The sequence below is a fragment of the Hyphomicrobium album genome (genome assembly GCF_009708035.1).
GTDB classification, from domain to species: Bacteria; Pseudomonadota; Alphaproteobacteria; order Rhizobiales; family Hyphomicrobiaceae; genus Hyphomicrobium_A; species Hyphomicrobium_A album.
Genome location: NZ_WMBQ01000001.1, coordinates 446519 through 500640, shown reverse-complemented (window position 1 = coordinate 500640; position 54122 = coordinate 446519). Strand labels below are relative to the sequence as shown.

Sequence of the window (54122 nt, the reverse complement as noted above, 5' to 3'; positions counted from 1 at the left end):
GACTATGCAGGGGGGGGGCTTAACGAACGGCTAATTGCCGCGTCATTTCTGTATCGATCGGCATGCGTGCCGATGATCCGCTTCAAAAATTCGGTAGTTGGAGATGCAGCTTGGAACGGGCGGTCAGGACTTCTCGAGGTCGCTTCTGCCGAGGCCACCCTCGAACACGCGGAACTGGCGGCGTTCGGAGCGAACCACGCGGGCGTGGCCGGAGGCGAGAAGCACCGGGATGTCACCGCGCACTCGGTCGCCGGACGCGAAGCTCGGAGCGCCGGCGGGCCAAACCAGCTCGTGTGCAATGATGCGCTTGGTGGCGAGCGGCAGCTCGCCGAGCCAGTGGGGTGGATCGAGGGGCACGAGCGCACCCAGCACGCGGTCGATGTCGTCGGCTGTATGCTTCAGAGGGAGCAACAGCACCTCGAAGGGTGTCGAGGGGCGTGCCGTGGCCGCCGCTTCCATGTGAATGGTTTCGATGGCGCCCTGCTTGGAGAGGGCCGCCATGTGGCGAACGAGGGCCAGGCGGTCGGATGCCGACCAACCGTCAAGGAAGTTCGTGCCCCGGAGTTCGCTACCGTAGATGTCGCATACGCTCGTGCCGGCGAGGCGGTAGCGATAGGTATCGGTATCGATGCGCTCGAGGATGAAAGTCGACGGCAAGATCGAGGAGATCCTCGCCGGCTCGATCTCGAACCGGCGCGGCGTCGCTCGGTCGCCACGGACCTTGTTCCAATAGGCCAGGAGCACCTGACAGGTCTTGTGTTTCAGATCCATGTGCCAGCCAGTTAGAGCCACGCCCCGTCGGGGCCCTTTAAATGGTCGTCCCGGATCGGGACAAAATCGGTCCGTTGATCCGGCTGTGGCTCTTCAGGAGCAGCATCCGTGCCAGCATTGACGGATCGTGACGGAGGCGGGACTTGCTGGGGCGGACAGCTCCCGTTAACTCTGCCCGCCTTGCGTGCGAGGCAGTGACGAGGTCCCAGTGAGCCGACATGAGCCAATGTTCAACGTGCCGGGCAGCGTGCTCGCGGTGCTCGGCGCGATGGTGGCCGTTCACCTCGTGCGGATGGGGCTGTCGCAGGATTGGGACATCTGGCTGACGTTGGCCCTGGCGTTCATCCCGACGCGCTACTCCGGGTTCGCCGCGGAGCTCCCGGGAGGAGACGTCGCTACGGTGACGTCATTTCTCACGCACACGCTTGTGCACGGGGATTGGCTGCATCTGGGTCTCAACGGCGCTTGGCTCCTCGCCTTCGGCGGAGCGGTCGCCAATCGCGTCGGAACGGTGCGCTTCCTCGCGCTGTTTGCGCTTTGCGCGGTCGTCGGCGCCGCGACGTTCCTGCTTTTCAATCAGGGTCAGATGGTGCCGATGGTCGGCGCATCGGGTGCGATCTCCGGCCTAATGGGCGCGACGATGCGATTCCTATTCACTGCAGTGGACGGGCGCGGTCTTGCCGCACTGCGGGAAGATCCGCGCTCGGCGCCGCTGATGCCACTCACCACGGCGCTCACCGATCAGCGGGTCGTGCTCGTCACGATCGTGTTTCTCTTCGCCAATATCTTAGCGGTTTTCGGCCTGGGAAGCGTGGGAACGAGTGGCATTGCCTGGGAGGCGCACATCGGTGGCTATTTCGCCGGTCTTTTGACGTTCGGATTTTTTGATGCACCGCAAACAGACAATCCATCCGGAACTGCCCGATTGCATTGAGCGTCTTGCGTCAACGGCGTGATTGCAGCACGATGACTCTCGCCGCCTCACCGCGGCCAAAGGCAGATGACTTTGCGTCGACTGCCGGGACGGCAACCTCGGGATCTGTACGCAGGGGTTTGACGTTTCCGGACTTCGGCTGTCAGAGCGCAGTGGGAGGAGATGCAAAATGAATATTGGGCAGATCTTGAAGGCGAAGGGGCGGGCGGTAGCGACGGCGCGCCCGGACGTGACGCTCCTGGAGATCGCCAGCAAGCTCGCGCAGAAAAAGATCGGCGCCATCGTCATTGTCGGCGACAACGGCGAGGTGGTGGGTATCGTCTCGGAGCGCGACGTGATCCGCAAGCTCGGCGAGCGTGGCCCCGCGGTGCTGTCCGAGCCCGTTTCCCAGAGCATGACCGCCAACGTCATCTCCTGCCAGGAGACCTCGACGCTGGACGAGCTCATGGAAGTGATGACCCAGGGCCGCTTCCGTCACGTTCCGGTCATCGAGGATGGAGCGCTGGTCGGGATCATCTCCATCGGCGACGTCGTGAAGAACCACATCGCCGAAGTGGAGATGGAAGTGACCGCCATGCGCGGCTACTTCGTCACTGGCTGACAGCCCCTAGTCACTAAGTCTCGTTAGACCTCAGGCCAGCGTCGGCACACCCGTATGCGCGCCCGGTGCAATCCGGCGCGCATCGATCTCGCGCTGCATTTCCGCGAGGTGCCGCTTGGTCGCCTCCTCGCCACGACGGATCAGCTCGTCGGCGCGGTGGAAGTCGAACAGCCCTATATCCGACAGACGCAGATTGATCATCGCATCGGGCGGGTCGCCGGCGAGGCGCGAGCGCGCGATGCGATCCTGCACGATGTTGAAGGCCTCCACCATCACGGTGGATATGCCGGGTGTCGCTTCGCTCTTGCCCAGGAGCTGTCGCTTCAGAAGACTGCGCATGCCGCTGCCGTTCTTGCCGGCGGGCTCCGGCTGCTCCTCGGCCTCCATATCGGGCTCGAGATGCGGGACAATCGTGCCGCGACCGCAGATGTCGAAGTTCAAGTTGACGGCGATCACGTAGCGCGCGCCGTGCGCACGGCAGACGGATACCGGGATGGGATTGACGAGCGCGCCGTCGAACAGCCAGCGGCCGTTGATCTTGACGGGGCGGAAAATGCCGGGAAGCGCGTAGGAGGCCCGCACGGCATCGGCGAGACGCCCGCGTGACAACCAGATCTCGTGCCCTGAGCCGAGCTCGGTGGCGACGGCGGTGAAGTGGCGATCGAGTTCCTCGATGTGCAACTCGCCCAGTTGACGCTCGAGGCGTTCGCACAGGCGCTGGCCGTTGATAAGGGCCGTGCCGGCGAAATTGAAATCGAGATAGCCGAAGATGCGGCGGCGCGTCAGCTCACGGGCGAATTCTTCCAGAGCATCGAGGTGACCGGCTGCGTGGCAGGCGCCGACGACAGCACCGATCGACGTTCCGGCGATGATGTCCGGCTTGATACCCGCCTCGTCGAGCGCCTTCAGGACACCGATATGGGCCCAGCCGCGCGCCGCGCCGCCACCCAACGCCAAACCGATCTTCGCCTTGGCCATGTCCTCACCTGTGCTGGTGTTCCGTCCGACCCCGTTTGCTTGCTTAACGCCTGGATGTGCATTTGGTGCCATGCGCGGCGACTCAGCACACCACCGCAAGTCGAAGCATACGCTACCAATATAGGTGGCCAAGATTAACCTTGCGCTATGACGCAACTGGTCTCGCACTGCGGCATGCACAAACGCACTGCAGCGACGAAACGTTCGCAATGCGATTAGGACTCGTTTCAGGCGTCGTCAGTATCGGGCGCGAGCGTCAATTGTGACGTCTCGCCAGCCGCGCCCTGGACGGGAACGAGCCGGTAAAAGCAACTGCGCCGCCCCGTGTGACACGCATGCCCGTCGCCCTCGACTGTGACACGCAACCAGATGACGTCCTGGTCGCAGTCGGTGCGCATTTCGACAATCTTAAATACGTTGCCGCTTTCGCCGCCCTTCTTCCAGAGCGCGGCGCGGGAGCGGCTCCAGAAATGGACGATGCCGGTCTCCATGCTGAGGCCCAGCGCCTCGGCGTTCATGAAAGCAAACATCAACACTTCGCCCGAGCGCGCGTCGGTGACGATCGCCGGGATGAGTCCGTCGGCGTCGAATTTGGGTCGGAAGTCGAGACCGCTCTCGACCTCGGCCTTGGAGCCGGGCGAGCGAAAGGCGTAGGTCTTCGTCGGAGCCATACAGAACCTGCTGAGTGAAGCGCGCTAGGCGCCGGGGCGCTCGCGTACGGCGTCGAGGAAGCGTCGGCGCCAGCTCTCGTCGTCGGCGAACACGCCGGTGAAGTGGGTCGTCTCCATGATCGCGCCGGGCTGATTGACGGCCCGCAGGGTCATGCACTGGTGGACGGCGCGGATCATCACCGCGACGCCCAACGGCGCCAGGCTCTGCTGGATGGTCTCGCCGATCTGAGCCGTGAGCGATTCCTGCACCTGCAACCGGCGGGCAAAAATGTCGACCACGCGGGCGAGCTTCGACAACCCGACCACCCGCTTGTTGGGCAGATAGGCGACGTGGGCGAGCCCGGTGAAGGGCGCGATGTGGTGCTCGCAGTGGCTCTCGAGCCGCACGTCGCGTAGGAGGATCATGTCGGAATAGCCCGAGACATCCTCGAAGGTGCGGGCGAGCTCGGACGCCGCGTCCTCCCGGTAGCCGCCGAACCGTTCCTCGAACGCCTCGACCACCCGCTTGGGCGTATTGGCGAGCCCGGAGCGTTCCGGGTCGTCGCCGGCCCAGGCGAGCAGGGTGCGCACGGCGTCCTCGGCCTCTTCGCGCGTCGGCGCGAGGCGTGGTGCCTTTTTGAGTTTGAGGCCCGGAATGTCGGTCACGAGGGCTCTCCTGCTTACGATTGTCGCCGGTTGCGGCTGTGCGGCAGACCGGGCGGGATGTGCGAGGCGCCCGGGTCGCCTATATTATCGGCACCCGCGCCTTGCTTGGGAAGGCCGAGGGCGTCAACCCAGCCACCGCACACAGGCGACAAATGGCCGATCTCAACGAGATCTACAACTCGAAGCTCCTGGAGCTGGCGGCACATATTCCGCATTCCGAGCGGCTGCCGGCCCCAGACGCGACCATTACCGCCCATTCGAAGCTGTGCGGGTCGACGGTGACCATCGACGTGTGCATGCGCGACGGCCGGGTGAGCGACTACGGGCAGACGGTGAAGGCGTGCCTGCTGGGCCAGGCGGCATGCGCGATCGTCGGGGCCAACATAGTGGGTGCAACCGTGGCCGAGCTGCGGGACGCCGCAGTCGCCATGCGCCGCATGCTGAAGGAGAACGGGGCGCCCCCGCAAGGCCGCTTTGCTGAGCTTGAGATCCTCGAGCCGGTGCGCCACTACAAGGCGCGGCATGGATCGGTGATGCTGGTGTTCGACGCGCTGGAGCGCGCTGTCGACGAGATCGAGGCGAAACGGGCCGGGGCGCGCGCCGACGCTGCCAGCGCCTGAGACTGTGGGGCAGTCATGGCGATTATCCGCGATCCCTTGAACCTCCCGGGGCGGCGCAAGACCATCTATCCGGCTGAGTTCGCGGCAGGCTTCGACAAGCGCATCAAACGCGCCTTGGGGGATGCCGGCGGCCTCACCCAATTCGGTGTGAACCTCACGACGCTGGAGCCGGGGGCCATGTCGGCGCTGCGCCACTGGCACAGGTACGAGGACGAGTGCGTCTTCGTGCTTGACGGCGAGGTCACGTTGATCACCGATGCCGGCGAGGACGTGCTGGGGCGGGGGATGGCGGCGACGTTCCCGGCCGGCGAGCCCAACGCACACCATCTCGTCAACCGCTCGAGCGAGCCGGCGACCTATCTCGAGATCGGAACGCGCTCGCCGGTGGAGGACGTCGTCTACCCCGACGTCGACCTGCGCTTTCAAAGGCGCGATGGCCGGGCTGGCTTCGTGCGCACGTCGGGCGAGCCTTACGAATGAGCGTTGCGGGCAGGCTGCTGAAGGCACCAATCCACCTCTACCGCTGGACGCTCAAACCCTACGTCGGCTGGAATTGCCGGCACCTGCCGACCTGCTCGGAGTACGCGCTGGCGGCGATCGACCAGAACGGTGCCTGGCGCGGGCTGTGGCTCACCATCTCCCGCTTGTCGCGCTGCCACCCGTACGGTACGCGGGGGCATGACCCCGTGCCCGATATCCGGGGCGAGCGGCATCCTCTGGCGCCCTGGCGGTATGGCCGCTGGCGCTGGGACGCGCCGCGAGCCGGCGAGGGGCGATAGCGAGACGCGATGCAGTGGTCCGATGAGGGCATCATCCTATCGGTGAAGGCCTACGGCGAGACCGCCGCGGTCGCGGAAATATTCACGCGCGCCCACGGACGCCACCTGGGCCTCGTGCACGGTGGCCGCTCGCGCCGCATGCGCCCGGTCCTGCAGACGGGCAACCATGTCGACGCGACCTGGAAGGCGCGGCTCGCCGAGCAGCTGGGGCATGTGACGGTCGAGCTGCGCAAGGGTTATGCGGCGCAGGCGATGGAGGACCCGCTCGCGCTCGCCGGACTGTCGTCGCTGTGCGCGCTGTCGCGGCTGCTGCCGGAGCGCGACCCGCACGCGGCGCTGTTCGAGGTGGCGCTGTTCGTGCTCGGCTATCTCGACGAGCCCGAGGTGTGGCCGGCACTGATGGTCCGCTGGGAGCTTGCCCTGCTCGAAGAGCTGGGCTTCGGGCTCGATCTCGTGGCGTGTGCGGCGACCGGGGCCAACGACAATCTGATCTACGTATCGCCGAAGTCGGGGCGGGCCGTGTCGGCCTCGGCGGGCGACGAGTACAAGGACCGGCTGCTGCGCCTGCCGGGCTTCCTGTTGAAAGGTCGACAAGGAGCGGCGACCAGCGCCGACGTCATCGACGGACTGGCGCTCACCGGCCATTTCCTCGAGACGCGGGTGCTGATCCCGCGCGGCGACGCCATGCCCGCGGCGCGCGTGCGGATGAAGGATCTGATCGTGCGGCGCGCGGCTGCAGCTGCCTAGTCGGCAGGCGCCGCCTCGGCGCGGCGTGGGTCGGGCGCCACCTCCACGGTCACGCCATCGGGTCCCGCCTTGACGGAATAGACCTGCCCGTCGCGTGCCTCGTAGCGTCCGGCGGCTTTGCCTTTGCCGCCGCCGACGATGTCGATCGTGCCCGGCATGCACGGCGTGTGGGTCATGTACTGTTCGCGCGCCAGGTCGTAGCGCTTGCCGGCGAATTCGTAGGCGACCGACTTGCTGCCGACGTTCTCCACCTTGAAGGCGTAGCGCTGCGTGCGCGGGCGCCCGAACAGCTGCACGGCGATGTAGCGCTGATCGTCGGGCGAGGCGCGCACCACGGCGACGCCGATGTCGGCCAGGTGCGGCAGCATCAGGTTGCGCAAGTGGCCGGGCGATCCCTCCCATCCTTGCATCGTGCGCCGGGCGAAATCCTGCGAGGAAAACCCGCCGCGGTAGTCGGCCATCGCCAGGTTCTCGGCGATCTGGCAGTAGGCGTAGCCCGACCTCTGCGCCCGCGTGGCCGGCGTCGTCTCGCCCAACGTGTGCGACAGCTCCCGCCCTTCGGCGAGAGTTTCGGCATAGGCGCGCGCCGCCTCGGCGAGCTTCGGGTTGGGACGCACCGTCGCTAAGTTATGCTTCTTGCGGAAGGCATTCGTCATTTCGACGATGGCCACTTCGGCGGCGGGGATGTCGGCGGTGATCGGCATGCGTGCGCCACCAGAGGCACAGGGAGCAACGCCGTCAGTCTCCCCGGAAACAGAGAGCGGCGCCAGGGCAAGCCGAGTGCGCGGTGAATAATCCGTGCTCCGCCGGGGCTTGCCGAGTAGCTTTCAGCGCTTGCCGCCGACCTCGACGGCAATGCCGGAGGCGGAGGATTTGAGGGTATAGAGCTGTCCGTCGGCCGCCTCATAGCGGGCGGCGACCGCCGGCTTCGCCCCGGTCGCGAACGCTATCGTTCCCGGCAGACACGCCGTGTGGGTGATGATCTCGCGCGGGGCGATGGCGTTGTCCTTGCCGCTGAAGGTGTAGGAGACCGCGCGCTCCGCCCGGTTCATGATCTTGAACGAGTACTTCGTCGCCTCGGGACGGGCGAACAGCTGCACGGCGATGTACTGCGGCTCTGTGGGCGAGCTGCGCACCACACCGACGCCCGTCTCGGTGACGAACGGCAGCAGCATGTTCTTGCGGTGGCCGGGCGAGTCCTCCCACCCTTGCACCGCGCGCTTGGCGTACTCGCCGGCGGTGAAGCCGCGCGTGTCGAGGATCGTCGCGAGGTTCTCGCCCACCTGGCAGTAGCGATAGCCGGCGGACGCGACGCGATCGGACGGCGTGGTCCCATCGGCAGTGTGCGACAGCGCCCGATAGCCGGTGAGCGTCGTGGCGTAGGCGCGCGCCGCGGCGGTGAGCTGCGGGTTCTGCCGCACCGGCGCGAGCTTGTTCTGCGCCCGGAAGGCGTTGGTCATTTCGATGATGGCGGCTTCCGCCGCCGGCAGATCGGGGAGCGCGGGCATCAGTGCCCCAATTCCGAAGTTCGCCGGAGTTTGCTGCCGGGACCTGGAGCGAACTTCGGAATTAGGAGGGGCACTGAGATCATCGATTGGCTAGTGTGATTCAGATCGAGAAATTCGCTCGGCCCTTCGCGACGCATGATGGCGAATTTCCCGATCATCACACTAGTCGTCGCCGTCGCGCGCTTCGACGTGAAACTTGTGCAGCACGCGATGGAAAATCGGCGCCAGCACGAAGCCGGTGGCGATGACGATGATGAGCCCGGAGAAGATCGCGTAGCAGCCGGCGAACACCTTGCCGGCTTCCGTCTTCAGCTCGGCCGCCGGTCCCATGCCGGACAGGATCATCGAGGCGTTGAGGAAGGCATCGGTGAGGTTCATGCCCTCGAAGTGGGCGTAGCCGGCGATGCCGATGGCCAAGCCGAACGCGGTCAGCGCCAGCCACAGGCCGATGGCCCGGGCCAGCCGCTCGGCGAACACCAGGCGCGGCGCCACCTTGTGATGGCGCTTTTCGAAACTGGTCAGGCTGGCGATAATGGTGGGTCTCTGCTGCACCGGGCGAATGTAAGCGCGCCGCGGCGGTTCAACAATGCGCGTCGCGCCTATACCGGGCGCCTGTCCGCAACCCTATATTGAGGAGTGCGGCGGCATATCTGCCGCTGATCTCACCCAAAAGGTCCGCCCATGAGCCGCGCCTTCGTGAAGGAGCAGGAGAGTGTCGAGGAGCTGCCGGAGCGCCTGATCTCCGAGCACGCAAACCTCGTGACGCCCGCTGGCCTCAAGCACATCGAGGCCGAGGTGGCGCGCTATGACGCGGCACATGCGGCAGCGCAGGCCGAGGGCGATCGCGAGGCGATGGCGGCGACGGCGCGCGAGCTGCGCTACTGGAGCACGCGGCTCGGCACGGCGGAGTTGGTGCGCGTGCCGGCGGACGGCGACCACGTGCACTTCGGCTCCACGGTGACCATCGAGCGCGAGGACGGCCGGCGGCAGACGTATCGCATCGTCGGCGAGGACGAGGCCGACCCGGCGAAGGGCTCGGTCTCCTTCGTATCGCCCCTGGCCCGGTCGCTCGTCGGCAAGGCGGTGGGCGACACTGTCAAGGTCGCCGGCACCGACGCCGAGATCACGGAGATAGAGTAATCCGCCTCCAGTACAATTCCGGGCATGTAGATGCACCACAAATCGAGTGCTTGACGTGTGTTATGCCGTTGTTTACACCGAGCCACATGGCAAGTGGGCAAAACAAGCTTCAGGCGCTCGATGAATCCCAAGCATTCTCGGATGGGAAGACCTCTGCAGTACGTTGCGAAAGCGCCGAAGAACTCTCTACTCTTTCGTCGTTGATCGAGGCGACATCGCCGAGCTACCTCACCTCGCTGGAAGCGCTGACGTCGTTGAACTCGATCACGGCGCTGGGAGGGCTGACGTCGCGCAGCGTGCTCACCTCGCTTGAAGCGCTGACGTCGTCGGGCTTGCTCTCCACGCCGGAAGTGCCGACGACCCCCAGCTACCTCACCTCGCTGGAAGCGCTGACGTCGTTGGACTCGATCACGGCGCTGGGAGGGCTGACGTCGCGCAGCGTGCTCGCCTCGCTGGAAGCGCTGACGTCGTCGAGCTCGCTTACCTCATGCGCGCGCTCGGAGCTGACCGAATTTGCCGCGTCGTTGTTCCAAGACTGCGATACTTCGCTGGTCTGTGATGACAGGGGTGGCCCCAACTGCGAAAGTGACAGGCCACCGACAGAAGGCGACTACGTATACGCGTGGCGAGCCGATGGCCGCCAAGTTGTTCCAGAATTTGCAAGCCAACTAGTCGCCGTTCAGCTCGAAAAGTACGTCAAAGCCAAGAGGCTGGACTCCCAGCGCCATTTTTGGCGCTTCCTCGAGTGCGTCGATGCTCGATGGGAGGTTCTAGAATCTGACGTTTGGCAAGGCATCCGAGCGGCGAACGCCATTTCCTGGGATGATGACGCGGTTTACGACGTCTCTCAACGTGCCCTCCGACGCATTTGGCAGAGGACGATCGAAGAGTTCTCCAGCGTTGGGTCGGTCTTATCCGCCTCAAAGTTCTGCGGTTTGCTTCGCGATAAATTGCGCGAAGGGGTCCTTGGGTTATCCACCGTATCGCTGCGCCCCCGACGAGCTAAGGGGCATACCTGCGCGCCTTCGACGAGCGTCCAAATTCGGACATTCGCCATCCTGAGCGGAACGCCACCTCCGTCTGAACCTGCATGCAGTTTGCAGCGCAGATTTGGACCTACAATTGGAGATGGCAATGGCTCAGTTTCTCGATTTACGGACAGAACAGGTTTACCTCACGCGCTTCCATCAAAAGCTGACCGGCAAGGTGTGCGTGGCGGCTCACGAGGTCATGCATTTGCTAATTGCGGCGCGCAGCCTGCAAGACGTGGGTGTTATCGGGCGGATTCACCGGCTGAAGGTTGCACGTTTTGGACTGCACGCCGAGGGGCGCTGGTTCGTGACGTTCGTCTGGGACGACCTCTCAGGAGCGCATTCACTGCTACTGGAGCGTTTGAAAATCGGGAGCTAAGGCATGTCAAATCGCGGCAGGCTAGCGCCGCCAATTTCACCTGGACACGTGTTGCGCACGAGAATTCTTCGCGACACCAACATTACGCAGGAGGAGTTGGCTGAAGCGATTGGCGTCTCGCGATTTTCCATCAACCAAGTCATGAACGGGCGAAGGGCGGTGACGGCAGAAATGGCCCTACGCTTGGCACACGCTACAAGCACGACGCCGGAGTTCTGGCTAAATCTACAGCGTGACGTCGACCTCTATAACGCTCACTTGAAGATCGGCGCGGAGCTAAAGAAGCTCACGGTCGTCCGGAAACCGAAGTCTGAGGATGAGCTATTCGCGAAATAGGGAGCGATTCAGAGGCTAGCTGCCTTGGCCGATGGGGAAGGTGCGCTGCCAGGCGCCGCCGCCGGAATCGCGCGCGCTGATCGACAGCGTCTCCGCGCCGTTGGTGCGGTAGTCGAAGTCGATCACCGGGTCCTGCGCCATGGTCATCGAGCCCTGCATGGCGAACACGCGCTCCTCGCCCTGGCGTACCTCCAGGTCGGTGATGATGCGCAGCGGCACGTAGAGCAGCGTCAGCTGGTCGAGCACCATGCCGGTGTGGTTGGGGTGCATGACCTTGAGGCGGGCGCGCGGCTCGATTTGCGTCGCCTCCGCCTGCTTCGACAGCGGCTCGAGGCTCATCTTGCCCATGCTGGCGGCGATCTGCTCCGGGCTGCCCGAGGGCGGTGCCGAGCAGGCCGCCTGGCCGCCGGCGAAGCGCACGAAGCGCTCGGCCATGTAGAGCTTGCCGTCGGACGCCTCGACGATGGCGCGCACGTCCGTTCCGGCGTTGAGGCGCAGCTTGGTGGCCAGGTGGAAGTGCTCGCGCGTGCCGCCGATGTCGAAGCGCGCGGCGACGGGCGAGGGGTTCTCGTCGACGATCAGGGTGACGGCGCGGACGCTGCGGCCGTCGGCGAACTTGGCCTCGACCTCGATGGGCACGGCGCGCTGGTCGAGCGGGCGGAAGGGAGCGGTGAGGACGACCGCGTCACCGGCGGGCTCGATGGTGCGACCGGCGAATACTCCGGCGCGGATCTCGTCCCACGCCTTGCCGGCTTTGGCCTGCGGCGCAGCCGCGAGGCTGGATAGGCTCACGGCGACGGCAACGGCGAGCATCGGGACGGCGCGGCGCATGAGGCGATTCCTCGTTCTTCTATGCGCGGGGAGTATGCCTTCCCGCGGGAATTGCCACAATGGCCCGAACACGGAGGATGGGATTGGCGGTGCGCTTTCGCAGCGGGCGGTGCGGTCGATGCAACGCGTGACCGAAAACGAACGTCGGGCCAAGACGTTACGGCCCCGCCGGCGCGTTGCCTGGGGTTGAAGAGAGCAAAGCTGACCCAGCTACGGGCATTGAGGCCCGGGGAGCGCGCTGGCCACGAGCACGCTCAGCACGCGCGTCACCAGCAGCTGGGGATCGGCCGGCTTGGACACGATCTCCCATTTGTTGCACTCGCCCTCGACGTTGGTATAGCCACTGTAAATGACGAACGGAATTTTCCGCGCCGTCAATTGGTGACACAAGTCATCGGCCGTCCCGCCCTGCAGCCGGTAATCGAGGATCGAAGCAGTGATCGGCTCCGCGGCCAGCAGAGCCAGCGCCTCCTGGACCGACCGCGCCGCCAGCACACGCGCGCCTACTTCCTCAAGTATCCGCTGGATTTCGAGCAGAATGAAAGGTTCGTCCTCGACGACGAGGATCGTCTGCGCGTCTAAGCGGTCGGTTGACATTGGATTAGGCCTCCACGCGTCGGGAGCCACCGGCTTTCACCCCAACGGCTTCCCCAAAGTCGACGATGATGGTCGTGAGCCCAGATAGACAGGGCATTGTGGGTACCTTCGGGTGCGCGACGCGGTCGCGCTACCGCAGGAGCGGGTCATTTGGACCCCGCAGTTCCAAGCGACAGTACCACAAGCGCTGCAACGACTGACCCAAATGCGGGCCCGCTTGAGCATATGTGGTGGGTGGGTACGTCAGCGTGGACTGAGGCCGTTTGCTCGGACTGTAGCAACTTCGCGTTCCGCGATGAGCTTCAAGAGCTCATTGATGCGTTGGGTGCGCGCATCGAGGGCCGCAATATTGGCGCGAAGCCTCATCTCGGCCCCGATATCCGTAATCCATTTTGAAAGCTCAGTTGGCATCGGAGGGGGCGCCTTTCGTTAGGCCTAAGCCCCACCTGGGCAATAGGTTCCGCTGAAAGTCCGAAAACGCACATTCGCTCAAATTAGGTAATTCCCAAGTAGGGCGGCCCTGCACTAGGCGGCGCTGACGCTGCCGGGCGCGATGTCGGTCAGGCATTGACGACGCGTGGCGCTTCCAGCGGGTCCGCATCGGCATCCGGCGATTGCGCAGGAGTGGCGCGCTCGACCGGCCGCTTGATCAGCGCGACGAGGGTGTAGCTGATGATCAGCAGCAGGAACCAAGAGCCGAACTTGCCGGCGCTCACCAGCGACCAGACACTTCGCTGGTTCGGATAGAGCCACGTCCGCGTGAACGTCCCGACGTTCTCGGCGATCCAGATGAATGCCGTCACGAGCAACAGTCCCAGCAACAGCGGCATCCACCGGTAGGTTTGCCAGTTGACGAAGTAGACGCGCGTGCGCGCGAACAGGACGCCAGCCGCAATGAATAGGACCGAGCGCGCATCGGGCAGGTAGTGGTGCGCAAAGAAATTGGCGTAGATCGCGACGCTCAGGGCGGCGAGCCAGGCGATCGGCGGATGCGCCCTGAACTCGAAGTGGAAGAGGGTCCACGCGCGGCACAGATAGCTGCCGATACACGAGTACATGAAGCCGGAGAACAGCGGCACGCCGGCAATGCGGAAGAAGCTCTCCTCCGGATAGATCCAGGAGCCGGCCGAGGTCTTGAAGATCTCCATCACCGTTCCGACGACGTGGTAGGCGGCGATGACCTTGGCCTCCTCGATCGTCTCCAGCCCGAAGCCGAGCAGCGACACCTGCAGGAAGAGCGCCGCGAGGAAGAGAAAGTCGTAGCGCGCCAATGCCGCGTCGTGCGGATAGAAGAAATACGTCCCAAGCAACAGCGACAGCATCAGCGCGCCGAACAGGCACGCCCATGCCTGCTTCATGCCGAAGCGGAGAAATTCGTAGATTGCCGCCGTCGCGGGGCGGCGGCTCATGTGCGCGGCGACGTGCGACTCCGCCGCCACGAACTGGCGCAGCACGGGCCATGCGGATGCGCCGCTTCGCTCTATCGTGGTGTCTGGCAAAGGATGCTCTGGCAGGAGGCCGTTGGTTCGGCCGAGACTGCGGATCGAGTGTGCCGAAAGTTCGGCCGTGCCTCCGCGGCGGCAGGATCGGGGCTATCCGACAGCAAAGGGCGGGCACCAAGGCCCGCCGCCGGCTAAGTGTCGTCGATCTCGATTAGGCGCAGCTTTCCATCGGTTCCGAGTTCGAGGTCGGCGGAGACGGAACCTGCATCGTCGTCGTCGATGGTGATTTCCACGATTCCGTCGGGCCGAAATGTTGCGCTGGCCAGCCGCGGGGCGTCGGCCTTGCCGAAGTCCGGATTGGCCTCCTGGACGAGGTGTGCGCCCGATGCAACCTGTGCCGCGAGCCCGGGGATTACCTCGCGTGCGCGCGCGAGCGCCGGCGCGAAGTTCCCTGACGGATCGGCAAAGAGGGAACAGCTCGGTCCATACTCGCTGGTTTCGTTGTAGTGCGCTGGCCGCTCCGGTCTGAACGTGAACGTTCCGAGCACTCGATCATCGAGGATGAGCGGCAGCGCGCTCCCCAGGATCGCGCCGGGCTCTGCCGGCCCCACAACGTCCAGCGGGGCACGACCGACGAGCTTGTCTAACCCCCGCGCGATTTCGGCTTTCGAAAATCCCGGCGGTCCGAACGCGCCATCGGCGATGACTCGAAAAAGCTCATCGCCGGTTGTCGTGACGTCGACGCCGCCCGCGCGAATGATAAAGGTGCTTCCCTTTGCGGAGATGGCATCGATCCACGTCCCCTCAGGTAGGGTGAATTCGTGCCACGACAGCGTGCCGCTCGGGTCGCGCCGAAGGAGCACAAGGGCTGTCCGCGCCGATGTGCCGGGCCAGGGGTTGCGATCGGGTTGCGCCGAGTAGGCGTACCAGCGCCCTTCGCGCTCGGCGCCGAACTGGTTACGAGCCACCAGCACATATTGGCGATCTGCCGTCGCCGCGCGCGCCGGATCGGCGGCGAGGTAGGCGTCGAGCGGCGCGGTCTCGCCAGCCTCGGCCTTCGCCAGGAGTTGAAAGAGCGCGGTCCCGTAATCTGGATTGTCCGTCATTTGCAAACCCGAGTGGGGGGACATTTGTTGGCAAGAGATAGCGGCTTAGGAAGTCTGCACAACCCAAAAGCGGACCACGCGCGGCGGGCTTGCAAACTTCTGCGCTGCACTATCAGTCGGAATCTTAATGGGGTTGGATGACATTCGGGGATCGCTTGACCGTGGCTTAGCGCAAGGGAAGACGATGCCCAGCGACATACATCCGGTAGCCGAGCCAGTCGCCGGCCCCTACCTGTACCGCCGCCGGAGCGGTCGGCGGGTGCGATCATGCCCGGTCGAGGATCATCCCTTGCAGGAAAGGTCGCGATCGTCACCGGCGCCGCGCGTGGAATCGGCCGCGCTATCGCCGTCGAGTTTGCGGCAAACGGCGCCGACGTCGTTGCGCTCGACATCGCCGGGCCGGTGAGCCCGACCGCTGATGCGATCCCCGCGACGGAAGCGGAGCTCGCCGAAACCGTTGCCGGCATCCAGCACTACGGCCGCCGCGCCATGGCGATCAAAGCCGATATTCGCGACATCGCCGCGCTTCGCCGGATCGCCGATCAGGTCGAGGCCGCCTATGGCAAGATCGACATCGTCGTAGCCAACGCTGCCATACAGGGCTGGAAGCCGCTGATGGAAATGGAGGACAACGATTGGCACGACCAGATCGAGAATAATCTCAACGGTACCGCCAACACCGTTCGCGCCTTCGGTCCGAAGATGGCCGCGCGCAAGAAGGGCCGGTTGATCTTGCTTGCGTCCATGCAGGGACGCATGGGTACGAAGGACGGTGCCGCCTACTCGGCGTCGAAGTGGGGCATCCTCGGCCTGATGAAGTCCGCGGCGTTGGAGCTCGGTGCCTACAATATTACCGTCAACGCCATCCTGCCCGGTCTGGTCGGTACCGCGCTCACTCACAACGAGCAGCGCTACCGCGCGGCGATCGCGCAATCGAACCGACCATCACCCGCATATCCAACGGCGCAGGAGGCCTGGGACGCGCGAGCCCCGACCGTCCCGCTGCAAGTTGGCTGGCTGCAGCCGGAAGACATCTCCCCTGTCGCTGTCTTCCTTGCCTCAGACGCGGCGGCACTTGTGACGGGAGCAGAGTTCGCCGCGACGGGAGGCGACGCGGCCAAGGTCAGCTGACCTGAGTTCGTGCGGCCGGGCGTGATCCCGAGACAGCCGCCGAAAGGCGCTGAGGTCGGAGGGCATACGGTCGAGGTGCCGCGCACGGATGACGAGCTCGCCGCCCGTCTCCAGGATGGGGACGGCGGTTATCAGGTTCTCGGTAATCCTAAGATCTTTGTTGCCGAGGCGCGCAACGGCCAGCCAACAGTCGGACGGCGAGTGCGACCGATGGTATAGTTCCGGCTTGAGTGCGCATCACGATTCAAATTGGCAGATTTCCTGCGTTCCGTTCCTGTTGATTTAATGGGGATATTGCAATGAGCCTTACGGAAACCGAGGTGAAGACCCTCGCGGTTGGCAAAGAAGCTGGATCAATCGAAGGCGTCTGGGGGCCAAACACCCTGTCCGGGGACGCGATTTGGGAGGTCTGGGTTCTCGATGAGGGCGAATTCAAGACGAGATTTGTTCTTGAGCAAGTCGGAGGACCTCCGCTCTATTTTTCGGGCTTTGAGCAGCTTTGCATGCACCTGCATCAGCGTCTGGAGTCTAGCCGCAAGGAACGGCTGGACACCTACGTCAAGTTGGCAACGCTAGGGGTCGCCGCGTTCGTGTTCATCGCCACGGTGTCTACTCTCTTGTATCTCGTGGTGCGATCGGCGGATGTGCCCTCATTGCTGTTGACGGCTATCTTGGGTGTGGTCGCAAGTGGCTCGGCGTTATTCTTCGGCCAGTGGATTGGGTGGGGCCCTTCCGGCTCGACGTCTGGGCAACGCTGACCCGCGTCTAGTGATCGGGCATCCGCGCTATCGCGAGACACCGGCGAAAGTCGATGAGGTCAGACAGCATACGGTCGAGCTGATACCTCCTGCGTGACGCCCCACGACGTTGCGAGACCGGCTGCATCAGCCGCCCGTCAGAACAGCGCGGCAGTGGCGCGCCCGACGTCGGCGATCGCTGCGTTCCGCACATCAATCGGCGCTTCCGTGTCCGCCAGATAGACGGCGATGACGATGGGCGGATGATCCGGTGGCCAGACGATGGCGACGTCGTTCGTCGCGCCGCGGGCGCCCGTGCCCGTCTTGTCGCCGACGCGCCAGTCCGCGGGCAGCCCGGCTCTCAGGCGCGCACCACCGGTCGTGTTGGCCGTGAGCCAGCCGATGAGCAGCTTCTCTGAGCTTTTCGACAGGACGTTGCCAAGCAAGATGCGCTGCAGCGTGTAAGCCATCGCGCGTGGCGTGGTCCCATCGCGCGGGTCGCCGGGTGGCACCTCGTTGAGCGCCGGCTCGGTGCGGTCGAGGCGTGTCGCTGCGTCGCCGAGCGTACGCAGCCATTGGGTGAGCGCCTCCGGGCCGCCGAAGCTCGCCAGCATCAGATTGCCAGCCGTGTTGTCGCTCTGGGTGATGGCGGCGGTGCAGAGCTCCGCCATGGTCATGCCCTCAGCACCGGCGCGATCTTTCGTAACGGGCGAATATTCAACGACGTCGTTCGCGCTGAAGACGACGCGCCGGTCGAGTTTCTCCTCGCCGCTGTCGACCCGCTGCAGCACCAGCGCTGCGGCCAGCACCTTGAACGTGCTGCACAGGGGAAAGCGTTCGAATTCGCGCCGGCCAAAAAGCTCTCCCGTCTTCGTATCGAGAATGGCAACCCCGAGACGGCCCTGCGCGGCAGCTTCGATCTCGGCGAGCCGGGCATTGAGGTCGATCGGTGAAGGCTCTGCCCCGGCCTCCGTGACGTGCAAGACAGCGATGGCTAGAGCACTCGATAGAACCGAGCGCCGCGAGATCAGTGCAGACATTTCTTCTCCTCAGAACGACAACGGCCGGGAGCATAGCCACCGGCGATCGGGCTGAAGTGGCAAATGCGACGTGAACTCCGCGGCGGCGCGGTCGCAGTCGTGCACTGAGGTGCTGGGGGTTGGTTTAGGCCAGGAATTGTCCGCTCTAGACCAGGACCGGATTTCGTTACGATTCCGCTCGGCCTTCGGGACCCAAATCATGACCAGTGGACGTTTCCGGGAAGATGCCTCGCATCGTGCGAGTGCGCGAGGTGCAATGCTCGTTCGTGAGCAAGCTCAAAGTCGCGCGCCAGCACAGTTGCCGGTATGCGGTCGCGGAAGAAGTTCGCCCATGCGAACTCGCTGAAGGGGATGGACGTCTTCTTGAATCCGCCGGCCTCCCTCACCGACCAAGCTAGATCGCGATAGCGATCGCATTGGAGTTGATCGAGCGTCGCGGGTAGGCGCGTCGGGCAGATCTTCCGGCCCTGGGCATCATAAGCATGAAGCCAACCGAGTGCTGCCATCGCATGAAGGAAGGCGCGCTTCGGCATGTCGGACAGATCGCCAACGACGCGCACGAATACCTCATCGACCTCGCTCTGCCAAAGAGCCAGGCTCAGATGATGGTGGTCGATGATGTAATAGTCTTCCCCCGGTCCGAGCACAGCGGGGACGGGCCGCCTCTCAAGGAATCGGCGCAGCTTCCGCGAACTCTCGGCGTGGCGCTCGATCTTGCGGCGCTTCACTTCGACGGATCGCATGCCAACGGCCATCTGCGTCGGGCGGACCTCGGCAAGCGGTACGGGCTCTCGCCAATCAGGTTCCTCATTCCCAGTGAGGAAGAGGCAGGCGCTTCGCCTGACATTCCAGGCAAGTGAAAGTGGAGTACCGTTCCGTCTACGCATTTTCGACAGCATTAGTCCCCGAGGTGCGGCGGCTCCAAGGGTTCATCATTTTGTCATGGTGGTTAAATTTGCGTTACCTGCTGGCGCGGGTTTGACCCCTGCACGCGGCCGCGGCTACGCGCGGCTGCATGCGTGTGCTCTGTCGCCGGAAAACGAGTGGAGTTTGCGCGACCGCGGGTGCCCCGGCTCGGCGCTTGCGCGCCGCCCCGGGGCTAACGGCCTAGTTGTCCAGGAACGAGCGGAGCTTGCGCGAGCGGCTCGGGTGCTTCAGCTTGCGCAGCGCCTTCGCCTCGATCTGGCGGATGCGCTCGCGCGTCACCGAGAACTGCTGGCCGACTTCCTCCAGCGTGTGGTCGGTATTCATGCCGATGCCGAAGCGCATGCGCAGCACCCGCTCCTCGCGCGGGGTGAGCGAGGCCAAGACGCGCGTCGTCGTCTCGCGCAGGTTCGACTGGATCGCCGCATCGATGGGCAGCACCGCGTTGCGGTCCTCGATGAAGTCGCCGAGGTGCGAATCCTCCTCGTCGCCGATCGGGGTCTCGAGCGAGATCGGCTCCTTGGCGATCTTCAGGACCTTGCGCACCTTCTCCAGCGGCATCGCCAGCTTCTCAGCCAGCTCCTCCGGCGTCGGCTCGCGGCCGATCTCGTGCAGCATCTGGCGGCTCGTGCGCACAATCTTGTTGATCGTCTCGATCATGTGCACGGGAATGCGGATGGTGCGTGCCTGATCGGCGATCGAGCGGGTGATGGCCTGGCGGATCCACCACGTGGCGTAGGTCGAGAACTTGTAGCCGCGGCGGTATTCGAATTTGTCGACCGCCTTCATCAGGCCGATGTTGCCTTCCTGGATGAGGTCGAGGAACTGCAGGCCGCGGTTCGTGTACTTCTTGGCGATGGAGATGACGAGGCGCAGGTTCGCCTCCACCATTTCCTTCTTCGCCTGCCGGGCCTCGCGCTCGCCCTTCTGCACCGCCTTGACGATGCGGCGGAACTCGGGGATCTCAAGGCCGGTCTCGGAAGCCAGCGTGTGGATATCGCCGCGCAGCTTCTCGATGCGCATCTTCTCGTTCTTGACGAACGTGCCCCACTTGCGCCCCAGGCCGCCGACGCGGTCGAGCCAGGTCTGGTCGAGCTCGTTGCCGAAGTACTCGTCGATGAACGCCTGGCGCGGCACGCCGCAGCTTTCCGCCAGCCGCATCAGCTGGCCTTCCTGGCCAACGAGCTTCTTGTTGATGCCGTAGAGCTGCTCGACGAGGCTTTCGATACGGTTGTTGTTGAGCGACAGGCTCTTCACGTCGACGATGATCTCGTCGCGATGCTTGTCGTAGGCCTTCTGCTCCTTCTTGGAGCCCTGCTCGCCGGCGACCTGCTGCTCGAGCTTCTTGTCCTGCTGCTTTCTGAGCTTCTTGTAGGTGGACGCGATGCGGTCGAAGGTCTCCAGGACCTTCGGCTTCAGCTCGGCCTCCATGGCCGCGAGCGAGAGCGCGTTCTCGTAGTCGTCCTCATCGTCCATCTCGCCTTCGGGACGGTTCTCGCCACCCTCTTCGGCCTGGACTTCTTCTGGCTCCCCGCCACCGATGGCCGGCGGCGGTTGCTTGGCCTCGGGACCTTCGTAGGTGGCTTCGAGATCGATGATGTCGCGGAGCAGAATCTTCCCTTCGTTCAGCTCATCGCGCCAGATGATGATGGCCTGGAAGGTGAGGGGGCTTTCGCACAGGCCGGCAATCATCGCCTCGCGGCCGGCCTCGATGCGCTTGGCGATGGCGATTTCGCCCTCGCGCGACAGGAGCTCCACCGAGCCCATTTCGCGCAGGTACATGCGGACGGGGTCGTCGGTGCGCTCGGTCGGCTCGGAGCGGGTGCTGGTGGTGGTGACGGCCGACTGAGTGGCGATGGCGCGGCCACCTTCCTCCTCGTCCGGCTCGTCGGCGCCAGGGGCCTCCTGGGCCTCTTCGCCCTCGTCGGTCTCGACGACGTTGATGCCCATGTCGGACAGCATCGCCATCGTGTCCTCGATCTGCTCGGAGGACACTTCCTCCGACGGCAGCACCGAGTTCAGCTCGTCATAGGTGACGTAGCCGCGTGCCTTGGCCGTCTTGAGCAGCTTCTTGACCGCTTGATCGGAGAGATCCAGCAGCGGGCTATCCCGCTCCTGGCCTTCCGCGGCCTGCTTGTCCTGGTCCTCGTTCTTCGCCGCGGGCGCTGCCTTGCTGCGCGATCCGCCGGTGGAAGCTTTCGTTTTCAGGGCCTGTGCTTTCAAGGGCTCGTTCCCGCTCTAACAGCGCCAATTTCTATTGCGACATTCCGTCGCAGCCACTACGGCATCGATGCAACGCCTGGGTTTCCGCACGCAAAGCACCCACGGGCGTCCACCTATTTCCCCCGTCGACCTTGGTCTGCACCGCACGTGCAGGCCCGCTTCAAGCCGTCTCCTTGCCGCCGCTCGCAAGGGCCGCGCCAACCAAACGCTCAGTCTGCGGATACGGTCGGTTCGCTTGCCCGCGCAAGCAGACCCTGGATCTCGCAGATGCGCGCGAGCGCGTCCTCGGAGCCGTCCCGGTGATAAGCCTGGACGGCTGCTTCGAGCGACTTCTGCAAGCCGACCTGCCTCTCATGCAGCGCGAGGGTGTGGCGCCAGCCAGCTTCCACCTCGGCCCGCGGGGCTTCAGGCTCTGCGAAACGATCGCTTCTATGCGTAATGGAGCGCTCCACAAGGTTAACCACCTTGTCGAGGCTCGTCCCGCTCAATTGGGAGCGTAGACGGGCGCTGTCAAGACTATTCTCCACAGCTTGGCTTGCCAGGATGGCATCGCGCAGGCGGCCGAGGGGGAGGGAGACGAAGCCGAGCCCGGCAATCTCCTCGGCGTGCTCGTCGATCAGCCATGGATGACTGAGCAGTGTTTTCATAAGCAGGACCTCGAGCGGCGACGCGAACTCGGCGTGCGCAGTAAGCTCTGGGCTAGCCGCGCCGCGGCGAGGCGCCTGGGCCTGCGCGGCAGGGCCGAGGCGGGCGCGCTCGCGCAGGCGCCAATCGGGAGTGATGTTGTTGCGCCGGGCGCTTCCGCCGGCGCTGCGGCGCGGACCGTGCCCGCGCGCAATCTCGCGCACGACGGTGCGGTTCAGCGCCCACAGCGTCTCGCGCAGCTCGCTTTCGTAGTGAGTGCGCACCGCAGCGTCGCCGATTTTTGCGACCATGCCCTTGAGGCGCGCCTCGAAGGCGGCGCGCTGCTCAGGCGTCGACAGATCCTGCTCCTGCGCCTCGCGTTCCCACAGCACGTCGAACAGGGCGCGCGTCTTGCCGAGCTCGTCGGCGAAGGCTTGCGGTCCCTGCTGGCGGACGAGGTCGTCGGGATCCAGGCCCCCGGGAAGGAAGGCGAAACGCAGACTGAAGCCGGGCTTCAACAGCGGCAGCACGGTCTCGACGGCGCGGAACGCGGCCTTGCGGCCGGCGGCGTCGCCGTCGAAGCAGAGGATCGGCTCGTCCGCCATGCGCCACAGGAGCTTCACCTGCTCCTCTGTCAGCGCCGTGCCGAGCGGCGCGACCGTCTCCGCGAACCCCGCCTCGGCGAGCGCGATGACGTCCATGTAGCCTTCGACGGCGACGATGCGCGATTTCTCGTGCGCGGGGCCGCGGGCGCGGTGGGCGTTGAAGAGGTTCTGGCCTTTGTGAAAGAGGGGCGTGTCGGGCGAGTTCAAATACTTCGCCGGCTGGCTGGGATCGAGGGCGCGCGCACCAAAGGCGATCGTGCGCCCGCGCAGGTCGCTGATCGGGAAGGTGACGCGGTGACGGAAGCGATCGTAGGCGACGGGGATGTCGTCGCCACCGATCAGCATGCCGGACGCGATCATCTCCTCGACCTTGAACCCGGCGGCGGCGAGGTGATCGCGTAAGGCGGACTTGCTGTTTGGGGCGTAGCCAAGACGGAAGGCGGCGATGGTCTCGCGGCTCAGTCCGCGCTTTTCCAGGTAGCGGCGCGCCTCGGTGCCGGGGCCGGTCATCAGCGCCGCCTCGAAAAACGCCGCCGACGTCTCGACGATGCGATAGAGCCGCTCGCGCTCGTCCTCGCGCGCCTCGTCCCGCTGCGAGAGCTTCGGCATCGGCACGCCGGCTTCCTCGGCGAGGCGCTCGACCGCCTCGGGAAACGACAGGCCGTCGGTTTTCATCACGAAGCCGAAGATGTCGCCATGCTCGCCGGTGGCGAAGCAGTGGTAGAAGCCCTTCTGGTCGTTGACGGTGAAGGACGGGGTCTTCTCCATTTTGAAGGGAGAGAGACCCTTGTATTCGCGGCCCGCACGCTTCAGCGCTACCTTCCGCCCGACGACGGAGCTGACGCTCAGCCGCGCGCGGATTTCGTCCAGGAAGTTGGGCGGATAGCGCATGCGGTCTTTGGCCGTCCGAGCTGCGGAGCGAAACGTACCCCGTGAGTACGCGATTCGTGCAGCCCCCCGGCGACAGTCGCCGAATATCAAACGGTTATGGGCGTAATCCACAGGCCCGCAGGCGCTACTTCAGCAGTTCCTTGGTGAGGGCGCTGGCTTTGCCGAAATCCATCTGGCCCGCGTACTTGGCTTTGAGCGCGGCCATGACCTTGCCCATCTCCTTCGGACCGGCAGCGCCCGTCTCCTTGATTATTGCGGCAATGGCGGCCTTCGCCTCGTCGTCGCTCATCTGCTTGGGGAGATAGCCCTCGATGACCGTGATCTCGGCGGCTTCCTTGGCGGCGAGCTCCGGCCGTCCGCCGGCGTTGAACTGCTCGATGGAATCGCGGCGCTGCTTCACCATCTTGGCCAGCACCGAGAGGATGTCGGCGTCGGAAACCTTGTCCTTGCCGGACGGGCGCGCATCGATGTCGGCCGACTTGATGGCCGAATTGATGAGGCGGAGCGTGCCGACGCGGTCCTTCTCGCCGGCCTTCATCGCCGTCTTCAGGTCGTCGTTGATCTTGTCGCGCATAGCCGCCTCCATGAGTGAGGATCGTTGTTTAGGTAGCGCCTGCGCCCAGCGCAAGGCCGCGCCGCGATCCGCCTGCACCCATATGTGCCCCCACGCCGCGCGCGCCTTAGTGTTGACCGGCGGGGACGCATCTCCTAGGTTCCGCGCGTTTTCCGCCCCTTGCCTCGCGTCCGCACGGAGCTTCGCCCGCGCCCCTAGTGTCCCGATTCCGAAGTTCGCCGAACTTCGCTGCTGGGGCCGGGAGCGAACTTCGGAATCATAAGGGACACTAGAGGAACCCGCTTTTGCTAGTGTGATTCAGATCGAGAAATTCGCTCGCTACCTCGCCGCGCATGATGGCGAGTTTCTCGATCATCGCACTAGCGCCACGCCACGCGCGACCGCCGGAGCCGCCATTGACGACGACGCCAGCCGATACGCCGCCGCCCTGGGCAGACGCGCCGCTCACCGCCCGCCTCGTTCTGGCTGATGGAACGGTCATTTCCGGCATTGGCCTCGGTGCCACCGGCTCGGCCGTCGGGGAAGTGTGCTTCAACACGGCGATGACCGGCTACCAGGAGATCCTCACCGATCCCTCTTACGCCGGACAGATCATCACCTTCACGTTCCCGCACATCGGCAACGTCGGCGCCAACATCGAGGACACGGAAACCTCCAACCTCGCGGCGCGCTCGGGCGTGCGTGGCGCCGTACTGCGCGCGCCCATCACCGGGCCGTCGAGCTACCGCTCGGCCGAGCATCTCAACAAATGGCTGAAGGCGCGCGGCATCATCGCGATTGCCGGCATCGACACGCGCGCACTAACGGCGCGCATCCGCGAGCTCGGTATGCCGAACGGCGTCATCGCGCATGAGCCGTCAGGCAAGTTCGACATCGACAAGTTGAAGGCCGAAGCCGCGGCGTGGCCGGGGCTCGACGGCATGGATCTCGTGCCCGACGTCACCAGCGGCCAGAGCTACACTTGGGACGAGATGCGCTGGGTGTGGGGCAAGGGCTACGAACGCCGGGAGAACGCGCCCTATCACGTCGTCGCCGTCGACTACGGCTTGAAGCGCAACATCCTCCGCTGCCTCGCCAGCGCCGGCTGCAAGGTGACGGTCGTGCCGGCGACGACCACGGCCGAGGACATCCTCGAGCGTAAGCCGGACGGCGTATTCCTCTCCAACGGTCCCGGCGATCCAGCGGCGACCGGCAAGTATGCCGTCCCCGAGATTCAGAAGCTCGTGTCGTCGGGGCTGCCGGTCTTCGGCATCTGCCTCGGTCACCAGATGCTGGCGCTGGCGCTCGGCGCCAAGACGCACAAGATGCGCCAGGGCCATCACGGCGCGAACCATCCGGTGAAGGACCACACCACCGCGAAGGTAGAGATCACCTCGATGAACCACGGCTTCACCGTCGACCGGTCGACGCTGCCGGGCGAGGTGGAGGAGACGCACGTGTCGCTGTTCGACGGCACGAACTGCGGACTGCAGCTCAAGGACAAGCCGGTGTTCTCGGTCCAGTACCACCCCGAGGCGTCACCTGGACCCCAGGACAGCCACTACCTGTTCGAGCGCTTCGTCGAGATGATGCGCCGCCAGAAGGCCGGCTGACCCCGGCGAGGCCCGCTTTACCCTACGAAACATTAATTCCGCCGGGGCTGCCGCTGCGCGGCGCCGCCGTTATAGTGTTGCGCGCCGGGAAGAATGGCCGCAAATGCGTGGCAAAAGTTCCCGAGGCACAGTAAGCAAGCGGCGCCCGACGGCCATCAGCGGCCCAACGGGCCCGAAGTGGGAGGAGCAACTTATGCATCGTTGCGCGCTTTTCTGCGCACTTGCAGCCGGCCTCGCGGGCCCGGCCCTGGCCGACGAGAAGTGCCGCGGCGAAGTGGCCGCCGCTTTCAACAAGCAGCGTACGTCGCGCGCTTTCGCGATGACGACCGAGCTCAAGACGCCCAGCGGTGTGGTTGAGATCAAGGCTGAGTACCAGCCGCCCGACCGCATGCGCCAGACGGTGACGGCGCCCGGCCAGGAGATGCTCGAGACGGTGCTATACGGCCAGCGCGCCTACAGCCGCCAGGGCACGAAGTGGGAAGAACTGATGCCGGCCGTCGCCCAAACCATCATCGCCCAGGTGCGCGCCGCCACCATCGATCCGCCCAAGGAAGTCGGCAACTTCGACTGCATGGGCACGACGACCCTCGACGGGAAGGAATATCTCGCCTATCGGAGCGTCGAGAAGCAGGCGGATGCGGGCGCGGCAACGGGTGCGCCGCAGCTGCACCGCATGATCTACCTCGATCCGAAGACGGGCCTGCCGGCGCTCAACATTGTGGCCGGCGACGGACCCAACGCGGAGACGGTCTTCAAAGCGACGTACGACTATCCGGAGAAGATCGAGATCGAGGATCACCCGGACGCGCCGCTGGTGAAAATGCGCTAGAGCCACGCGAAGCGTGGTGCTCAAGGATGTGTCGAGGACGAGTATGATGGAGAAGCAGACGATGCGCCGGTTGCTGACGGCAATGGCCCTGTTGATCGCCGCCGGCCCCGCCGCGCACGCCGCGTGCAAGGACGAGGTCGCCACGGCGCTGGAGCGCCAGCGCAAGACGAGCGGCTTCCGCATGAAGACGAAGATGCTGTCCGAGCAGGGCCTCGTCGACATGACCGTCGACTACGTGCTGCCGAACCGGATGCGCCAGGTGATCACCTCGACCACCGAGCCCAAGCCCGTCGAGACTGTCATCATCGGCCGCGATGGCTGGTCGCGCATCGACGGCGAGCCGTGGCGTCCGATGCATCCACAGGTCGCCGACGCGATGGCGGCGCAGATGCAGGAAACACTTGGCGAGAACCAGGAAGGTGCAACGCTCGGCGACTTCGAATGCCTCGGCAAGATCCCGGTTCAAGACCAGCAGTTCCTTGCCTACCAGGGCGAGAACGTCGAGCCGGGTCCGCAGAACCTGAGCCCCGGCGCCGCCGAGAAGCCGAAGCTTCCGGACCGGCCGGTGCGTGTGATCTATGTCGATCCGACGACAGGTTTGCCGATGCGCAGCATTTTTGCGCGCGCCGACAAGCTCGATAAGCCGATCTTCGAGGCGACCTACACGTATCCGGCGGACATCAAGGTCGATGCGCCGCCGGCCCCCGGCGCGCCGGTCGACAAGCCGGCGGAGAAGAAGTAGGGCCTGCGCAGTCGCGCGGTTTTTCCGCCTATTTATTGCGCGCACCGGTCAATAGCCGGTGCGCAGCCGTGTGTGCGCGGATTGTGGCTATAGCCAAAGCCGCCGATCATGAATAAAAGGCCGCCTCATGCCCAAGCGCACGGACATCAAATCCATCCTCATCATCGGGGCCGGACCGATCGTCATCGGCCAGGCCTGCGAATTCGATTATTCCGGCACGCAAGCCTGTAAGGCTCTGAAGGCCGAGGGCTATCGGATCATTCTCGTCAACTCCAATCCGGCGACGATCATGACCGATCCGGAGCTGGCGGACGCGACGTACATCGAGCCGATCACGCCCGAGGTCGTCGCCAAGATCATCGAGAAGGAGCGCCCCGACGCGCTTCTGCCGACGATGGGCGGACAAACGGCGCTCAATACGGCGCTGGCGCTGGAACGGCAGGGCGTTCTGGAGCAGTTCGGCGTCGAGATGATCGGTGCGCGGGCCGAGGCGATCGACAAGGCCGAGGACCGCAAGCTGTTCCGCGAGGCTATGGACCGCATCGGTCTGGAAAGCCCGCGTGCCTTGATCGCGTCGTCGCCGCCGATCCGCGACGAGAATGGCCGCATCGCGCGCTACGACACGGCGACTGGTTTTGCCGAGGCCATGAAGGCGCTCGACACCATCGGCCTGCCGGCCATCATCCGCCCCGCCTTCACGCTGGGCGGCACGGGCGGCGGCGTCGCCTACAACCGGGAAGAGTTCGAGCTGATCGCCCGCTCGGGCATCGACGCTTCGCCGGTCGGCCAGATTCTCATCGACGAGAGTCTGCTCGGCTGGAAGGAGTACGAGATGGAGGTCGTCCGCGACAAGGCGGACAACTGCATCATCGTCTGCTCCATCGAGAACGTCGATCCGATGGGCGTGCATACGGGCGACTCGATCACCGTCGCGCCGGCGCTGACGCTGACCGACAAGGAATACCAGGTGATGCGCAACGCCTCGCTGGCGGTGCTGCGCGAGATCGGCGTCGAGACGGGCGGCTCGAACGTGCAGTTCGCCGTCAACCCGGCCGATGGGCGGCTCGTCGTCATCGAGATGAACCCGCGCGTGTCGCGCTCCTCGGCGCTCGCCTCCAAGGCGACGGGTTTCCCGATTGCCAAGGTCGCGGCGAAACTCGCCGTCGGCTACACGCTGGACGAACTCGCCAACGACATCACCGACGGCGCGACGCCCGCCTCGTTCGAGCCGACCATCGATTACGTCGTCACCAAGATTCCGCGCTTCGCGTTCGAAAAATTCCCCGGCTCCGATCCCGTCCTGACCACGGCCATGAAATCTGTGGGCGAGGTCATGGCTATCGGGCGCACCTTCGCCGAAAGCGTGCAGAAGGCGCTGCGCTCGATGGAGACGGGGCTTTCGGGCTTCGACGACATTACACTCGAAGGCCTCGGCGCCGGCGACGACAAGAACGTCATCCGCGCCGCCGTCTCGGTGCCGACACCCGACCGCCTGCTCAAGGTGGCGCAGGCATTGCGGCTCGGCTTCGACGTCGAGCAGGTGCACAGCTCGTGCCGCATCGATCCTTGGTTCCTCGAGCAGATCAAGGACATCGTCGACGAGGAGAAGCGCGTGCAGGCGCACGGGCTGCCGAAGTCCGCGGCACAGTTCCGCGCTCTGAAGGCCATGGGGTTCTCGGATGCGCGCCTCGCCAAGCTGGCAGGGGCCAGCGAGAAGGACGTGCGCGCCAAGCGCGCGGCGCTCGGCGTACATCCGGTCTACAAGCGCATCGACACGTGCGCCGCCGAGTTCGCGGCGCCGACGGCCTACATGTATTCGACCTATGAGACGGGGCTCACCGGCGGCGCGCCGGAGTGCGAATCCCGCCCCTCGGACCAGCAGAAGGTCATCATCCTCGGCGGCGGGCCCAACCGCATCGGCCAGGGCATCGAGTTCGACTACTGCTGCTGCCACGCCTGCTTCGCGCTGACGGCGGCGGGCTTCGAGACGATCATGATCAACTGCAACCCGGAGACGGTGTCGACCGACTACGACACCTCGGACCGGCTCTATTTCGAGCCGCTGACCGCCGAGGACGTGCTGGAGATCGTCAAGACGGAGCAGTCGAAGGGGACGCTCAAGGGCGTGATCGTGCAGTTTGGCGGGCAGACGCCGCTGAAGCTCGCCGCCGCGCTCGAGGAGGCCGGCGTACCGATCCTCGGCACGTCGCCCGACGCCATCGACCTCGCCGAGGACCGCGACCGCTTCAAGGAGCTGATCAACAAGCTCGGCCTGCAGCAGCCGCAGAGCGGCATCGCCCGTTCGCCCGGCGAGGCGCGCGCCGTGGCTGATGGCATCGGCTATCCGGTTGTGATCCGCCCCTCGTACGTGCTCGGCGGCCGCGCCATGGAGATCGTCCACGACGGCGCCGAGGTCGACCGCTACGTGACGCGACTGTCGGCGACGCTCGACCGGCCGTCGGAGCTCGTCGTTTCCGACAAGCGGCCGCTGCTCATCGACCGCTACTTGACGGACGCGGTGGAGGTGGACGTCGACTGCCTGGCCGACGGCAAGGATACATTCGTTTGCGGAATCATGGAGCACATCGAGGAGGCGGGCATTCATTCGGGTGACAGCGCCTGCTCGCTGCCGCCCTACTCGCTCGACGCGCCGATGCTCGCCGAGCTCGACCGGCAGACGCGCGAGCTGGCGCTGGCGCTGGAGGTCGTCGGCCTGATGAATGTGCAGTTCGCCATCAAGGGCGGTGTCGTCTACGTGCTCGAGGTGAACCCCCGCGCCTCGCGTACCGTGCCGTTCGTCGCCAAGGTGATCGGCAAGCCGATCGCGGCGATCGCCGCCGAGGTGATGGCCGGCAAGCCGCTTGCGCAATTCGGCCTCAAGTCGCCGAAGCTCACGCACGTTGCCGTCAAGGAAGCGGTGTTTCCGTTCGCGCGCTTCCCCGGCGTCGATCCGATCCTCGGACCAGAGATGCGTTCCACCGGCGAGGTCATGGGCATCGACAGCGACTTCGCCATGGCGTTCGTCAAGAGCCAGCTCGGGTCTGGTCAGGTGCTGCCGATGAACGGCACCGTCTTCATCTCGGTGAAGGATACCGACAAGGATCGGATGGTCGCACCAGTGCGCGATCTGGAGGCCATGGGCTTCAAGATCATCGCGACGCGGGGGACCAAGCGCCACCTCGAGGCGAACGGCATTACCTGCGAAGCTATCAACAAGGTTCTCGAGGGCCGGCCGCACATCGTCGACGCCATGAAAAACGGCGACGTGCACCTCGTCTTCAACACCACGCTGGGCGCCAAGGCATTGGCAGATAGCAAGGATATCCGGCGCACCGCCTTGCTTCATCATATCCCGTACTATACAACCGTGGCAGGTGCGGTGGCGGTCACCAGGGCCATTCGAGCCCTGAAAGCGGGCACGTTGCAGGTGGCCCCTTTGCAAAGCTTCGTGAACCACCCATCCTAATCCATCGGGACCGCCTCCAGCCGGCAGGCGGTCCATTTCACACGTTGGCAGCAACGAGTGTGTCGGTGGTCCTGGCAGCCCTGCCAGGCCGAAGGGAGATGTTAGGGAATGACCATGGAACGGGTCCCGATGACCGTTGAGGGCTACCGCACGCTCGAGACCGAGCTGCAGCGTCTTAAATCGGAAGAGCGCCCCCGTATCATTCAGGCTATCGCCGAAGCGCGCTCGCACGGCGACCTCTCGGAGAACGCCGAGTACCATGCTGCAAAAGAGCAGCAGGGTCTCAACGAGGCGCGCGTCGCCGACATCGAAGACCGCATCAGCCGCGCCGACGTGATCGACACCTCGAAGCTTTCCGGCACCACAATCAAGTTCGGCGCCACCGTTACCCTGGTCGACGAGGACACCGACGAGAAGGTCAAATACAAGATCGTCGGCGACTCCGAAGCGAGCGTGAAGGACGGCAAGATCTCCATCTCCTCGCCGATCGCGCGGGCTCTGATCGGCAAGGCGAAGGGCGAAGCCGCCGAGGTGACGACGCCCAAGGGCGCGCGCTCCTACCAGGTCCTCAAGATCGAGTGGAAGTAGCCGCGCGGCTTACCGTCCCTGTCATCCCGGGGCCATGCCGGAGGCATGCTTCCAGCATGTCTCTCCGGGATTGTTGTTGGTGGCGGCTATTTCTCGGGGACGGTGATGGGCACACCCGGCTCGCGCTTGGCGCGGCGGATGGTGAGAAACGTCTTCACGCTGGCGACGTTGGGCGCCGCGGTCAGCTCCCCGAGCACGAACTCCTGGAACGCGGGTAAGTCCTTTGCCACGCACTTCAGCATGTAGTCGCTCTCGCCCGACAGCATGTAAGCCTCACGCACGATCGGCCAGCCGAGCGCGCGGTTCTCGAAGGCACGCAGCTCCCCCTCAGCCTGATTGTGCAAGCCCACCATGGCGAAGGCGGTGAGCTCGAAGCCGAGAGCCGCCTCGTCGAACAGCACCGTGTAGCCAGCGATGAGGCCCGCCTGCTCGAGAGCGCGCACGCGCCGTAGGCAAGGGGGCGCGGAGAGCCCGACGCGCGAGGCGAGCGCGACGTTGGTCATGCTGCCGTCGGCCTGCAGCTCCTTGAGGATGCGCCAATCGACGGGGTCCAGGCGCAGGGCCATCGCGCACTTCTCTCCGCGGGGTCGTGCGGCGCCGATGGGGCGGCGCCGGCGCGGCCGACGTTGCACCAAGCCGGCCGCTTTGGCTAGCGTCCGCACCCTTGGGCGCGGCGATCGCCAGGTTGCGTCCCAAAAAGGGGATGGACAGCGCCGCCGCCAACGCTAACAAGCTGGCGGTAGCACATGGACGCAGTCGCCAAACACCAGCGCCCGCTTCAGGGTCTCAGCGCGTGGGTCATCACCACCGGCGCCGCCGGCATGGACACGCAGACGCGCGGCGTCGCCGACGCACTGGGCCTCGCCTATGAGATGAAGCCCATCGCGCCGCGCGGCCTCTACAAGCTTTTGGCGCCGTGGGGACCGGTGGCGCCGAGCGAGCGTATCGGCGAAGGCGGTTCGACATTTGCGCCGCCCTGGCCGGACGTGGCCATCGGACTGGGTCGCTCGGCTGTTCCCTATCTCCGCGCGATCCGGCGCCGGTCGCCCGCTACGTTCACCCTGCAGATGCTGGATACGCGCACCGGTCTCGGCGCCGCCGACGTCATCTGGGTGCCGCAGCACGATCCCTTACGCGGGGCCAATGTCATCACCACGCTCACCGCTCCCCACGGCTTTACTGCGGAGCGGCTGGCGGCTCTGCGTGCCGCGATGCCGGCCGACATCGCGGGGCTGCCAGGCCCGCGCGTGGCGGTGATCCTCGGCGGCAAGAACGCGGTCTACGATTTCCGCCCGGGGGACGACATGCGCTTCGCGTCGGCGCTCAAGTCGTTGGGAGACTTGGGCGTGAGCTTCATGGTCACGACATCGCGACGTACCCATGCCCGGCTGCGAGAGGTGACGGACGAGGCGACGCGCGCGTTTCCGCGTATTTTTTGGGAGGGCGACGGGCCGAACCCCTATCCGCAATTCCTCGCGCAGGCGGATGCGCTGGTCGTCACCGCCGACAGCGTCAACATGACGGGCGAGGCGGCGGCAACGGGGCGCCCTGTGTTGGTATTCACGCCCTCGACCGGCTCCGCCAAGTTTCGTCGTTTCCACGCAGCGCTCGAGGCGCACGGAGCGACGCGGCCGCTGCCGGAGCGCGTCGCCGAGTTTCCCCAGTGGAGCTATCCGCCCCTCTTTTCGGCGGATCAAATCGCGCGCGAGGTGGAGCGGCGCTGGCTGGCGAGGCAGGCGAAGCGATGATGCAGAAAGTCGTGGCGCCACCCGAGGATGTGCTTTGCGCCGGCGGTACTCTCTCTATTCCCGAATTGAGCCGGCCGGCGCGCGCCTGGCGCATTGCCGAGATGGCGCTGCTCTACGTGGCGGCGCCGTTCGCCGTGGACCAGGCCGTCCATCGAGAGGGCATCCCGGTGTTCATCGCGCTGCTGCCGGTGCTCGCGGTCATCGTGATGTTTCTGAGCGTTGACCGCACGTTCTCGCTGCGCCGCGAGCTGACGCGCGGTTTCTCGCTCCGACAGTTCTTCTACATCCTGCTGACGTTCGCCGTCGGCGGCGGCATCGTCGCCACCTACGTCGCGCAGTATCATCCCGAGCTATTCCTCGAGTTTCCGCGCAACCGGCCGGAGACCTACACGCGCATCATGCTGCTCTACCCGCTGATGTCGGTGCTGGTGCAGGAGCTCGTCTACCGCACCTTCTTCTTCCATCGCTACGGCGTGCTGTTCGGGAACTGGTGGTGGGCGGCGATCCTGCTCAACGGCGTGCTGTTCGGGTTGGGTCATATCGTCATCGGCACGCCGCTCGCCGTCTACGGCACCATGGCGACGGGCGCACTGTTCGCCTGGCGCTATGCGCTGACGCGCTCGTTCTGGGCCGTGTTCATCGAGCACACGCTGTGGGGCGCGCTCGTCTTCACGGTGGGGCTCGGCCGCTACTTCTTCACCGGCGTTGGCGTCCTGAGCTGGCGCTGATCGCAGAAGCGGCCCCGCAGCCAAAAAGCTGCGAGGCCGCGCCGCATGGAGCCGGAATGGGCTCCTCGCTTTAGTGTTTGCGCTTCTTGCAGACCGCCTGCAGCTGCGCCCAGGCGCCGGGCACCATCGTGTCGGTGCGCACGCCCTGGGCGGCGAGCGCGGCGATGATGCGGCGGGTCAGCACGAAGTCGACACGGTCCGAGTCGCTGCGCACGTTGCAGCAGGTGGCGCGCTTGATGCCGGGGACGCGATAGTGGCGCGGCAGCCAATCGCATTCCGTGAAGCCGCCCACGGAGCCCCAGCAGACGTAGGTCTTGGGGGCATGTCCGGCATCGGCCGCCTGATGTGCGCCGGCGAGCCCAAAGAGGGCGGCGGCGACGAAAAGAACGAGGAGCTTGCGCATTGTCCGATTACCTCCCGCGCGCCACGGCGGGGCAGGGACCCGGCGCATATGAAATTGCGTTACTGCAGTTCAAAATGACTTCGGCGATGCGCGCCCAAAAACTCCCCCGCGCCGCCTACGGGACACGCTAGTGGCGCCGCCGAGGGTCGCAACGGCAAACGGCGGACATCGGCGGTTTGGTCGGTAACCGCGACCAAAGCGCCACAGATTGCCGGTTCTTAGCGGCTTTTGCTGCGAACGCGTCTGAACGCCCCCAGAGGACCCGGTAGCCCCGCCACCGCGCCGCATTTGAGAGCCCGCGCCGGATCGGCTAGAACGCCGCTAACTCAAATCCCCCGCACCCGCGATCGAGGAGTCCGCAGTCCGTGGCGAACCCGCAGTACGTTTATCACATGCACAAGCTCTCCAAGGCATATCCGGGGGGCAAGCAGGTCCTGAAGGACATCTCGCTGTCGTTCCTGCCGGGCGCCAAGATCGGCGTCGTCGGCCTCAACGGCGCGGGCAAGTCGACGCTCTTGAAGATCATGTCGGGCACCGTCGACGACTTCCTCGGCGAGGCGAAGGCGGCGGACGGCATCAAGGTCGGCTACCTGGCGCAGGAGCCGCAACTGGATCCCAACAAGGACGTGCTCGGCAACGCCATGGAAGGCGTGGCGGAGAAGAAGGCGATCCTCGATCGCTACAACGAGATCGCGTCAAACTATTCCGACGAGACCGCCGATGAGATGACGGCGCTGCAGGATCAAATCGATGCGCAGAACCTGTGGGACCTCGAAGCGCAGGTCGAGCAGGCGATGGACGCACTCCGCTGCCCGCCGGGCGACGCCGAGGTGAGCAAGCTGTCGGGCGGCGAGAAACGCCGCGTGGCTCTGACGCGGCTGCTGCTGTCGAAGCCGGACATCCTGTTGCTGGACGAGCCTACCAACCATCTGGACGCCGAAAGCGTGGCGTGGCTCGAGCGCTATCTGAAGGAATACACCGGCTGCGTCATCTTGGTGACGCACGACCGCTACTTCCTCGACAACCTCACGGACTGGACGCTGGAGCTCGATCGCGGCCAGGGGGTCCCCTACAAGGGCAACTACTCGGCGTGGCTGGAGCAGAAGGCCAAGCGCGCCGAGGTCGAGAAGTCGGCCGAGGAAGGGCGCCAGAAGCAGATCAACCGCGAGCTGGAGTGGATCCGCGCCTCGCCCAAGGCGCGGCAGGCCAAGTCCAAGGCGCGCGTCACGGCTTTCGACAAGCTGGTCGAGGAGGCCGGGCGCGAGGAGGTGGGCAAGGCGTCGTTCTCCATCGCGCCGGGTCCGCGCCTGGGCGAGAGCGTGGTCGAGGTGTCGGGCCTCAAGAAGGCTTACGGCGATCAGCTGCTCATCGACGGCTTGGAGTTCAAGCTGCCGCCGGGCGGCATCGTCGGCGTCATCGGTCCCAACGGCGCCGGCAAGACGACGCTGTTTAAGATGATCACCGGCAAGGAGAAGCCGGACAGCGGCGAGATCAAGCTCGGGCCGACGGTGAAGCTTGCCTATGTCGACCAGAGCCGCGACCACCTCGACGACAAGAAGACCGTGTGGGAGGAGATCTCCGGCGGCCTCGACATCATGAAGTTCGGCGACAAGAAGGAAATGTCGAGCCGCGCCTACTGCGGCTGGTTCAACTTCAAGGGAGCCGACCAGCAGAAAAAGGTCGGCCTGCTCTCGGGCGGTGAGCGCAATCGCGTGCACCTTGCCAAGATGCTCAAAGAGGGCGGCAACCTGCTCCTCCTCGACGAACCGACCAACGACCTCGACACCGAGACGCTGGGCGCGCTGGAAGCGGCGCTCGAGGATTTCCCCGGCTGCGCCGTGGTCATCTCACACGACCGCTTCTTCCTCGACCGGCTCGCGACGCACATCCTCGCCTTCGAGGGCGACAGCCACGTCGAATGGTTCGAGGGCAACTTCGAATCCTACGAAGAGGACAAGAAGCGCCGCCTGGGCGATGCCGCCGTCGAGCCGCACCGCATCAAGTTCAAGCGCTTCGAGCGCGCGTAGCTGCAACCAGTTGCGCCCGGTGGCAAAACGTCGGGGCACGCAATGCTCCAGTTTTCGGAGAGTTATACGCGCCCCGCAAAACCTGACGGCAGCTCGAATTTGCCCGATCTAATATGAAACGCGGCTTCGAACAGGCTTTGCCACATAGTGGACCAGCGGTGGAAACGGGGCTTCACCTGATCAATGCTTCCCGCGTGAACCGATACTCGCAACGGAGGAAACGAAAATGAAGAGCTTGCTTTCACTGATGGTGCTCGGAACTACGATGGCAATGGTCGCTCCCGCATTTGCTGACCCGAAGCCGCCGGCGACCGAGGCGGAATGCAACAAGACCGAGGGCTATGACTGGGATGCGGCGACCGGCAAGTGCATTGCCGAGGACCACGGCGGCTAACAGTCACGCGAGACTCGTAATTGCAGCGGCGGGCTCACGGCTCGCCGTTTTGCATTTCAGGGGGCTCAAGAGGGAAGATCCGCCTCGCAGCGCGAGCTCGGGTGATCAGGCGTAGGCGACCCAGCCGCGAAAGGTGAAGGCGGCGTAGAACAGGCTCACATCGGAGAAGCCGGCCGCGCGCAGCGATGCCTCGTCCTCGTCGGGCGACAGCGCCGGGAGTTGGTGGGCAATGAAGCCGCGCCCGGCTTCCATCATCCCGCGGTCTACGCCCGATGCGACCGCGAACGCGGCAAAGCGGGATGACCAACGCTCGCGACCGGCCTCGTCTCTCGGAAAGCTGTGATGCGCGACCACGAACGGGGCACCCGGTTGCATCCGGCGTCGCACTTCCTGCAGCGTGCGCAGCCGTTCCTCCTGGCTCAAAAAGTGGAGGGTGAGGAGACAGGTCGCCGCGGCGAACGGTCCCTCCGGCGCGCTCTCGATATAACCTTCGTGCAGCGACACCCGCGCGGCGAGCGGGCCGAGCGTTTCCTCCGCGAGTTTCAACATCGCGGCAGATGGATCGACTCCATCGAACCGCCATCCCGGCTGTCCTTCGGCGAAGACCTTGAGTTCCATCCCACCGCCCGCGCCGAGGACGAGCACCCGCGCATCCTTCGGCGCGCGCTCGGCGAGCAGCAGCAAAGTCATCCGATGCAAAGCCTCGAGGCCCGGCACCAACCGCCGCGGCCCTTCGGCATAACGAGCCACGGACGAAGAATCGGAGAAGTGCCCCATGTGGCCGCTCACGATGCCGTTTTCCTCTTTTTGTTAGGGGTGCGGGCCAGGTGCCGACGGCGCACGTCGGCGCTCAACATGGCGAGCGTCACGTCGCCGAGCGACAGGATCGCGGTGTTCCGCCAAGTGAGGCAGAACATGAAGCACACCCGACAGTCGGCTATCGCGTCTCATGCAACATTATATGTTGCGAGAGGTGGTCAAATCAACCCCAGTTGCGCAACGAGCGGCAGATTGCACAGCGGTGTGTGTCGCGCCGTCGCGCAAGCGCCACGTCTGCCAGGGTAAGCGCTTCGCGCGCGCCTGACGGCAAGACAATCAACAGGGCGCGATCCGCTTGCAGGCGGATCGCGCCCTGCCTTCATGTTACGGTGACGGTTGGCTAGCGGGCTGATCGGCAGCTGGGGCCATCGCCTTCACATCCGCTTCGCTGAGTGTCAGCACGATGCCGTCGGGCTTCACCTCGCGGATTTTGTCGGCGGTGACGCGGTAACGCTGGCCGCCGATGCCGAGCGAGGTCTCGGCGTCCATGTAGAGATCGGTGACGCGGTCGTCCGCCCCACGGCTCAGCTCGACGATCTCGCCCACCTTTGTATTGTCGCTGCTGAAGACCGGCCGATGCATCCACTTGCCGATATCCTGCTCGGCGACCATGAAGGCCGTTTCACCGGGCGCGCGCGTCTCGGCTTGCATTTGCGTGGTTGGCGTGGTGTCGGCGGTGGTTGTGCGATCACTCGGGCGGCTGATCAGGTACCAGCCGAGACCCAGCAGTGCGAGCGTGCCGAGGACAGGCAGCACCCAGTTGGTCGGACGCGAACTCTCTGGACGATACGCCGAGCGCGCTCCGGTGGCCTGCGAGGTGACCGCGCCCGGGAGCTGGTCGAGCAAGCCTGTGCCGCTCAGGTAGTTTGCAAAGCCAGAAGGCAGTGCGCGGGCGATATTGTCTTTCTGGGATTCGAGAACCTGCGCGATGCCGCCGCCAGTGCCGCTTTGCTGACCCAGGACGCCCATGACCATTGGGCCAAGCAGACCGAGGAGACCCTTGGCGCCGCTATCGCCGAGGCCGGCGTATTTGCCAAGCGCGTTGGCGAGCGCCGAGGTGTTGCCGCCGCCCAAGAGCGACGACAGGGAGCTCAGCCCTGTGTCGATCGCGCTTGTCTGCTGCGGGGTGCCCAGCGCGCTGCCGATGTTGGCGAGAAGCCCCGGCTGCTGCTGATTGATGGCGTTCTCGATCTTGCCGGCTCCGCCCGGCCTTGCAAGAACTGATGTGATCGCGGCGAGGACACCCGGAACGGCGGCGCCGAAGGCCTTTTGCAAGGTCGCGCGATCTATTCCCAGCGCAGCGGAAACGCGCCCGACCATTTCCGGGGTGATGAATTGCGTGATGAGTGAGACGATATTCGTCGTAGCCATGAGACTCTCCCTTGTTTGAGGTGGTCCCCCCGCGGCCAGCGCATTCGCCTTGGCCGTGACGTCGTGGCGTAGATCCTCTGTCGTCTGCATTCCCGCTGACCCACGGGTGCATTTCGATACACCCGCACATGCTCGCGTGTCGGATGCCTTAGCCGCGTCTAGTTAACGTTGGGTGGGGCTGCGTGCGCAGTTTGCCCGCATCTGCCTGCCGAGCCGGCGCATCACCGTGATGGCCGCCGGCCCTGGCTCCATGCTAGGTCTGTCGGCAAGGGGAGGGCATCATGAACAGCCTTCGCGTTTCAGCTCTGCACCTATTGGTGACCGCAGCTTGCATGCTGGCGCCGCCCGCCCATGCGGAGGAAGCGACCGCCGTGGCCGGCAGCTATTGCCTGCAGGGTGTGCACGAGGTCGGCTCGTGCATCCGTTTATCGCCCGACGGCAAGTTCGAATATTTCCTCGCCTATGGCGCCTACGACGAAACCGCGGAAGGAACTTGGCGCGTCGCCGACGGCGCGGTGATCGCGACCACTCCCGCCTACGACAAGCGGCCGACATTCTCCTTCAAGCGGATGCAGGCGAGCGAGGCGGGCGCCTACGACGTGATCGTCGAAGCGCAGAACGGTCAGCCGATCGCCGGCGTTGACGTCGGTGTCACCTGCGACGGCGTCACAAAGTCCGCCGGCGTGACCCAGGCGGGCGGTTTCGCTGTCGACTGCAAGAGCGCGCCGTCAGCGATCTCGCTGGGGCTCGGCATGTTCAGTATCGCGCCGCAGTCGATCGACGTGGCAGCGCCCGCGGACAACAACAAGGCCTACGTGTTCGGCCTCACCGCCGGCGATCTCGGCAAGAAGCGCTTCGCCGACGTGCCGCTGCGCGTCGACGGCGACGCGCTGGAGATGACGTACACGGATACGCCGATCACGGAGCTGCAGGGACTGTCGTTTCGTTACGTTCGCGAGCGCTGACGTCACACGGCGGCCTGCCACAGGGCAGCCCAGATCACCTGCCAATGGCGATCCTCTAAGCTTTGCGTAGAGGGGGAATGAGATGGTTAGGTTCGCGGATCGGGTGCGGGGAGTGGATCCGGCTGAGGTTGCGGCGCACGGGGTATCGGCATTCGAGGGCGGCAAGCTCGCGGCGGTTCTGTCGCTCTTCGCTCTCCTGATGTCCGGTTACAGCCTGTGGGAAACATCGCTCAAACAGGCCGACGTGCAGATCTTCGTGCCCCCAGTCATCCAGTATGCGGCACCCTACCAGAACTCGAACTTCGAGATGATCGCCGTGCCGGTGACGCTGACCAACGAGGGCGCGCGCACGGCGACGATCCTGTCGATGCAGCTTGCCGTCACCGATCCGCGCACGAAGCAGACCAAGCACTTCTATGCCGCCGATTTTGGCCGCTGGACGATGGAGCGCACGCGCACCGGCGCCTACGAGCCGTTCGCGCCGCTGTCGCTCGCCGGGCGGTCGAGCCGTACCGAACAGGTGCTGTTCTACACGCGTGGCGACGACCAGAAGCCCAACCAGCTCATCGAAGCGGTGGGGCAGTACAGCTTCGAGCTGATCTTCGACGTGGCGGAGGGCAACGCCAAGCCAACGGTCAAGTTCGACCGCTCGCTGCTCTTCTACGACGCGCGCGCCTTCAACGATCGCACGTTGCCGATGTACAGCGCCGACTGGCAGTCAGCGTCCAACACCAAGCGGGACTGACGGCTGGGTTTCGACCTAACCTGTCATCCTCGGGACATGCCGGAGGCATGCTTTCAGCATGACCCCGAGGATCCATGTCGAAATTTACTCCCGACCGCGCGGAGATTGCTGGGGGTAAAGCCGAGAACGACAAAAAGGAACCCTATGCGGGGCGGAACGGGAGGCCAGCAGGTTTCGCCCCTGGCGGTAGGGCACGCTCTCCGCTAAGAGGCGGCGATGCAGCACAAATTCCTTCGACACGAAGTGCCCGCCAAGGCGACCCGGCGGGAGTGGATCGGCCTCGCGGTCATCGCCATTCCTTGCCTCATCTACTCGATGGACCTGACGGTCCTCTATCTCGCGGTGCCGGAGATCGTCGCCGACTTGAGGCCGAGTGCGGCCGGCCTTCTCTGGATCGTCGACATCTACGGCTTCATGGTCGCCGGCGCGCTGGTCACCATGGGAACGCTCGGCGACCGGATCGGGCGGCGCAAGGTATTGCTCATCGGCGCCGCGGCGTTCGGCATCACGTCGGTGCTCGCCGCCTATTCGACGTCAACCGAGATGCTGATCGCGGCGCGTGCGCTGCAGGGGCTTGCGGCGGCGACGCTGGCGCCGTCGACTCTCTCGTTGATCCGCAACATGTTCCTAGATCCGCAGGAGCGCGCGTTCGCAATTGGCATCTGGGTGGCGAGCTTCTCCGCCGGCGCGGTCGTCGGCCCCGTGTTCGGCGGTTTCATCCTGGCGCACTTCTGGTGGGGCGCGGTGTTCCTCATCAATGTGCCGGTCATGCTGATGCTGCTGTTCCTCGGTCCTATTTTGTTACCGGAGTTCCGCGATCCCAATGCCGGGCGTATGGATCTGGTCAGCGCGGGGCTATCGGTCATCGCCGTGCTGGGCGTCATCTACGGCATCAAGCGCCTGGCCGAGGACGGCTGGGCGCCGTTGCCTTTCGCGTCGATCGTCATCGGGCTCGCGGTCGCCGCGATCTTCTTCCGGCGCGAGAGCCGGCTCGCCGATCCGCTGATCGACGTCACGCTGTTCTCGACGCCCGCGTTCAGCGCGGCGCTGGCGACCAACGTGCTGGGCCTCTTCATGGTGCTGGGTTCGTTCCTGTTCATCACCCAGTATTTGCAACTCGTCCTGCTTATGAACCCCATGCAGGCCGGGCTGTGGATGGCGCCGTCGGGCATCGTGTTCGCGCTCGGCTCGATGGCGGCGCCGCTCCTGGTGCGCCGGTTCAAGCCGTCGCACGTAATCGCACTCGGGCTATTGCTGTCGGCAGCTGGCTTTGCGGCGCTGACGCAGATCGCCGACGCTAAGACGCCGTGGCTGCTGTTCGCCGGCATGATGGCATTCTGCATCGGCTTGTCGCCGATCGGCGCCATCACCACCGATCTCGTCATGGGTGCTGCGCCGGCAGAGCGGGCAGGCGCCGCCTCTGCCATTTCGGAAACCAGCTTCGAGCTGGGCGGCGCGCTTGGCATCGCTGTGTTGGGCAGCCTGTTCACGTTTGTCTACGGGCGTGCGTTCCTTGCGGCCGACCCAGGCTCGCTGCCGGTCGCGGCGATTGAGCGGGCGCGCGACGGGTTGGGCAGCGCCGTCGACGCCGCCTACGTCCTGCCGAACGAGCAGGCGGCGCAGCTTCTGGCGACGGCTCGTAGCGCGTTCGTCTATGCCTTCGAGGTGACGTCGGCGGTGTCGGCGGTGTGTGCCGTCCTCGCCGCCATCCTCGCGGCGACCCTTCTGCGCCGCGCCGGCATGCCCAGAGAAAACTCGCACTGAGGTCGTGTAGCCTCTAGCGTGGCTGTGGGTGGCGCGTTGCCATCGAGCTGAGGCTTGCGTAGGCACGTACCCTTGCTCTAAAAAAGCTAGCTAATCTTGTTGCACTCATTTCTTTGCGTCATTTCTGATCAATCTATTGGAGTTTCAAATGGCGGTTGCTGCCCCTCCGGAGGCGTCGCCTCGGCTTCAAATTTCCGTTGTGGACGCCGAAGGTCGACCAATTGCTGGCGCCTTGATTGACGTCTACCTCGATAACGAGTTTGTCGGCACGATCACAAGCAGCGGAAGCAGTTTGCTTGAATTTGCAGATCCCGGAGTGACATTGAGGCTCGAGGCGCGCATCGCCGATCTCAAGGAAATTCGTGAGATTGATGCAAGAGACCACGCTGTGAGCTTTGTTTTCACCAACCCACCCAGAAGGCTCACCGCGACAATACCCGGTGGCCGTTGCGCTGATGGCACCACGGGCCAGCCGTGTGTCGTCTGCCGCGTGGGAGGACGCCAAGTACGCATTTGTGGGTAGCCAAATGACGTTGTCGCGCTCGATAGACATCTTCGTAAAAGACCGGAACGGCCGACGGCTGCCTGGGGCGCTGATCAGTTTTTCACTGGATGGAGCGGTGGCGGGTAGCGTTCCTGAGAGTGATGGTCGCGCGCGGATCGATCTGGAGAATGACTACACCGGTCCGGTTGGGGTGACCGTCGATTATTCCGGCGAGAAGCAGACGCAAACCTTGGCGCCAGGCGTATCGTCTTACACATTCACTTATGATGTCGACATAGCACCTAAAGAGAACCACATCGCTCTAATCGTTGGTATTATTCTGGTTGGCGCCGCTACAGTGCTGGCATTCTCGTTCCCCGAAACGACACCTCTCCAGACCAAACTGGTGCAAGGACTCCTTAGTCTCGGTTTGGGAGCGATTGCGACTGAGGTCAGCGGGTTGATCCGGGCAGACTTGAAATTGGGGACGCGCCTCGCGGTGGGCGCGAGCGGTGCGTTTGCGGTTTTCGTAATTCTTTGGTTCACCAACGCAATGCTCTGACCGGCGCTTCGTTAAGAGCGCAGCTAGGCGGCAGCCGCCACCACGAGCTTCTGCACGGTCTCGAGCGTGTCGGCTTCTTCGGCGGGCTTGTCCCACCGAATGCGGTGCACGCGGGGGAAGCGCATGGCGAGGCCAGACTTGTGCCGCGATGACGGGAACACGGCGTCAAAGGCAATTTCCAAGACCATGGTCGGCTCGACGGCGCGTACCGGGCCGAACTGCTCGATGGTGTGGTTGCGGATGAAGCGGTCCAAGCGCAGCAGCTCCTCGTCGGTGAAGCCCGAGTAAGCCTTGCCGACCGGCACCAACTCTCGCGCCGGCTTGCCGTCGTCGTCCTCGGTCACGCGCCAGACGCCGAAGGTATAGTCGGAATAGTAGGACGAGCGCTTGCCGGAGCCGCGCTGGGCATACATGAGCACGCAGTCGACAGTCAGGGCGGCGCGCTTCCATTTCCACCAATGGCCCTTGGGGCGCCCCGACAGATACGGGCTCGACTTGCGCTTCAGCATCAGCCCCTCGATGCCGGCTTCGCGCGCGCTGCTCCACAAGGCGTCGAGCGCGCCGAAGTCCTCGAAGGCGACGATGGAACTGACGTCGGTGAGCCGCGGATGGTGGCGCGTGTGCCAGGCCTCGAGCCGTTCGCGGCGCTCGGCGAAAGGCAGCGGGCGCACGTCCTCGCCATCGTCGATCAGGATGTCGTAGAGGCGCACGAACGCCGGATAGTCGCGCAGCATCTTCGCCGTGACGGTCTTGCGGTTGAGGCGCTGCTGCAAGTCGTTGAAGGGGGCAACGACGCCGTCACGCACCACGAGCAGCTCGCCGTCGAGCACGGCATCGTAGGGCTGGAAGGCGGCGACGATCTCCGGGAAGCTCGCCGAGATGTCGTCGCCCGAGCGGGAGAAGATGCGCACCTCGCTCATGCTGGAAGCATGCCTTCGGCATGACCCGGCCGCGAGCTGCACGCGCACGCCGTCCCATTTCCATTCGGCGACGATATCGGTGGGGCTCAGGTCCGCCCAGTCGCCTTCCTCGATCGGATGCGCGAGCATCAGCGGGCGGAAGACCGGCTTGCCCTCCGCGCTGGGACGTGGGCCGCGGTTCTCCAGCCAGGCGAAGAGATCGGTATAGGGCGTCTTTAGCGCATGCCACATCTCCTCGATGTCGGACAGCTCGTGGCCGCTCATCTGTGCCAGCGCGGCTTTGGCGAGACGGGCGGAAACGCCGACGCGCGGGGCGCCGCCGACGAGCTTCAGAAGCGCCCAGCGTCCGCGCACGTCGAGCCGGTCGAGGAAGTCGCCGAGGATGGGGGCGACGTTGCTGCGCGGCGCGAGCTCCAGCGCGGCGACGACCTCGGCGAGGCGCGGCGAGGGACGCTTGTCGCGCTTGTCGGGCCACAGCAGCGAAACGGTTTCCGCCGTGTCGCCGACGTAGTCGCGCGACAGCTGGTAGAGAACGGGATCGATCTTGTCGGCCATCAGCTCGGCCAGCGCCCGCCGCAATGGCAGCCGCGGGAAAAGGCCGTCGGTCAGGGCGGCGAGCGCGAAGCCTCGGTCGGGGTCGGGTGCGGAGCGGAAATACTCGACCAGCAGACCGAGCTTGCCGTTGCGCGACGGCGTCGTCGTGAGGCAGTCGAGCAAGTTGGCAAACTTCTGCATCGTTATTCGCCTTCGTCCTCGAACCCGACCAGCGACAGCGCCCGCGCTTTGCGACCCATGAGGCCGAGCTGATAGACGAGCGCGTCGTCGCGGCCGTGCGTAACCCACACGTCCTCGGCGCCGGTTTCGACGATGGTGTCGAGCAGCTCGGGCCAGTCGGCGTGATCAGAGATGACGAGCGGCAGCTCGACGCCCGCCTGGCGGATGCGGCCCTTGATGCGCATCCAGCCCGAGGCGAAGGCGCTCACCGGATCGGGGAAGCGCCGCGACCAGCGGTCGTCGACGGCGGAAGGGGGACAGAGCACGAGCGCTCCGGTGAAGTCCTCGTCTTTGTCGGTGGTCGCGGGACGCAGGTCGCCCAGGTCGACGCCGAGACGCTGATAGAGTGCGCATAGCTCCACGAGCGCGCCGTGCAGGTAGATCGGTTTGTCATACCCGGCCTCGCGCGCGAGCTTGATGACGCGCTGCGTCTTGCCGAGACCGTAGGCGCCGACGAGATGCGCGCGCTCCGGCTGGCGCGCCATAGATGCCAGCAAACGTCCGACCTCGGCCTCGGCCGGCTCGTGGCGGAAGACGGGGAGCGCGAATGTCGCCTCGGTGACGAACACGTCGCACGGCACGACCTCGAACGTCGGGCAGGTCGGATCGGCGGCGCGCTTGTAGTCGCCGGAGACGACGGCGCGCTGGCCGTTCCAGTCGAGCACGACCTGCGCGGCGCCGAGGATGTGCCCGGCGGGCGCGAGACGCACGTCGACGCCGTTGACCGACTGCGTCGCGCCATAAGCAAGCGGCTCGAAGGCGCCCGCACACCCCGGCCCCATGCGCACCTTCATGATCTCAAGGGTCTCGTTGGTCGCCAGCACGGCCCCGTGGCCGGAGCGCGCGTGATCCGAGTGCCCGTGGGTGATGACAGCGCGATCGACTGCGCGCGAGGGATCGACAAAGAACCCGCCGGGTTCGCAGAAGAGCCCCCGGTCGGTCGGATACAGCCACTTGTCGACGCCGGCAGCGCCCATTCGCACCTCGTGTGGAGATGCCCGTAATGTGGGGTCTGCGGCGCCTCTCCGCCAGCCTCAGCGGCGCTGGTAGGCGGCGAGGAAAGTGCGCACCGCGATGCCGACGACGTAGGCGACGCGCTCCTCGGTCGGCGCTCCGCCGGCATTGAACAGCAGCGGCTTGAACATGGTGGACTGGCAGGAATCGAGGGCCTGCGCGGCGGCGACCTCGGTGTCCTCGATCTTCAGGACACGCGCCTCGACCTGGGCGTCGAGATGGGCGCCGAGTCGGGTAATGCCGCACATCGGCCCCGCCTCGTAGAAGCTGCGCCCGACCTCGGGCATGCGCTCGGCGATCGACATGACCGTACGTAGCGGCGAAATCCCCGATGGCTGGCACAGGAACTCGACGAAAGCCTTGCCGAGGCGGGTCAGCACGGCCGCGACGTCGTGATCCGCATGGTCGAGCCGAAAAACCTGCTCGGCCTGGCCCCCCGCTCGTCTTCGACCACGGCCTCGAACAGCCCCTCCTTGCTGTCGAAGTAGACGTAGAGGGTGCCCTTCGAGACGCCCGCCTGGCGGGCGATCTCGCCCGATGCTGGCGGCGTCGAAGCCCTGCGCCAGGAACAGCTTACGCGCGCCCTCGATAATCTGGCGGCGCTTGGAACCTTCCTCGGTCGGCCTCTTGGCTGCCTCGCGGGTGGAAACCTGCATTTCAACGGGCTGGCGCAGCGCTTCTCCGCCTACGGCACCGACGCACAAGCCATGGCTTTGAAAAAGCTGATGCAAATCATGCATCGGCAGGGTGTGGTGATGGCCTTCGCCGGTGTGTTCCTGCTGCTGACGCTGTTGTTCGCAGGGCTGGCGCTCGCCGCAATTATGGTGCGCCGCCCGGCTGCGAATGTGGCAGCGCCCGCACATTGAGGCGATGCCATTTCGTGCGCGCGATCAGTCGCTCAGCTTGCCGAATAAAGTTCAGCGATTAACCTCGTTGTCACGAGGCGGCCAAAATGTCGCGCCATGTCTCGATCCTGAGGGCACTGGTTCGTACCGCTTCCAGGAGAGTGCAACGTGACGGAACACAAAGAGGTGCTATCGGCGTACGTGCCGGTGACGGCACCAGGTCGAGCCGTGGCTGACTTCGACCTTCCCCTGAAAATCTACATCATCGAGACCACCGAGCGCCAAACCCGCAGCATGCATCTGCGCCAGTTCGGAATATTCGCCGCTCTGTTCGTCGGGATGTTCGTCTGCCAATGGCCGGTCGCATCGACCTCGGCCAACGCGGTGCCGAGCCTGCCGGTGAGCGCGCAGGCAGCAGGCGCCCGCGTGGCAACTGCGGCCGCGCCGATGCGCTTTGCCTTCGCCGCCGGGCTGAAGCAAAACTACTAGACAAAGATTGCGCAGTGGGCGCCCATCCGGGGCGCCCGCGCCTTTAGGCGACGAACAGCACCAGCACGGCGATTGCCGTGAGCGCAGCTGCACCGACACCAGCCAATACAACACCAACGACGCTGACGGCGCCGTACGCGCGTTGGCGCCGGATCAGCCACAGGCCGGCGCCGAGGCAGCCGAGGCCGATCGGCAGCAGAATGCCGACGAAGAGCGTCTGGATGGGATCGGAGGCGGGCGATCCGGCGGTGAGGCACGAAAGGTAGATGGTCGAGCCCATCACGCCGCCCCACAGGATCACCGCTTCGCGGTCGCCCCTGCGCACCGTCCAGATCGTGTCGGTGGCGATGTCGCCCTGTGTCTGCGTGACCGACCAGCCCTCCGTTTCGTAGTTCTTGCGCGTGGTGGCCAAGATCTCCTGGATGTCGCCGGCGGCTGACGGCCAGCCGATGAAGGCGTAGTTCGTGCAGGTCTTGCCGCGCGCCGTCGCCGTCTCGTTGATGAGCCCTTGCTTCTGCTCGTAGTTGTCGGCGGTCCAGGTCTTGGCGCCGGGGGCGACGATGACGCCGGTGTGCCAATCGCGATCGATCGGGCGGTCCTCGGCCATCGCCGAAGCCGACAGTGCGCACCATGCGACGACTACGATAGCGCGCGCAAAAATCGACGAAGTCATTTGTACCGCCCTCAGAGTTCCGCTTGAGGGCTCTTTTGAAGGATAGCGCCGCCTATGACCAGACGGTTGCGCCGAGAAGGGTTTATCAATGCCGCCAGGGCGACTGGGGCAGCGCCGAGACAGCAGGACAGCCCAGCATCTTGTTCAGGGCTTCGATGAGCTGATCGGTCGTCTCCACCGAGATATAGAGGCCGCCCGTGCTCTCGGCGAGGCAGCGGGACTGGAGGTAGCCGGTGGCAGTGGCCGTGTCGCGCATGCGATAGCCGATGACGTGAACGGTGAGGTTCTCGCCCTGCGAGCGCAGCGACTGTCCCATCTTGCAGGGATCACCGCCGCACGTTTCCTCGCCGTCGGTGAGTAGTACGACGACGCCCGGCTTCTCGGGGAACTGCAACACGTGCGCAGCCTCGCGCACCGCCGCCGTCAGCGGCGTACGCCCCGCCGGGATCAGTTTGTCGATCTCGTTCATGATCTGCTCAGCGGCATAGGGCGCAGGTCGCAGCAGTAGATCGATGTTGTTGCACTGGTTGGCAGGACCTGGACCATAGTCGATGAGGCCGATGTTGCGTGCGGCGGCGACCTGCGGCAGGGCTTTGGCCAGCGCCTGCTTCACCTTGGCGATGCGCGGCGTGGGCGGGTTGTTGAAATCGGTCCCGGCCATGGAGCCCGACGCGTCGAACACGAGCATCGCGTCATCACGGCACGACGGGGCTGCCCTTTGTGCGAACGTCGCTGTAGCGGCGAAAAACGCCGCGGCGACCAGTGTCGCTACGATGACCGGGGGGCGATGAGCCATGCACCTTGCGCCTTCAGCGGCATTCAGGCCAGTGAAGCACAAAGCGTTCGCCAATTCACGGTGACTTTATGCAAGCGCGTTGAGGTCGGCGAATTGGGCGTCGGTGAGGGTGATGTTGGCCGCCGCGACGTTCTCCTCCAGGTGCTTCACCTTGCCTGTTCCGGGAATGGGCAGCATCACCGGGCTGCGCTGCAGGAGCCAGGCAAGCGCGATCTGGCCCGGGCTCGCGTCGTGCGCGTGCGCGATCGCATCGAGCTTCGAGCCGGGCTTCGCTAGGTTGCCGGCGGCGAGGGGAAACCAGGGGATGAAGCCGATGCCGTGCTTCTCGCAATGCTCGAGCACGGGCTCGCTGGAGCGCTTGGTGAGATTGTAGAGGTTCTGCACGGTCGCGACCTTGAAGTGCTTTTGCGCGGCCGTGATCTGCTCGACGCCGACCTCGCTCAAGCCGACGTGGCGGATGAGCCCCTCCTTCTGCATGGCGGCGATGGCCGAGAACTGCTCGTCGCGCGGCACGTTCGGATCGACGCGATGGAGTTGCCAGAGATCGATGCGCTCGACGCCGAGACGTCGCAGACTGATGAACACCTGCTGGCGGAGGTAGTCGGGACGTCCGCACGTCTCCCACTGGTCCGGGGCGGGACGGAGGAGGCCGCCCTTGGTGGCGATGACCAGACCTTTGTAGGGGTGGAGCGCCTCGCGGATCAGGCGCTCGCTGATTTCCGGTCCATAGCTGTCGGCGGTGTCGATCAAATCGATGCCGAGTTCGGGCACGCGGCGCAGTGTGCGCAAAGCTTCGTCGCGATCCTCGGGCTCACCCCACACGCCCTTGCCGACAATGCGCATGGCACCGAAGCCCAAGCGGTTGACGGCGAGATCGCCCCCGATCTTAAAGCTTCCGGATTTCGCGGCATTCGCTGTCGTCATCTCTCGTCTCCCTCGCATCGTCGTCGAAGCAATGTAGCGTCTCGCCGCGCTGCAACAACAACTGCGACAGTATGCCGGCCGATCGGCAACGGCTGGGAACCATCCTTCGACTGAGGTGTTCCTCTCGCAGTAATAGGAGGACAGACAATGAAACTAAAAGCGACCCTTGCCGTTTGCGCCGCCGCCGTTGGCCTGCTGTTCGCAGTGCCCCAGGGCGCGAGCGCACTGCCGGCAGCTAAGGACGTCAGCAAGCAGGCGACGCAGTCGAACGTCGAGAAGACCGGCTACTATGGTCATCGCCGCGGCTGGCGCCGTGGGTACTACCGCCGTCACCACTACGGCTATGGGCGCCGCTACTATCGCCGCCCGGGCTTCGGCATCTACCTGGGCTTCTAGGTCCAGCATCGATTGCCACGCAAAATGCCCCCGCAGCGATGCGGGGGCATTTTTGTGCGTGCCCAATTTCGGCGGGAGCCGTCAGTAGCGCGACGTGATCGTCACGAAGTACGCCTGCGGCGAACCGGGCGTGATGTTGTTGTTGTTGTGCGCCGTGGCGTAGTACTCGGTGTCGAGCACATTCTCGACGTTGAGCTGCGCCTCGAGGTTCTCGTTGATGTCCCAGAACAGCGCCGCGTCGAGGCGGGCGAAGCCCGGCAGTTTTACGGTATTGTCGATGAGCGCGTACATGCCGGTGCGGCTGACGACGCCAAGTCCGGCAGCCCACCCCGGCAGGAAGCGATACTTGTTCCACATGGAGAACGTGTGCTGTGGAACGAGCGCTATCTCCTTGCCCAGTTGGGCGGGCGCACCGACTAACACCTCGGCGCCCTGGTAGCCATAACCTACGACGGTCTCCCAGTCCTCGGTGAGATAGCCCGTGAGCGCCAGCTCACCGCCCTCGGTGCGCGTCTTGCCGACCTGCGTGCCGGCGCCCGGGCCCGTCGCGATCAACTGGTTCTCGCGATCGAGCATGAACAAGGCACCTGTGAAGAAGAGGCGCGGGGTGACATCCCACTTGAAGCCAATCTCGTGGTTGTTGAACTCCTCCGGCGCGAGGTTGGCGTTCTGCACACTGAGCGTGCTGAACTGCTCGCCCGAGAATGGTAGGAACGACTTTGACCAGCTGACGTAGAACGACAGGTAGTCCAGAGGCTTGAATACGGCGCCGATGCGCGGCGACCAGACGTCGTCCACGCGCCCGCGCGATGCGCCAGTGCTGTCGTGGAAATCGAGATCGAAACGATCGAAGCGAATACCGCCGATGACCTCGAAGTAACGGCTCATCTCGATTTGGTCCTGAATATAGACGCCTGCCAACGCGAGCTCGGTCTGATTCAGCGGCCCCTTGTTTGAGCCCCACGCAGGGCCCGCCGTCGTCACCGTATTGGGAATGATGACGGAGTTGCTGGCGAACACGTAGTCATTCGATGTCGGATCGCGCTGGGTGTCGGTCGTCTGATAGCCGAACTCCGTGCCGGCGAGCAGCGTATGGCGAATGCCGCCGCCGACATCGACTTTGGCCGTTAGGTCCGTCTGGTTGAAGACGCTCTCGCGTAAGGTGAGCGAATTGTAGGCGCCGAGCGACACGACACCGGCGCCATTCGCGGCACCGTTCGCGTAGATGTTCTGATAGAACTTGTCGTAGTTGCCGTACAGTGTTTGGTTCTTGATCTTGATGCCGTTGTCGAACTTGTGCTCGACGATCGCCGTCGCGACGTGCGACTCGAACGTCATGTAGCTGTCGAACGGATTGCCGAAGAACGTGCTCGGATCGACCTTCACGGGTTTGTTCGTGCCCGTTCGCGACGGAATACCACGATCGACCGTGCGGTCGTCGTTGAAGTACTCGTACGAAAGGTGCACGACGGTGCTGTCGTCCGGCTTGAACGCAATCTTCGGGTTGATGCCGAAGCGCTCCAGGTCCACGAAATCGCGGTAGCTGCCGGAATCCTCGTACATGCCGAGGATGCGGAAGGCAAAGTCGTTGGTGATCGCCTGGCCGGCGTCGACTTCGACGCGCTTGGTGTCGAACGAGCCGTAGGTCGTCGTTGCCTCGTAAAGACGCTCGCCCTCCGCTTTCTTGGTGACGCGGTTGATGACGCCACCGCCGCCGCCGCGACCGAAGATCATGGCATTCGGGCCCTTCAGCACCTCGACGCGTTCGATATTGTACAGGTCGCGGAAATACTGAACGTCGTCGCGCATGCCGTCTGTGAAGAAGTCGGCCGTGGTGCTGACGCCGCGGATGGTCGGCGCGTCGCGATGGCCTTCGCCTTGGCCAACGACAATGCCGGGAACGTAGGACAGGAGCTGGCGCATGTCGCGCGAACCCTGGTCCTTCGCCAGCTCCTTCGGAACGACGGTGATCGACTGCGGAATGTCGATGAGCGGCGTATCGGTCTTGGTCGCCGTTGACGTGCGGGTGGCCATGTAGCCGATGACGCCGCCAGGGTTGGGGTTGCCGAGCGGGCCGCCGGAGGTGGGCTCGGTCGACTGCGCGGGTGGTACGGGCTCGGGCGTGACCGCGACCGCGGTCGAGGGGGCTGCCTTCTTCTTGGCGGACGATTTCTTCTTCGCCGCGGGCGCGGGGCCCGTCTCGACGACGACGGGAGGCAGCTGGTCGGTCTTGGGCGCTTCCTGCGCTTCGACCGGCGCTATACTCGCCAAAAGGGCACCGAAAAACGCAGACTTCTTATAGACGCAGTTCCACGAACGCCCGCCGAGACGCAACACCACTTGAACCCCCTACGCGATACGAGATGACTTTGAGGTCTGATCGTTCGCGGACGGTAATATTCATGACTTCTATGGTCCAGTTTTGAAGTCTGTGCAGAGGAGAATCTGGCCGGCCGATGCCCAGATGACACAAACGTCACAATCCTAAGTGGTGGGGTGGCGGAAGGGGTGGCGGCCGAACGCCGAGGGAAAACCTTCGCGTCGCCAAGCTTCTAGACCGAAGCGTGCTCCGGGCGTCCCTCTTTGCATCCCCCTTTCAACGGTGCACGGACTCTGTTTCGCTTAGCGTCAGCCGAGCAACACGCCTATGAGTTCCGCCACTTCTGCGGGCGTGGTTGAGAACCACTCCGCTCCCGGTGCTGTCCGAATTCGTCGACCCCGCAGCACAAGCACGGCATGCAGTGCCCGTTCTAGATCGAAGGCCTGCACATGCTCACGGGTACCGAGAACGATTGGGTGTTCCGGCATCGCTGTCTTCGACTGGCGGATGATCCTGTCAGTGGGCCTTTTGCCCCAGCCAATTTTAATAGGATAAGGCCCATCGGCGCGCTGGTAAGCCGGAAACGTGTACCAGTAGACCGAAGGCGTCCCCGGCTCAGCGTCGTCCTCGTCCTCCTCGGCATCATCGGCGACATCTTCCGACGTGGCGGCCAGCCCGACCAAAACGATGCCGTCGGCCTTCGTCGCCGTGAAGATGTCGGGGTTGTTGCGCACCAGGCCGCCCAGCCGTGTCCGTACCTCGCGCCGTGCCTCAGCCTCCCTCGGATGACGACTAAAGCTATGATCACGGTATTCCGGGAACGTCGACCACAGCGCCGTGATGAGGTCGCGATAGGTCATAGGCTCCCCATTCTGCGACAGGACGACCTTCGCTCTCCTCCCCAACGTCATCTCTTCGGGATGCGTCTCCGACGACTGCTCGATGTCTGGCATGGGTGGGTCTCGTCTTGAGAACTTCTTTTTGCGTGCAGACCACTAGCGAGGGTTGGCACTGTCAGGCAAGTCGGTCGGCATCCAAGCCCGCTTATGCTCTCTTGCAAACGCGGAATTAGCGGCGAGCGCATGCCCGATCTCACGTGTTGACAAAGCTGTGGATCGTTAAAACCAAATTCGAAAGTAGAAACTTCGAATGGCATCGCGTTTTCAACGCGGTATGCGGCAAGTTGCTATTTTAAAGTAAGCTCGGTTCGCTAACGCACGACGGCGTGGCATCGCCGGTATTGCGCGTATCGAGCAGGCGCACTCATGATCGTTCTCGAAGCTAGGAGGACGTTCATGAAGATGCTGAGCAAGAAGCAAGTCAGCGAGCTGACGGGACTGTCGCGGTCGACCATCGACCGGCTGAGGGCACGTGGTCTGTTCCCCCAGGCGCGCAAGGCGAGCCCGGGAAGGGTGGTGTTCCTGGAGGACGAAATCGAAGCGTGGCGTCTCACGCTGCCGCACGTCGTCGGCGATACGACTCACGCGCCGGAGCTCTGACCGGTGCTACGTCGATTGTGGTCTCGGTTGCTTAGGGCAGAGTCCGCGTCGCCTGAGACGGCCCGCGGCGAGCCGCTTGCTTCTGGTCGGCAAGTGGCAGCGACGCCGCCCAGTAGACCGAAGAATTATTTGCCTCCCGAAAAACTGGCCGCCGCTCTCGTAGACCATCTCATGGCAGCAGGCTGGCACGCACCGATGTCTGTAGCCGAGGTTCAAACAAACTACCGAGAGATGTGCACGAGGCATAACTTTGTGATCCGGCCCTGGAACTCGGTCGCGCGCGAGTTCACGCGCATGACCACGGGCAAGAAGGTCTACGGATCATCTCAGAACCCAGACGGCACGCGCAATCGTCCTCGGCTCTATCCACCGCCTGGAGC

General features: G+C 64.8%; 58 protein-coding genes. 29 read left to right on the top strand and 29 right to left on the bottom strand.

The genetic code is table 11. The features are described from left to right. Nucleotides 1–123: 123 nt before the first annotated feature. Nucleotides 124–771, bottom strand: coding sequence for a PAS domain-containing protein (locus tag GIW81_RS02410; RefSeq protein WP_154737744.1), 648 nt, complete (start codon nucleotides 769–771; stop codon nucleotides 124–126). A gap of 208 nt (nucleotides 772–979) precedes the next feature. Between GIW81_RS02410 and GIW81_RS02405 the strand changes: the two genes are divergently transcribed. Together GIW81_RS02405 and GIW81_RS02400 are read left to right on the top strand one after the other, a co-directional pair. Beyond that, nucleotides 980–1705, top strand: coding sequence for a rhomboid family intramembrane serine protease (locus tag GIW81_RS02405; RefSeq protein ID WP_324614868.1), 726 nt, complete (start codon nucleotides 980–982; stop codon nucleotides 1703–1705). A 169-nt stretch (nucleotides 1706–1874) separates the two neighbouring features. Further along, nucleotides 1875–2306: a CBS domain-containing protein gene (locus tag GIW81_RS02400; protein WP_154737743.1), complete on the top strand. Its 432-nt coding sequence runs from the start codon at nucleotides 1875–1877 to the stop codon at nucleotides 2304–2306. A gap of 30 nt (nucleotides 2307–2336) precedes the next feature. Here the strand turns inward: GIW81_RS02400 and GIW81_RS02395 are convergent, their stop codons facing one another. From GIW81_RS02395 to folE, 3 genes are all read right to left on the bottom strand, one after another. After that, nucleotides 2337–3284, bottom strand: a complete 948-nt coding sequence (locus GIW81_RS02395; RefSeq protein ID WP_154737742.1) for a patatin-like phospholipase family protein — start codon at nucleotides 3282–3284, stop codon at nucleotides 2337–2339. A gap of 227 nt (nucleotides 3285–3511) precedes the next feature. Next, a complete protein-coding gene (hisI, locus tag GIW81_RS02390) occupies nucleotides 3512–3955 on the bottom strand; it encodes a phosphoribosyl-AMP cyclohydrolase (protein WP_154737741.1) in 444 nt (147 codons plus the stop codon). A gap of 24 nt (nucleotides 3956–3979) precedes the next feature. Then, nucleotides 3980–4600, bottom strand: a complete 621-nt coding sequence (gene folE, locus GIW81_RS02385; protein ID WP_324614867.1) for a GTP cyclohydrolase I FolE — start codon at nucleotides 4598–4600, stop codon at nucleotides 3980–3982. Nucleotides 4601–4752: 152 nt separating this feature from the next. Between folE and GIW81_RS02380 the strand changes: the two genes are divergently transcribed. From GIW81_RS02380 to recO, 4 genes are read left to right on the top strand one after another with little or no spacing between them, the layout of a single operon-like run. Then, the gene (locus tag GIW81_RS02380; protein WP_154737740.1) at nucleotides 4753–5220 is read left to right on the top strand and encodes an iron-sulfur cluster assembly scaffold protein; all 468 of its coding nucleotides are present in this window, start codon (nucleotides 4753–4755) and stop codon (nucleotides 5218–5220) included. A gap of 15 nt (nucleotides 5221–5235) precedes the next feature. Next, the gene (locus GIW81_RS02375) at nucleotides 5236–5700 is read left to right on the top strand and encodes a cupin domain-containing protein (RefSeq protein ID WP_154737739.1); all 465 of its coding nucleotides are present in this window, start codon (nucleotides 5236–5238) and stop codon (nucleotides 5698–5700) included. Further along, complete coding sequence (gene yidD, locus GIW81_RS02370) at nucleotides 5697–5999, top strand: membrane protein insertion efficiency factor YidD (protein ID WP_154737738.1); 303 nt, start codon at nucleotides 5697–5699, stop codon at nucleotides 5997–5999. The genes GIW81_RS02375 and yidD overlap by 4 nt, the downstream gene beginning before the upstream one ends. 9 nt (nucleotides 6000–6008) lie before the next feature. Further along, nucleotides 6009–6746, top strand: coding sequence for a DNA repair protein RecO (gene recO / locus GIW81_RS02365; RefSeq protein WP_154737737.1), 738 nt, complete (start codon nucleotides 6009–6011; stop codon nucleotides 6744–6746). Here recO and GIW81_RS02360 read toward each other — a convergent pair. The 3 genes from GIW81_RS02360 to GIW81_RS02350 all read right to left on the bottom strand — a co-directional run bounded on the left by GIW81_RS02360 (nucleotide 6743) and on the right by GIW81_RS02350 (nucleotide 8806). Beyond that, complete coding sequence (locus GIW81_RS02360) at nucleotides 6743–7450, bottom strand: CAP domain-containing protein (protein WP_154737736.1); 708 nt, start codon at nucleotides 7448–7450, stop codon at nucleotides 6743–6745. The two genes, recO and GIW81_RS02360, sit on opposite strands and share 4 nt — an antisense overlap. A 123-nt stretch (nucleotides 7451–7573) precedes the next feature. Then, nucleotides 7574–8254: a CAP domain-containing protein gene (locus GIW81_RS02355; RefSeq protein WP_154737735.1), complete on the bottom strand. Its 681-nt coding sequence runs from the start codon at nucleotides 8252–8254 to the stop codon at nucleotides 7574–7576. A 162-nt stretch (nucleotides 8255–8416) separates the two neighbouring features. Then, a complete protein-coding gene (locus GIW81_RS02350) occupies nucleotides 8417–8806 on the bottom strand; it encodes a hypothetical protein (RefSeq protein ID WP_195930317.1) in 390 nt (129 codons plus the stop codon). A 129-nt stretch (nucleotides 8807–8935) separates the two neighbouring features. On the opposite strand from GIW81_RS02350, the gene greA (GIW81_RS02345) reads away from it, so the two are divergent. The 3 genes from greA (GIW81_RS02345) to GIW81_RS02335 all read left to right on the top strand — a co-directional run bounded on the left by greA (GIW81_RS02345) (nucleotide 8936) and on the right by GIW81_RS02335 (nucleotide 11140). Then, nucleotides 8936–9394 carry a transcription elongation factor GreA gene (gene greA / locus GIW81_RS02345; RefSeq protein WP_154737734.1) on the top strand — a complete coding sequence of 153 codons (459 nt, stop codon included), beginning with the start codon at nucleotides 8936–8938 and terminating at the stop codon, nucleotides 9392–9394. A gap of 1134 nt (nucleotides 9395–10528) precedes the next feature. After that, a complete protein-coding gene (locus tag GIW81_RS02340; protein WP_154737733.1) occupies nucleotides 10529–10804 on the top strand; it encodes a hypothetical protein in 276 nt (91 codons plus the stop codon). A gap of 3 nt (nucleotides 10805–10807) precedes the next feature. Further along, nucleotides 10808–11140 carry a HigA family addiction module antitoxin gene (locus GIW81_RS02335; protein WP_154737732.1) on the top strand — a complete coding sequence of 111 codons (333 nt, stop codon included), beginning with the start codon at nucleotides 10808–10810 and terminating at the stop codon, nucleotides 11138–11140. Between the two features lie 15 nt (nucleotides 11141–11155). Here the strand turns inward: GIW81_RS02335 and GIW81_RS02330 are convergent, their stop codons facing one another. From GIW81_RS02330 to GIW81_RS02315, 4 genes are all read right to left on the bottom strand, one after another. Then, entirely contained in the window at nucleotides 11156–11971 is an 816-nt protein-coding gene (locus GIW81_RS02330; RefSeq protein ID WP_154737731.1) for a quinoprotein dehydrogenase-associated SoxYZ-like carrier, read from the bottom strand. Nucleotides 11972–12181: 210 nt separating this feature from the next. Next, the gene (locus tag GIW81_RS02325; protein WP_154737730.1) at nucleotides 12182–12568 is read right to left on the bottom strand and encodes a response regulator; all 387 of its coding nucleotides are present in this window, start codon (nucleotides 12566–12568) and stop codon (nucleotides 12182–12184) included. Between the two features lie 560 nt (nucleotides 12569–13128). Then, the gene (locus tag GIW81_RS02320; RefSeq protein WP_407658151.1) at nucleotides 13129–14067 is read right to left on the bottom strand and encodes a DUF817 domain-containing protein; all 939 of its coding nucleotides are present in this window, start codon (nucleotides 14065–14067) and stop codon (nucleotides 13129–13131) included. Between the two features lie 134 nt (nucleotides 14068–14201). After that, on the bottom strand, nucleotides 14202–15116 hold the full coding sequence (locus tag GIW81_RS02315) for a hypothetical protein (RefSeq protein ID WP_154737729.1): 915 nt from the start codon (nucleotides 15114–15116) through the stop codon (nucleotides 14202–14204). Nucleotides 15117–15383: 267 nt separating this feature from the next. Between GIW81_RS02315 and GIW81_RS02310 the strand changes: the two genes are divergently transcribed. Together GIW81_RS02310 and GIW81_RS02305 are read left to right on the top strand one after the other, a co-directional pair. Then, on the top strand, nucleotides 15384–16247 hold the full coding sequence (locus GIW81_RS02310; protein ID WP_154737728.1) for an SDR family NAD(P)-dependent oxidoreductase: 864 nt from the start codon (nucleotides 15384–15386) through the stop codon (nucleotides 16245–16247). A gap of 299 nt (nucleotides 16248–16546) precedes the next feature. Beyond that, on the top strand, nucleotides 16547–17005 hold the full coding sequence (locus GIW81_RS02305; RefSeq protein ID WP_154737727.1) for a hypothetical protein: 459 nt from the start codon (nucleotides 16547–16549) through the stop codon (nucleotides 17003–17005). A 137-nt stretch (nucleotides 17006–17142) separates the two neighbouring features. On the opposite strand, the gene bla is transcribed toward GIW81_RS02305, so the two are convergent. From bla to GIW81_RS02280, 5 genes are all read right to left on the bottom strand, one after another. After that, nucleotides 17143–18024: a class A beta-lactamase gene (gene bla, locus GIW81_RS02300; RefSeq protein WP_154737726.1), complete on the bottom strand. Its 882-nt coding sequence runs from the start codon at nucleotides 18022–18024 to the stop codon at nucleotides 17143–17145. Between the two features lie 197 nt (nucleotides 18025–18221). Continuing rightward, nucleotides 18222–18911, bottom strand: a complete 690-nt coding sequence (locus GIW81_RS02295; RefSeq protein ID WP_267873825.1) for a ParB-like protein — start codon at nucleotides 18909–18911, stop codon at nucleotides 18222–18224. A gap of 220 nt (nucleotides 18912–19131) precedes the next feature. Then, on the bottom strand, nucleotides 19132–21171 hold the full coding sequence (gene rpoD, locus GIW81_RS02290; protein ID WP_229309058.1) for an RNA polymerase sigma factor RpoD: 2040 nt from the start codon (nucleotides 21169–21171) through the stop codon (nucleotides 19132–19134). A gap of 209 nt (nucleotides 21172–21380) precedes the next feature. Further along, nucleotides 21381–23291 carry a DNA primase gene (gene dnaG, locus GIW81_RS02285; protein WP_154737724.1) on the bottom strand — a complete coding sequence of 637 codons (1911 nt, stop codon included), beginning with the start codon at nucleotides 23289–23291 and terminating at the stop codon, nucleotides 21381–21383. 124 nt (nucleotides 23292–23415) lie between these two features. Further along, a complete protein-coding gene (locus GIW81_RS02280) occupies nucleotides 23416–23865 on the bottom strand; it encodes a GatB/YqeY domain-containing protein (RefSeq protein ID WP_154737723.1) in 450 nt (149 codons plus the stop codon). A 395-nt stretch (nucleotides 23866–24260) separates the two neighbouring features. Here GIW81_RS02280 and carA point away from each other — a divergent pair, with 395 nt between their 5' ends. The 5 genes from carA to greA (GIW81_RS02255) all read left to right on the top strand — a co-directional run bounded on the left by carA (nucleotide 24261) and on the right by greA (GIW81_RS02255) (nucleotide 31082). Further along, nucleotides 24261–25457, top strand: a complete 1197-nt coding sequence (carA, locus tag GIW81_RS02275) for a glutamine-hydrolyzing carbamoyl-phosphate synthase small subunit (protein WP_229309057.1) — start codon at nucleotides 24261–24263, stop codon at nucleotides 25455–25457. A gap of 193 nt (nucleotides 25458–25650) precedes the next feature. Continuing rightward, complete coding sequence (locus GIW81_RS02270) at nucleotides 25651–26286, top strand: hypothetical protein (RefSeq protein WP_154737722.1); 636 nt, start codon at nucleotides 25651–25653, stop codon at nucleotides 26284–26286. Nucleotides 26287–26329: 43 nt separating this feature from the next. After that, a complete protein-coding gene (locus GIW81_RS02265) occupies nucleotides 26330–27028 on the top strand; it encodes a hypothetical protein (RefSeq protein ID WP_195930315.1) in 699 nt (232 codons plus the stop codon). Between the two features lie 127 nt (nucleotides 27029–27155). Continuing rightward, nucleotides 27156–30494, top strand: coding sequence for a carbamoyl-phosphate synthase large subunit (gene carB, locus GIW81_RS02260; RefSeq protein ID WP_154737720.1), 3339 nt, complete (start codon nucleotides 27156–27158; stop codon nucleotides 30492–30494). A 114-nt stretch (nucleotides 30495–30608) separates the two neighbouring features. After that, nucleotides 30609–31082, top strand: coding sequence for a transcription elongation factor GreA (gene greA / locus GIW81_RS02255; RefSeq protein ID WP_154739462.1), 474 nt, complete (start codon nucleotides 30609–30611; stop codon nucleotides 31080–31082). Between the two features lie 86 nt (nucleotides 31083–31168). On the opposite strand, the gene GIW81_RS02250 is transcribed toward greA (GIW81_RS02255), so the two are convergent. Beyond that, the gene (locus GIW81_RS02250; RefSeq protein ID WP_154737719.1) at nucleotides 31169–31648 is read right to left on the bottom strand and encodes an Lrp/AsnC family transcriptional regulator; all 480 of its coding nucleotides are present in this window, start codon (nucleotides 31646–31648) and stop codon (nucleotides 31169–31171) included. Nucleotides 31649–31828: 180 nt separating this feature from the next. On the opposite strand from GIW81_RS02250, the gene GIW81_RS02245 reads away from it, so the two are divergent. Then, nucleotides 31829–32830: a mitochondrial fission ELM1 family protein gene (locus GIW81_RS02245; RefSeq protein WP_154737718.1), complete on the top strand. Its 1002-nt coding sequence runs from the start codon at nucleotides 31829–31831 to the stop codon at nucleotides 32828–32830. Then, on the top strand, nucleotides 32830–33558 hold the full coding sequence (locus GIW81_RS02240; protein ID WP_210251895.1) for a CPBP family intramembrane glutamic endopeptidase: 729 nt from the start codon (nucleotides 32830–32832) through the stop codon (nucleotides 33556–33558). Before GIW81_RS02245 ends, GIW81_RS02240 begins: the two co-directional genes overlap by 1 nt. A 70-nt stretch (nucleotides 33559–33628) precedes the next feature. Here GIW81_RS02240 and GIW81_RS02235 read toward each other — a convergent pair whose 3' ends face one another. Then, nucleotides 33629–33961, bottom strand: a complete 333-nt coding sequence (locus GIW81_RS02235; RefSeq protein ID WP_154737716.1) for a hypothetical protein — start codon at nucleotides 33959–33961, stop codon at nucleotides 33629–33631. Between the two features lie 365 nt (nucleotides 33962–34326). Between GIW81_RS02235 and ettA the strand changes: the two genes are divergently transcribed. Continuing rightward, nucleotides 34327–35988: an energy-dependent translational throttle protein EttA gene (ettA, locus tag GIW81_RS02230; protein WP_324614866.1), complete on the top strand. Its 1662-nt coding sequence runs from the start codon at nucleotides 34327–34329 to the stop codon at nucleotides 35986–35988. Nucleotides 35989–36214: 226 nt separating this feature from the next. Beyond that, on the top strand, nucleotides 36215–36382 hold the full coding sequence (locus GIW81_RS02225; protein WP_154737715.1) for a hypothetical protein: 168 nt from the start codon (nucleotides 36215–36217) through the stop codon (nucleotides 36380–36382). A 105-nt stretch (nucleotides 36383–36487) separates the two neighbouring features. On the opposite strand, the gene GIW81_RS02220 is transcribed toward GIW81_RS02225, so the two are convergent. Next, complete coding sequence (locus tag GIW81_RS02220) at nucleotides 36488–37159, bottom strand: class I SAM-dependent methyltransferase (RefSeq protein WP_154739460.1); 672 nt, start codon at nucleotides 37157–37159, stop codon at nucleotides 36488–36490. A 366-nt stretch (nucleotides 37160–37525) separates the two neighbouring features. Continuing rightward, entirely contained in the window at nucleotides 37526–38572 is a 1047-nt protein-coding gene (locus GIW81_RS02215; protein WP_195930313.1) for a DUF937 domain-containing protein, read from the bottom strand. Between the two features lie 281 nt (nucleotides 38573–38853). Here GIW81_RS02215 and GIW81_RS02210 point away from each other — a divergent pair, with 281 nt between their 5' ends. The 5 genes from GIW81_RS02210 to GIW81_RS02190 all read left to right on the top strand — a co-directional run bounded on the left by GIW81_RS02210 (nucleotide 38854) and on the right by GIW81_RS02190 (nucleotide 43092). Continuing rightward, on the top strand, nucleotides 38854–39537 hold the full coding sequence (locus GIW81_RS02210) for a hypothetical protein (protein WP_154737713.1): 684 nt from the start codon (nucleotides 38854–38856) through the stop codon (nucleotides 39535–39537). A gap of 82 nt (nucleotides 39538–39619) precedes the next feature. Beyond that, nucleotides 39620–40282 (top strand): hypothetical protein, encoded by a 663-nt coding sequence (locus tag GIW81_RS02205; RefSeq protein WP_154737712.1) that lies wholly within the window; start codon nucleotides 39620–39622, stop codon nucleotides 40280–40282. A gap of 216 nt (nucleotides 40283–40498) precedes the next feature. Further along, nucleotides 40499–42046 carry an MFS transporter gene (locus GIW81_RS02200; protein WP_154737711.1) on the top strand — a complete coding sequence of 516 codons (1548 nt, stop codon included), beginning with the start codon at nucleotides 40499–40501 and terminating at the stop codon, nucleotides 42044–42046. A 148-nt stretch (nucleotides 42047–42194) separates the two neighbouring features. Continuing rightward, nucleotides 42195–42569 (top strand): hypothetical protein, encoded by a 375-nt coding sequence (locus GIW81_RS02195; protein WP_154737710.1) that lies wholly within the window; start codon nucleotides 42195–42197, stop codon nucleotides 42567–42569. Between the two features lie 4 nt (nucleotides 42570–42573). After that, nucleotides 42574–43092 carry a hypothetical protein gene (locus GIW81_RS02190; RefSeq protein ID WP_154737709.1) on the top strand — a complete coding sequence of 173 codons (519 nt, stop codon included), beginning with the start codon at nucleotides 42574–42576 and terminating at the stop codon, nucleotides 43090–43092. Nucleotides 43093–43115: 23 nt separating this feature from the next. Here the strand turns inward: GIW81_RS02190 and GIW81_RS02185 are convergent, their stop codons facing one another. The 4 genes from GIW81_RS02185 to GIW81_RS19315 are packed head-to-tail and all read right to left on the bottom strand — an operon-like array spanning nucleotide 43116 to nucleotide 46329. After that, nucleotides 43116–44747: a cisplatin damage response ATP-dependent DNA ligase gene (locus GIW81_RS02185; RefSeq protein WP_154737708.1), complete on the bottom strand. Its 1632-nt coding sequence runs from the start codon at nucleotides 44745–44747 to the stop codon at nucleotides 43116–43118. A gap of 2 nt (nucleotides 44748–44749) precedes the next feature. After that, the gene (locus GIW81_RS02180; RefSeq protein WP_154737707.1) at nucleotides 44750–45763 is read right to left on the bottom strand and encodes a ligase-associated DNA damage response exonuclease; all 1014 of its coding nucleotides are present in this window, start codon (nucleotides 45761–45763) and stop codon (nucleotides 44750–44752) included. A 57-nt stretch (nucleotides 45764–45820) separates the two neighbouring features. Further along, on the bottom strand, nucleotides 45821–46180 hold the full coding sequence (locus tag GIW81_RS19320) for a TetR/AcrR family transcriptional regulator C-terminal domain-containing protein (RefSeq protein WP_154737706.1): 360 nt from the start codon (nucleotides 46178–46180) through the stop codon (nucleotides 45821–45823). Beyond that, nucleotides 46174–46329: a helix-turn-helix domain-containing protein gene (locus GIW81_RS19315; RefSeq protein WP_324614997.1), complete on the bottom strand. Its 156-nt coding sequence runs from the start codon at nucleotides 46327–46329 to the stop codon at nucleotides 46174–46176. Before GIW81_RS19315 ends, GIW81_RS19320 begins: the two co-directional genes overlap by 7 nt. On the opposite strand from GIW81_RS19315, the gene GIW81_RS19310 reads away from it, so the two are divergent. Further along, nucleotides 46298–46666, top strand: a complete 369-nt coding sequence (locus tag GIW81_RS19310; RefSeq protein ID WP_324615020.1) for a hypothetical protein — start codon at nucleotides 46298–46300, stop codon at nucleotides 46664–46666. The two genes, GIW81_RS19315 and GIW81_RS19310, sit on opposite strands and share 32 nt — an antisense overlap. A gap of 147 nt (nucleotides 46667–46813) precedes the next feature. After that, nucleotides 46814–47134 carry a hypothetical protein gene (locus tag GIW81_RS02160; protein ID WP_154737703.1) on the top strand — a complete coding sequence of 107 codons (321 nt, stop codon included), beginning with the start codon at nucleotides 46814–46816 and terminating at the stop codon, nucleotides 47132–47134. 43 nt (nucleotides 47135–47177) lie between these two features. On the opposite strand, the gene GIW81_RS02155 is transcribed toward GIW81_RS02160, so the two are convergent. From GIW81_RS02155 to GIW81_RS02145, 3 genes are all read right to left on the bottom strand, one after another. After that, nucleotides 47178–47807 (bottom strand): hypothetical protein, encoded by a 630-nt coding sequence (locus GIW81_RS02155; RefSeq protein WP_154737702.1) that lies wholly within the window; start codon nucleotides 47805–47807, stop codon nucleotides 47178–47180. A gap of 85 nt (nucleotides 47808–47892) precedes the next feature. Next, the gene (locus GIW81_RS02150; RefSeq protein WP_154737701.1) at nucleotides 47893–48603 is read right to left on the bottom strand and encodes a vWA domain-containing protein; all 711 of its coding nucleotides are present in this window, start codon (nucleotides 48601–48603) and stop codon (nucleotides 47893–47895) included. A 66-nt stretch (nucleotides 48604–48669) separates the two neighbouring features. Next, nucleotides 48670–49527 (bottom strand): aldo/keto reductase, encoded by an 858-nt coding sequence (locus tag GIW81_RS02145; RefSeq protein WP_154737700.1) that lies wholly within the window; start codon nucleotides 49525–49527, stop codon nucleotides 48670–48672. Between the two features lie 147 nt (nucleotides 49528–49674). On the opposite strand from GIW81_RS02145, the gene GIW81_RS02140 reads away from it, so the two are divergent. Continuing rightward, entirely contained in the window at nucleotides 49675–49923 is a 249-nt protein-coding gene (locus GIW81_RS02140; protein WP_154737699.1) for a hypothetical protein, read from the top strand. An 81-nt stretch (nucleotides 49924–50004) separates the two neighbouring features. Here the strand turns inward: GIW81_RS02140 and GIW81_RS02135 are convergent, their stop codons facing one another. Together GIW81_RS02135 and GIW81_RS02130 are read right to left on the bottom strand one after the other, a co-directional pair. Beyond that, nucleotides 50005–52263: a TonB-dependent receptor gene (locus GIW81_RS02135; RefSeq protein ID WP_154737698.1), complete on the bottom strand. Its 2259-nt coding sequence runs from the start codon at nucleotides 52261–52263 to the stop codon at nucleotides 50005–50007. 288 nt (nucleotides 52264–52551) lie between these two features. Next, a complete protein-coding gene (locus GIW81_RS02130; RefSeq protein ID WP_154737697.1) occupies nucleotides 52552–53196 on the bottom strand; it encodes a GIY-YIG nuclease family protein in 645 nt (214 codons plus the stop codon). 342 nt (nucleotides 53197–53538) lie between these two features. On the opposite strand from GIW81_RS02130, the gene GIW81_RS02125 reads away from it, so the two are divergent. Then, nucleotides 53539–53742, top strand: coding sequence for a helix-turn-helix transcriptional regulator (locus GIW81_RS02125; protein WP_195930311.1), 204 nt, complete (start codon nucleotides 53539–53541; stop codon nucleotides 53740–53742). Nucleotides 53743–54122 lie beyond the last annotated feature (380 nt).

Excerpts from the sequence above, each read along its gene's own strand:
- GIW81_RS02380 (WP_154737740.1), top strand. The coding sequence starts at position 4,753 with ATGGCCGATCTCAACGAGATCTACAACTCGAAGCTCCTGGAGCTGGCG.
- GIW81_RS02325 (WP_154737730.1), bottom strand. The coding sequence starts at position 12,568 with ATGTCAACCGACCGCTTAGACGCGCAGACGATCCTCGTCGTCGAGGAC.
- GIW81_RS02145 (WP_154737700.1), bottom strand. The coding sequence starts at position 49,527 with ATGACGACAGCGAATGCCGCGAAATCCGGAAGCTTTAAGATCGGGGGC.
- dnaG (WP_154737724.1), bottom strand. The coding sequence starts at position 23,291 with ATGCGCTATCCGCCCAACTTCCTGGACGAAATCCGCGCGCGGCTGAGC.
- GIW81_RS02305 (WP_154737727.1), top strand. The coding sequence starts at position 16,547 with ATGAGCCTTACGGAAACCGAGGTGAAGACCCTCGCGGTTGGCAAAGAA.
- GIW81_RS02150 (WP_154737701.1), bottom strand. The coding sequence starts at position 48,603 with ATGGCTCATCGCCCCCCGGTCATCGTAGCGACACTGGTCGCCGCGGCG.
- GIW81_RS02215 (WP_195930313.1), bottom strand. The coding sequence starts at position 38,572 with ATGGCTACGACGAATATCGTCTCACTCATCACGCAATTCATCACCCCG.
- GIW81_RS02195 (WP_154737710.1), top strand. The coding sequence starts at position 42,195 with ATGGCGGTTGCTGCCCCTCCGGAGGCGTCGCCTCGGCTTCAAATTTCC.
- GIW81_RS02410 (WP_154737744.1), bottom strand. The coding sequence starts at position 771 with ATGGATCTGAAACACAAGACCTGTCAGGTGCTCCTGGCCTATTGGAAC.
- GIW81_RS02270 (WP_154737722.1), top strand. The coding sequence starts at position 25,651 with ATGCATCGTTGCGCGCTTTTCTGCGCACTTGCAGCCGGCCTCGCGGGC.
- bla (WP_154737726.1), bottom strand. The coding sequence starts at position 18,024 with ATGTCTGCACTGATCTCGCGGCGCTCGGTTCTATCGAGTGCTCTAGCC.
- GIW81_RS02360 (WP_154737736.1), bottom strand. The coding sequence starts at position 7,450 with ATGCCGATCACCGCCGACATCCCCGCCGCCGAAGTGGCCATCGTCGAA.
- GIW81_RS02375 (WP_154737739.1), top strand. The coding sequence starts at position 5,236 with ATGGCGATTATCCGCGATCCCTTGAACCTCCCGGGGCGGCGCAAGACC.
- GIW81_RS02335 (WP_154737732.1), top strand. The coding sequence starts at position 10,808 with ATGTCAAATCGCGGCAGGCTAGCGCCGCCAATTTCACCTGGACACGTG.
- GIW81_RS02295 (WP_267873825.1), bottom strand. The coding sequence starts at position 18,911 with ATGCGTAGACGGAACGGTACTCCACTTTCACTTGCCTGGAATGTCAGG.
- GIW81_RS02225 (WP_154737715.1), top strand. The coding sequence starts at position 36,215 with ATGAAGAGCTTGCTTTCACTGATGGTGCTCGGAACTACGATGGCAATG.
- GIW81_RS02155 (WP_154737702.1), bottom strand. The coding sequence starts at position 47,807 with ATGACTTCGTCGATTTTTGCGCGCGCTATCGTAGTCGTCGCATGGTGC.
- carB (WP_154737720.1), top strand. The coding sequence starts at position 27,156 with ATGCCCAAGCGCACGGACATCAAATCCATCCTCATCATCGGGGCCGGA.
- GIW81_RS02205 (WP_154737712.1), top strand. The coding sequence starts at position 39,620 with ATGGTTAGGTTCGCGGATCGGGTGCGGGGAGTGGATCCGGCTGAGGTT.
- GIW81_RS02140 (WP_154737699.1), top strand. The coding sequence starts at position 49,675 with ATGAAACTAAAAGCGACCCTTGCCGTTTGCGCCGCCGCCGTTGGCCTG.
- GIW81_RS02355 (WP_154737735.1), bottom strand. The coding sequence starts at position 8,254 with ATGCCCGCGCTCCCCGATCTGCCGGCGGCGGAAGCCGCCATCATCGAA.
- GIW81_RS02130 (WP_154737697.1), bottom strand. The coding sequence starts at position 53,196 with ATGCCAGACATCGAGCAGTCGTCGGAGACGCATCCCGAAGAGATGACG.
- GIW81_RS02235 (WP_154737716.1), bottom strand. The coding sequence starts at position 33,961 with ATGCGCAAGCTCCTCGTTCTTTTCGTCGCCGCCGCCCTCTTTGGGCTC.
- greA (WP_154739462.1), top strand. The coding sequence starts at position 30,609 with ATGGAACGGGTCCCGATGACCGTTGAGGGCTACCGCACGCTCGAGACC.
- GIW81_RS02280 (WP_154737723.1), bottom strand. The coding sequence starts at position 23,865 with ATGCGCGACAAGATCAACGACGACCTGAAGACGGCGATGAAGGCCGGC.
- GIW81_RS02245 (WP_154737718.1), top strand. The coding sequence starts at position 31,829 with ATGGACGCAGTCGCCAAACACCAGCGCCCGCTTCAGGGTCTCAGCGCG.
- GIW81_RS02200 (WP_154737711.1), top strand. The coding sequence starts at position 40,499 with ATGCAGCACAAATTCCTTCGACACGAAGTGCCCGCCAAGGCGACCCGG.
- GIW81_RS02265 (WP_195930315.1), top strand. The coding sequence starts at position 26,330 with ATGATGGAGAAGCAGACGATGCGCCGGTTGCTGACGGCAATGGCCCTG.
- recO (WP_154737737.1), top strand. The coding sequence starts at position 6,009 with ATGCAGTGGTCCGATGAGGGCATCATCCTATCGGTGAAGGCCTACGGC.
- GIW81_RS02400 (WP_154737743.1), top strand. The coding sequence starts at position 1,875 with ATGAATATTGGGCAGATCTTGAAGGCGAAGGGGCGGGCGGTAGCGACG.
- GIW81_RS02220 (WP_154739460.1), bottom strand. The coding sequence starts at position 37,159 with ATGGGGCACTTCTCCGATTCTTCGTCCGTGGCTCGTTATGCCGAAGGG.
- GIW81_RS02210 (WP_154737713.1), top strand. The coding sequence starts at position 38,854 with ATGAACAGCCTTCGCGTTTCAGCTCTGCACCTATTGGTGACCGCAGCT.
- GIW81_RS02340 (WP_154737733.1), top strand. The coding sequence starts at position 10,529 with ATGGCTCAGTTTCTCGATTTACGGACAGAACAGGTTTACCTCACGCGC.
- greA (WP_154737734.1), top strand. The coding sequence starts at position 8,936 with ATGAGCCGCGCCTTCGTGAAGGAGCAGGAGAGTGTCGAGGAGCTGCCG.
- GIW81_RS02310 (WP_154737728.1), top strand. The coding sequence starts at position 15,384 with ATGCCCGGTCGAGGATCATCCCTTGCAGGAAAGGTCGCGATCGTCACC.
- GIW81_RS02190 (WP_154737709.1), top strand. The coding sequence starts at position 42,574 with ATGACGTTGTCGCGCTCGATAGACATCTTCGTAAAAGACCGGAACGGC.
- GIW81_RS02395 (WP_154737742.1), bottom strand. The coding sequence starts at position 3,284 with ATGGCCAAGGCGAAGATCGGTTTGGCGTTGGGTGGCGGCGCGGCGCGC.
- GIW81_RS02240 (WP_210251895.1), top strand. The coding sequence starts at position 32,830 with ATGCAGAAAGTCGTGGCGCCACCCGAGGATGTGCTTTGCGCCGGCGGT.
- GIW81_RS02180 (WP_154737707.1), bottom strand. The coding sequence starts at position 45,763 with ATGGGCGCTGCCGGCGTCGACAAGTGGCTGTATCCGACCGACCGGGGG.
- GIW81_RS02125 (WP_195930311.1), top strand. The coding sequence starts at position 53,539 with ATGAAGATGCTGAGCAAGAAGCAAGTCAGCGAGCTGACGGGACTGTCG.
- GIW81_RS02315 (WP_154737729.1), bottom strand. The coding sequence starts at position 15,116 with ATGACGGACAATCCAGATTACGGGACCGCGCTCTTTCAACTCCTGGCG.
- hisI (WP_154737741.1), bottom strand. The coding sequence starts at position 3,955 with ATGGCTCCGACGAAGACCTACGCCTTTCGCTCGCCCGGCTCCAAGGCC.
- GIW81_RS02330 (WP_154737731.1), bottom strand. The coding sequence starts at position 11,971 with ATGCGCCGCGCCGTCCCGATGCTCGCCGTTGCCGTCGCCGTGAGCCTA.
- GIW81_RS02250 (WP_154737719.1), bottom strand. The coding sequence starts at position 31,648 with ATGGCCCTGCGCCTGGACCCCGTCGATTGGCGCATCCTCAAGGAGCTG.
- yidD (WP_154737738.1), top strand. The coding sequence starts at position 5,697 with ATGAGCGTTGCGGGCAGGCTGCTGAAGGCACCAATCCACCTCTACCGC.
- GIW81_RS02185 (WP_154737708.1), bottom strand. The coding sequence starts at position 44,747 with ATGCAGAAGTTTGCCAACTTGCTCGACTGCCTCACGACGACGCCGTCG.